49 protein-coding genes (2 of these 49 only partly in view) are annotated in these 56,998 nt (G+C 60.4%); 21 read left to right on the top strand and 28 right to left on the bottom strand.

What is annotated here, in order from left to right:
* Nucleotides 1–3,834, bottom strand: partial view of a dermonecrotic toxin domain-containing protein gene (locus tag BLL36_RS16735; protein WP_076952491.1) — the 5' portion only. The gene continues 879 nt to the left of window position 1, outside the view; the window shows 3,834 of its 4,713 coding nt (coding positions 1–3,834); it begins with the start codon at nt 3,832–3,834; its stop codon lies beyond the left edge, outside the window.
* A gap of 373 nt (nt 3,835–4,207) precedes the next feature.
* Here BLL36_RS16735 and BLL36_RS16730 point away from each other — a divergent pair, with 373 nt between their 5' ends.
* Entirely contained in the window at nt 4,208–4,612 is a 405-nt protein-coding gene (locus BLL36_RS16730; RefSeq protein ID WP_003191666.1) for a TraR/DksA family transcriptional regulator, read from the top strand.
* Between the two features lie 95 nt (nt 4,613–4,707).
* Nucleotides 4,708–6,390, top strand: a complete 1,683-nt coding sequence (locus BLL36_RS16725) for a methyl-accepting chemotaxis protein (RefSeq protein ID WP_394329490.1) — start codon at nt 4,708–4,710, stop codon at nt 6,388–6,390.
* A 42-nt stretch (nt 6,391–6,432) separates the two neighbouring features.
* Here the strand turns inward: BLL36_RS16725 and BLL36_RS16720 are convergent, their stop codons facing one another.
* The 3 genes from BLL36_RS16720 to BLL36_RS16710 form a co-directional block, all read right to left on the bottom strand.
* A complete protein-coding gene (locus BLL36_RS16720; RefSeq protein ID WP_076952490.1) occupies nt 6,433–6,675 on the bottom strand; it encodes a DUF2789 domain-containing protein in 243 nt (80 codons plus the stop codon).
* A gap of 68 nt (nt 6,676–6,743) precedes the next feature.
* Entirely contained in the window at nt 6,744–6,974 is a 231-nt protein-coding gene (locus tag BLL36_RS16715; RefSeq protein WP_076952489.1) for a hypothetical protein, read from the bottom strand.
* Between the two features lie 109 nt (nt 6,975–7,083).
* The gene (locus BLL36_RS16710; protein WP_076952488.1) at nt 7,084–7,359 is read right to left on the bottom strand and encodes a hypothetical protein; all 276 of its coding nucleotides are present in this window, start codon (nt 7,357–7,359) and stop codon (nt 7,084–7,086) included.
* Nucleotides 7,360–7,752: 393 nt separating this feature from the next.
* Between BLL36_RS16710 and BLL36_RS16705 the strand changes: the two genes are divergently transcribed.
* On the top strand, nt 7,753–8,223 hold the full coding sequence (locus BLL36_RS16705; protein ID WP_076952487.1) for a hypothetical protein: 471 nt from the start codon (nt 7,753–7,755) through the stop codon (nt 8,221–8,223).
* 130 nt (nt 8,224–8,353) lie between these two features.
* Nucleotides 8,354–9,370: an ABC transporter substrate-binding protein gene (locus BLL36_RS16700; RefSeq protein ID WP_076952486.1), complete on the top strand. Its 1,017-nt coding sequence runs from the start codon at nt 8,354–8,356 to the stop codon at nt 9,368–9,370.
* Between the two features lie 136 nt (nt 9,371–9,506).
* On the opposite strand, the gene BLL36_RS16695 is transcribed toward BLL36_RS16700, so the two are convergent.
* Nucleotides 9,507–11,633, bottom strand: a complete 2,127-nt coding sequence (locus tag BLL36_RS16695) for a TonB-dependent receptor (protein WP_076952485.1) — start codon at nt 11,631–11,633, stop codon at nt 9,507–9,509.
* Nucleotides 11,634–11,728: 95 nt separating this feature from the next.
* A complete protein-coding gene (locus BLL36_RS16690) occupies nt 11,729–12,118 on the bottom strand; it encodes a DUF2946 domain-containing protein (RefSeq protein WP_076952484.1) in 390 nt (129 codons plus the stop codon).
* Between the two features lie 93 nt (nt 12,119–12,211).
* On the opposite strand from BLL36_RS16690, the gene BLL36_RS16685 reads away from it, so the two are divergent.
* Nucleotides 12,212–12,649: a DUF3995 domain-containing protein gene (locus BLL36_RS16685; protein ID WP_076952483.1), complete on the top strand. Its 438-nt coding sequence runs from the start codon at nt 12,212–12,214 to the stop codon at nt 12,647–12,649.
* Nucleotides 12,650–13,029: 380 nt separating this feature from the next.
* Here BLL36_RS16685 and BLL36_RS31045 read toward each other — a convergent pair whose 3' ends face one another.
* The 3 genes from BLL36_RS31045 to BLL36_RS16675 form a co-directional block, all read right to left on the bottom strand.
* Nucleotides 13,030–13,179, bottom strand: a complete 150-nt coding sequence (locus tag BLL36_RS31045) for a hypothetical protein (RefSeq protein ID WP_157697306.1) — start codon at nt 13,177–13,179, stop codon at nt 13,030–13,032.
* 257 nt (nt 13,180–13,436) lie between these two features.
* Complete coding sequence (locus tag BLL36_RS16680; protein WP_076952482.1) at nt 13,437–13,829, bottom strand: hypothetical protein; 393 nt, start codon at nt 13,827–13,829, stop codon at nt 13,437–13,439.
* On the bottom strand, nt 13,826–18,436 hold the full coding sequence (locus BLL36_RS16675; RefSeq protein WP_083735291.1) for a polymorphic toxin type 47 domain-containing protein: 4,611 nt from the start codon (nt 18,434–18,436) through the stop codon (nt 13,826–13,828). The genes BLL36_RS16680 and BLL36_RS16675 overlap by 4 nt, the downstream gene beginning before the upstream one ends.
* Nucleotides 18,437–18,689: 253 nt before the next feature.
* On the opposite strand from BLL36_RS16675, the gene BLL36_RS16670 reads away from it, so the two are divergent.
* From BLL36_RS16670 to BLL36_RS16660, 3 genes are all read left to right on the top strand, one after another.
* Nucleotides 18,690–21,185, top strand: coding sequence for a TonB-dependent siderophore receptor (locus tag BLL36_RS16670; RefSeq protein ID WP_076952481.1), 2,496 nt, complete (start codon nt 18,690–18,692; stop codon nt 21,183–21,185).
* A gap of 92 nt (nt 21,186–21,277) precedes the next feature.
* Nucleotides 21,278–21,607, top strand: a complete 330-nt coding sequence (locus BLL36_RS16665) for a hypothetical protein (RefSeq protein WP_026139966.1) — start codon at nt 21,278–21,280, stop codon at nt 21,605–21,607.
* A 37-nt stretch (nt 21,608–21,644) separates the two neighbouring features.
* Nucleotides 21,645–22,091, top strand: coding sequence for a GNAT family N-acetyltransferase (locus BLL36_RS16660; RefSeq protein ID WP_076952480.1), 447 nt, complete (start codon nt 21,645–21,647; stop codon nt 22,089–22,091).
* Nucleotides 22,092–22,381: 290 nt separating this feature from the next.
* On the opposite strand, the gene BLL36_RS16655 is transcribed toward BLL36_RS16660, so the two are convergent.
* Together BLL36_RS16655 and BLL36_RS16650 are read right to left on the bottom strand one after the other, a co-directional pair.
* Nucleotides 22,382–23,326, bottom strand: a complete 945-nt coding sequence (locus BLL36_RS16655; RefSeq protein ID WP_076952479.1) for a sensor domain-containing diguanylate cyclase — start codon at nt 23,324–23,326, stop codon at nt 22,382–22,384.
* A gap of 175 nt (nt 23,327–23,501) precedes the next feature.
* Nucleotides 23,502–23,864, bottom strand: a complete 363-nt coding sequence (locus tag BLL36_RS16650) for an NUDIX hydrolase (RefSeq protein WP_076952478.1) — start codon at nt 23,862–23,864, stop codon at nt 23,502–23,504.
* Between the two features lie 128 nt (nt 23,865–23,992).
* Here BLL36_RS16650 and BLL36_RS16645 point away from each other — a divergent pair, with 128 nt between their 5' ends.
* Both BLL36_RS16645 and BLL36_RS16640 read left to right on the top strand, forming a co-directional pair.
* On the top strand, nt 23,993–24,982 hold the full coding sequence (locus tag BLL36_RS16645; RefSeq protein WP_076952477.1) for a Gfo/Idh/MocA family protein: 990 nt from the start codon (nt 23,993–23,995) through the stop codon (nt 24,980–24,982).
* Between the two features lie 29 nt (nt 24,983–25,011).
* On the top strand, nt 25,012–25,641 hold the full coding sequence (locus tag BLL36_RS16640) for a ribonuclease T2 family protein (protein ID WP_076952476.1): 630 nt from the start codon (nt 25,012–25,014) through the stop codon (nt 25,639–25,641).
* Here BLL36_RS16640 and BLL36_RS16635 read toward each other — a convergent pair.
* Nucleotides 25,638–26,075: an Rrf2 family transcriptional regulator gene (locus tag BLL36_RS16635; RefSeq protein WP_076952475.1), complete on the bottom strand. Its 438-nt coding sequence runs from the start codon at nt 26,073–26,075 to the stop codon at nt 25,638–25,640. The two genes, BLL36_RS16640 and BLL36_RS16635, sit on opposite strands and share 4 nt — an antisense overlap.
* Before the next feature lie 142 nt (nt 26,076–26,217).
* On the opposite strand from BLL36_RS16635, the gene BLL36_RS16630 reads away from it, so the two are divergent.
* Both BLL36_RS16630 and BLL36_RS16625 read left to right on the top strand, forming a co-directional pair.
* Complete coding sequence (locus tag BLL36_RS16630) at nt 26,218–27,102, top strand: NAD(P)/FAD-dependent oxidoreductase (RefSeq protein WP_076952474.1); 885 nt, start codon at nt 26,218–26,220, stop codon at nt 27,100–27,102.
* Nucleotides 27,103–27,235: 133 nt separating this feature from the next.
* On the top strand, nt 27,236–27,823 hold the full coding sequence (locus BLL36_RS16625; RefSeq protein WP_076952473.1) for a LysE family translocator: 588 nt from the start codon (nt 27,236–27,238) through the stop codon (nt 27,821–27,823).
* Here the strand turns inward: BLL36_RS16625 and BLL36_RS16620 are convergent.
* The 9 genes from BLL36_RS16620 to gloB form a co-directional block, all read right to left on the bottom strand.
* A complete protein-coding gene (locus tag BLL36_RS16620) occupies nt 27,765–28,649 on the bottom strand; it encodes an AraC family transcriptional regulator (protein WP_076952472.1) in 885 nt (294 codons plus the stop codon). The genes BLL36_RS16625 and BLL36_RS16620 overlap by 59 nt on opposite strands.
* A 63-nt stretch (nt 28,650–28,712) precedes the next feature.
* Nucleotides 28,713–32,162 carry a hypothetical protein gene (locus tag BLL36_RS16615; RefSeq protein WP_076952471.1) on the bottom strand — a complete coding sequence of 1,150 codons (3,450 nt, stop codon included), beginning with the start codon at nt 32,160–32,162 and terminating at the stop codon, nt 28,713–28,715.
* A gap of 126 nt (nt 32,163–32,288) precedes the next feature.
* Nucleotides 32,289–33,890 carry an ABC transporter ATP-binding protein gene (locus tag BLL36_RS16610; RefSeq protein ID WP_076952470.1) on the bottom strand — a complete coding sequence of 534 codons (1,602 nt, stop codon included), beginning with the start codon at nt 33,888–33,890 and terminating at the stop codon, nt 32,289–32,291.
* Nucleotide 33,891: 1 nt separating this feature from the next.
* Nucleotides 33,892–34,911 carry an ABC transporter permease gene (locus BLL36_RS16605; protein ID WP_076952469.1) on the bottom strand — a complete coding sequence of 340 codons (1,020 nt, stop codon included), beginning with the start codon at nt 34,909–34,911 and terminating at the stop codon, nt 33,892–33,894.
* Nucleotide 34,912: 1 nt separating this feature from the next.
* The gene (locus BLL36_RS16600) at nt 34,913–35,989 is read right to left on the bottom strand and encodes a microcin C ABC transporter permease YejB (RefSeq protein WP_076952468.1); all 1,077 of its coding nucleotides are present in this window, start codon (nt 35,987–35,989) and stop codon (nt 34,913–34,915) included.
* Nucleotides 35,990–37,828, bottom strand: coding sequence for an extracellular solute-binding protein (locus tag BLL36_RS16595; protein ID WP_076952467.1), 1,839 nt, complete (start codon nt 37,826–37,828; stop codon nt 35,990–35,992).
* A complete protein-coding gene (locus BLL36_RS16590) occupies nt 37,825–39,654 on the bottom strand; it encodes an extracellular solute-binding protein (RefSeq protein ID WP_076952466.1) in 1,830 nt (609 codons plus the stop codon). Before BLL36_RS16590 ends, BLL36_RS16595 begins: the two co-directional genes overlap by 4 nt.
* Before the next feature lie 234 nt (nt 39,655–39,888).
* Nucleotides 39,889–41,304: a lytic transglycosylase domain-containing protein gene (locus BLL36_RS16585; protein ID WP_076952465.1), complete on the bottom strand. Its 1,416-nt coding sequence runs from the start codon at nt 41,302–41,304 to the stop codon at nt 39,889–39,891.
* 98 nt (nt 41,305–41,402) lie between these two features.
* Nucleotides 41,403–42,170, bottom strand: coding sequence for a hydroxyacylglutathione hydrolase (gene gloB, locus BLL36_RS16580; protein ID WP_076952464.1), 768 nt, complete (start codon nt 42,168–42,170; stop codon nt 41,403–41,405).
* A 65-nt stretch (nt 42,171–42,235) separates the two neighbouring features.
* Here gloB and BLL36_RS16575 point away from each other — a divergent pair, with 65 nt between their 5' ends.
* The 5 genes from BLL36_RS16575 to BLL36_RS16555 all read left to right on the top strand — a co-directional run bounded on the left by BLL36_RS16575 (nt 42,236) and on the right by BLL36_RS16555 (nt 47,274).
* Nucleotides 42,236–42,994 (top strand): methyltransferase domain-containing protein, encoded by a 759-nt coding sequence (locus BLL36_RS16575; RefSeq protein ID WP_076952463.1) that lies wholly within the window; start codon nt 42,236–42,238, stop codon nt 42,992–42,994.
* Between the two features lie 30 nt (nt 42,995–43,024).
* The gene (gene rnhA / locus BLL36_RS16570; protein WP_003173571.1) at nt 43,025–43,477 is read left to right on the top strand and encodes a ribonuclease HI; all 453 of its coding nucleotides are present in this window, start codon (nt 43,025–43,027) and stop codon (nt 43,475–43,477) included.
* Between the two features lie 65 nt (nt 43,478–43,542).
* Nucleotides 43,543–44,283 carry a DNA polymerase III subunit epsilon gene (gene dnaQ / locus BLL36_RS16565; protein WP_165448111.1) on the top strand — a complete coding sequence of 247 codons (741 nt, stop codon included), beginning with the start codon at nt 43,543–43,545 and terminating at the stop codon, nt 44,281–44,283.
* Nucleotides 44,284–44,428: 145 nt separating this feature from the next.
* The gene (locus BLL36_RS16560) at nt 44,429–46,684 is read left to right on the top strand and encodes an Orn/Lys/Arg family decarboxylase (protein WP_076952461.1); all 2,256 of its coding nucleotides are present in this window, start codon (nt 44,429–44,431) and stop codon (nt 46,682–46,684) included.
* Nucleotides 46,685–46,692: 8 nt separating this feature from the next.
* Nucleotides 46,693–47,274, top strand: a complete 582-nt coding sequence (locus BLL36_RS16555) for a GNAT family N-acetyltransferase (RefSeq protein WP_076952585.1) — start codon at nt 46,693–46,695, stop codon at nt 47,272–47,274.
* Here the strand turns inward: BLL36_RS16555 and BLL36_RS16550 are convergent.
* Entirely contained in the window at nt 47,271–48,164 is an 894-nt protein-coding gene (locus BLL36_RS16550; protein WP_076952460.1) for a LysR substrate-binding domain-containing protein, read from the bottom strand. The genes BLL36_RS16555 and BLL36_RS16550 overlap by 4 nt on opposite strands.
* Nucleotides 48,165–48,273: 109 nt before the next feature.
* Between BLL36_RS16550 and BLL36_RS16545 the strand changes: the two genes are divergently transcribed.
* Nucleotides 48,274–48,618 carry a hypothetical protein gene (locus BLL36_RS16545; protein WP_076952459.1) on the top strand — a complete coding sequence of 115 codons (345 nt, stop codon included), beginning with the start codon at nt 48,274–48,276 and terminating at the stop codon, nt 48,616–48,618.
* 63 nt (nt 48,619–48,681) lie between these two features.
* Here the strand turns inward: BLL36_RS16545 and BLL36_RS16540 are convergent, their stop codons facing one another.
* A complete protein-coding gene (locus BLL36_RS16540; RefSeq protein ID WP_076952458.1) occupies nt 48,682–48,918 on the bottom strand; it encodes a hypothetical protein in 237 nt (78 codons plus the stop codon).
* 227 nt (nt 48,919–49,145) lie between these two features.
* Here BLL36_RS16540 and BLL36_RS16535 point away from each other — a divergent pair, with 227 nt between their 5' ends.
* Complete coding sequence (locus tag BLL36_RS16535) at nt 49,146–49,703, top strand: NADPH-dependent FMN reductase (protein ID WP_076952457.1); 558 nt, start codon at nt 49,146–49,148, stop codon at nt 49,701–49,703.
* Between the two features lie 251 nt (nt 49,704–49,954).
* On the opposite strand, the gene poxB is transcribed toward BLL36_RS16535, so the two are convergent.
* Nucleotides 49,955–51,679 (bottom strand): ubiquinone-dependent pyruvate dehydrogenase, encoded by a 1,725-nt coding sequence (poxB, locus tag BLL36_RS16530; protein WP_076952456.1) that lies wholly within the window; start codon nt 51,677–51,679, stop codon nt 49,955–49,957.
* Nucleotides 51,680–51,758: 79 nt separating this feature from the next.
* Complete coding sequence (locus BLL36_RS16525) at nt 51,759–52,991, bottom strand: NADH:flavin oxidoreductase/NADH oxidase family protein (protein WP_076952455.1); 1,233 nt, start codon at nt 52,989–52,991, stop codon at nt 51,759–51,761.
* Nucleotides 52,992–53,062: 71 nt separating this feature from the next.
* Between BLL36_RS16525 and BLL36_RS16520 the strand changes: the two genes are divergently transcribed.
* On the top strand, nt 53,063–53,455 hold the full coding sequence (locus tag BLL36_RS16520; RefSeq protein ID WP_076952454.1) for a MerR family transcriptional regulator: 393 nt from the start codon (nt 53,063–53,065) through the stop codon (nt 53,453–53,455).
* A gap of 126 nt (nt 53,456–53,581) precedes the next feature.
* On the opposite strand, the gene BLL36_RS16515 is transcribed toward BLL36_RS16520, so the two are convergent.
* The 3 genes from BLL36_RS16515 to BLL36_RS16505 form a co-directional block, all read right to left on the bottom strand.
* The gene (locus BLL36_RS16515) at nt 53,582–54,076 is read right to left on the bottom strand and encodes a DUF934 domain-containing protein (RefSeq protein ID WP_043050275.1); all 495 of its coding nucleotides are present in this window, start codon (nt 54,074–54,076) and stop codon (nt 53,582–53,584) included.
* Nucleotides 54,060–55,718: a nitrite/sulfite reductase gene (locus BLL36_RS16510; RefSeq protein ID WP_076952453.1), complete on the bottom strand. Its 1,659-nt coding sequence runs from the start codon at nt 55,716–55,718 to the stop codon at nt 54,060–54,062. Before BLL36_RS16510 ends, BLL36_RS16515 begins: the two co-directional genes overlap by 17 nt.
* Before the next feature lie 409 nt (nt 55,719–56,127).
* Nucleotides 56,128–56,337, bottom strand: a complete 210-nt coding sequence (locus tag BLL36_RS16505) for a DUF2970 domain-containing protein (protein WP_076952452.1) — start codon at nt 56,335–56,337, stop codon at nt 56,128–56,130.
* A 435-nt stretch (nt 56,338–56,772) separates the two neighbouring features.
* On the opposite strand from BLL36_RS16505, the gene BLL36_RS16500 reads away from it, so the two are divergent.
* Nucleotides 56,773–56,998, top strand: the start of a protein-coding gene (locus BLL36_RS16500) for an NEL-type E3 ubiquitin ligase domain-containing protein (protein ID WP_076952451.1). The gene runs 6,725 nt beyond the window's last position; only the first 226 of its 6,951 coding nucleotides appear in the window; the start codon lies at nt 56,773–56,775; its stop codon lies beyond the right edge, outside the window.

Raw genomic sequence — 56,998 nt, 5'->3', positions numbered from 1 at the left:
TCTTTTCGGTGGGCGCTTGATAGTGTCGGCTTGCGGCTTGACCTCGGCGGCCAGTTGCTGCAACACGTCCTGATACAGTGACTCCACCAACGCCTGGATGCGTTGAAAATAGTGCATTTCCAGGTATTCGGCATGGATCATCGCCATTCCTTGCAGAGCATCGAGCGCCTGGCCGTAATGCTCGAACAGGCTGTCAAGCACGGCCAGGCGGTCGGCAGGCGCCAAGTTAAGGTGGTTGAGCTCGCTGTGGGTACGCAAGTGCGTGGCAAGTGGGTCGAGGGCCAGGTCCAGGTCACTGATGAATACGCCGGGGTCCCAGGTTTTGCGGCTCAAGTATTTCAAGCTTTGCAGCTGCAGGTATTTGAGCGCGAGGGCGCCGAGTTCATCCGGACGTTCGCGCATCAAACGGTCGTAGGCTTGCCGGCCGGGGTGGCCGAGGTTGAACAGTTCCAGCAGATAACGATCCTTGAGTTCCAATGCCTGCACCTGGCGCTCATTGATTGCGCTCATCGCCTGGAGAAATTGCTTGTAACGCACAGGGTTGGCGATTACCGCGGGCAGCGCCTGCTGGTAGGACGCGCTCAAGTCCGGATGTTCGGCATACAGGGCCTGGCGATCCATGTGGGCGACCACCACCGACTTGCGTGCATTATTCACGGTATTTTCGAGGAACACCGCTACCGCGCTGTCGGGCATCGGTATGCCCAACTCGCGGCGTTCCTGGCGACTGTTGAGCAGGCCTTCGTACGCCGCCACCTGTTCTTGCAGGACAGCGTCGAAGTTCCTGCGCGTGTTGGCGCGGGCCGCGGCGCTGTATTTGGGGTCGTCGGCAGCGCGGTTCATCAGTTGCTGGGCATTGTCGGCCTTTTCCTGAAGTGCTTCCTGCAGGCTCTTGATCGTGACGAGGCGGCCTTGGCGCATTTCCTGCCGAGTGCTGAGGAAGTTGGCCTGCTGCTCCTCCAGTTGTCGTTTGCGCAAGGCCTTGCGTTCGCGTTCAGCGGCGATCCGCTTGGGCGGCATGCCGCCGCGTAGGCGCAGGCGCAAGTCCAATGACCAGTTGCCGGTGGCATCCGCTTGTAAATAAGGACCGCTAAGTGTGCTGTCGAAGGGGTGGACGATCAACGCCGCCCCGTCTGCTTGCGGGCGCACGTTATACCAATGCGCGTCGACCCGCGCGTACCAGTCGCGATAGTGCTGGAAGAGGCCACGGCGTGGGCCGTCGAGCACGGCGCCGGACAGGTCCTTTGGCCTGGGAACCTGGAACTGCGCCAGGCGCGCCTGCTGGCCGGGGGTGAGGCGGTTGCGCGCGCTGGCGAAACTGAAGTCGAACACAGTATTGGCCAGCCCGGGCCCGCCACCTCCCAGCAGGACTGCGCCCTGTTGCACGCCGGGCGCGGGTGGTTCGGGCCATTGATCGGCGAGCCGGCGCGACAAGGGCGAACGCAGCGCCCGCCATTGAGTGTCGGTGGGTACAGGGTCTGACAGGGATTGGGTCGAGGGCGCGAGTTCGAACATCAGCATGCCGACGTTCAGCAGCAGGTCAGCCCAGGCCAGTTCCCGCGCCGTCGGGTCATCGCTGGCAAGGCCGGGGATGTCGCGGTTGGCAGCGGTCATCAGGCTGAGCAACCAGCCGGCCGCCATCAGCGGGCCGCGCGCCAGCGGCAGCAGCAGGGTGTTGAACAAGAGGCTCGCGCCCTCAAGGAACACCGCCCAGCGGCTTTCGGCATTGGACACCGACTCGCGGTCGGCCTGATCGACCAGTGCCCGTGCATTTGCGCCGTACAGGTACTCCATCAGTTGTCCGTTGGCCAGGCATTGCAGTAATTCGTCGCTGGCGCCGTCGCTGCCCAAGGTCGCCGGCTGTGGGACTTCGGGCCGTTCAAACTCATCACCGACGCCGAATCGTACGTAATGCGGTTGCTGAAAGCCGCCATTGTCATAAATCGGCCGCGCGCCGTCGGACAGCCAGGTCAACACGCTGTCCTGCAGGTCGCCCGCGCTGGCAATCGCGGCAAGCAAGTGCGCACGGTCGGCAAATTCGCGCAGGCTGTCGGTGTATAGCGGCCGGTAGAGAATATGCGGCCCGACCCGGCCGTCCTCGGCTTCGATGACGTACATGTTGGCGACGATGTCGGGAGTGGCCTGGGGTTTGCGCACCAGGGTCAAATGGCGGATCACGATGGGATTGCCATCGACGTGTCGCTGCGAGGCATGGCTGGCGACCAACGCCGCGACGCAGGCGGCGCCTCGGGCCGTAAACCCTTGCTCGCCCTTGAGGCGCAATTCCAGGGCTTGCAGGGGCAGTTGCACGACGGTATGCGCGGCGAAGCGTCTTTCCCGTTGGCGCACCGCCTCATTATCGCCAAGCAACTTTGATCTGAGCAGTTCAGGGTAGGTCTTGCCGATGTCAACGCTTTGGATAAGCCCGCCGCTGCCGATGATGGCGTCGGGCGTGAGCCAGGGGGGCAGCGGGGTATCGTGACGGTGCTTGAGGGTCAGTTGCCCACGGGGGCGGCCTTGCAGATTGCGGATCGCCAGGTCGGTCAGGCTCATGTGCACAGGCTCGACAAAACCCGCGCCGCCTGGGTAACCGGCTGCGACATTAAAGGTGAGCAGCAGGTCGTCAGGGTCGGGTGGGGCGGCGTTGATGTCTTGCGCCTGCAGCCAGTTGAGCAGCGCGGCGCGGGTGAATGTGCGGATATCGAGGATGTCGCTGAGGAACGTCAGCCCTTCACTGCGTTTTTTGGCGCAGGCCAGGGCCAAACTGTAGTGACGGTACCGCGCCTGGTCGGTTGTCGCGGCCTGTTGCAGCCAGCGCGGCGCCAGGGGCCGCAGCGTCTCGAGCAGCCCAGAGTTGGCGACCGGGTGGGCGGAAAATGCGCTGGCCGGCTCGGTTATCTGCCGGTACACCGCTTGCAACGTGTCGAGCCCCAGGGTGGCAGGGAGCTTCAAGGCCTGGAGCTGTTGCAAGTGCTGTTCAAGCATGATGGCGGCCTGGGTCTCGAACACATCACCGTCCGGTTCGAAACGGTGCAGAGTGATCTGCGTTACTGTGCGGTCTTGCGTGATCCGCCCGGCCCAGGCTTGCAAGGCGGCGTCGGCGCTGGCAAAGCGCTGGCAGGTACCCGCCGGCTGGCACAGTAAGGCCTGGGGACGGCCATTGACCGGGCACAGTATCAATAGGTCTGGCCCCAGCACGCGTTGCGTGCGATGGCCGTCGGTGAGGGCGACGTAGGGGAAATACAGGTGCACGGCGTCGGAACCGAAGCGTTCGATGCGATCCTCGCGGACAGGTTCACTGACAAACTGATAGAGCCTCTCACGCTCAGTGCTCGTCAGGTCTGCCTGGTGGGCAGCACAGAAGGTGAGGGTGTCCGCGAGCAGCTCACTGAGCCAGCACCAACGCGAGCTATCGCCATCCGGCGCCTGGCGCCAATACTCGGCCAGGGCGTCTTGCAGCGCGATCGGTAAGGTCCAGGGCAGGGTCCTGATCAGGTCTTCAACCCCGGCCATGTCGAGCGGTTGTCCGTCGGCCTGTTGCAGCCGGGTGGGTGGATGGTCGGTTAAAAAACACGGGCGCCCATCGTTGTCCTGCATTCCCAACGCCGCATCGCCGGCGAGAAAGGCCAGTACGCGCGGCATTAACGGTTGCAGTGCCCAGCCGCCAGCGCTGGCCGGTACCGCCAGTTGGGTCCGCGTCAGGTCAATGGAGAGGTCTGGATAGGCTTGCGCGAACGCGGCTGTCAGCTGTTGCCGGGCGACGTCGGCCAGGGGCGGGCGAGAGGCGAACCGGGCAGCGACCGCGTGCGCCGGCGAGGAGAAGATTTGGCTCATGAAAGCTCCTTTTTCCACTGCAAAGGCGCAGTGTTGCCAGCTAAAGCTTTTCTTCCCTGGCCTTGGCGTTATGTATTGCTGGCGGATTGAACAACCGTTTGTCTTCTATATGGCTCCACGACACTGAATTTCTTGCTATAAACGCACTCCGATAACCATTCGCCGAGCCCGTCCTGGTGCTTTTGGGGGTTATCTCGGAAAAATTGCCTGTCTTTTCAGTTGCTGCGCCCTCAAGTCGGCCTTAGACTGCCGCCCCTCGTAAATTGAGTGCCGGGTGGCGCTTGAAATGGACGGCGCCTTTCCGAGGCCTGCAAAGGTCAGCCGGAACGCTCCCTTATTCGCCTTAATTCACGTATTTTTTATAGAGAAATCAATGACAAAGGAAAAGTTGCTGGCCATGCCGGCGGATGACTACATGAATGCCGAACAGCACGCTTTTTTCGAGAAGTTGCTGCAGGACATGAAAGTGGAACACCACGAGCGCATTGAACAGAACCGTATCGCCATTGAAAGCCTGGACACCCCGGCCGATCCGGCCGACGCCGCTTCCGTGGAAGAAGAGCGCACCTGGCTGGTCAATGCCATCGACCGCGACCAGCGCATGCTGCCGCAGCTTGAGCGCGCACTGGAGCGCATCAAGGAAGACTCCTTTGGCTGGTGCGACGACAGCGGCGAGCCAATCGGCCTCAAGCGCCTGCTGATCAGCCCGACCACCAAATACTGCATCGAAGCGCAAGAGCGCCACGAGCAGATCGACAAGCACCAGCGTCAAGCCTGATGCCGTAAAGCTGGGGGATCGCCGCGCGGTTCCCCAGGGAAAGACCCGTTTCAGTCGGTCTATTGATCTGTTGCAAGCTACCCCACTAAAGGCCCATGGATAATGGCCCGATAGTGGCGTTTAATGCAGCGACAATAACGACAAGCAGCGGGGTGACGAAGATGGCTGGAGACGGATCTCTGATAGGCGCAGCTGTGCCACCGCGCGCGGCGGCGCGCACGTTGCCCGGCTGGTTGACGCCGCTTGCGCAAAGCACCGCCCTGGTGCTGATATTGCTGGGCCTCGCGCTGGCCAGCCTGCCGCTTTACCTCTGCCTGCCCCTGGCGTTGCTGGTGATCTGGCTGCCTCGCCTGACAAGCCGTACGCCTGTTGTGGCGTCTGCCGGCGCTGTCGATGCCATCGGCGAGTTGACTCGCGACCTGTCCCATACCACCAGCCACAACGCATTGTCCGCTGCCGGCGTGGCCTATTCGGTCAAGCAATTGGCGGCTCGCTTGCAGTCGCAGTTAAGCGCGGCCAAGCAGATTGTCGGCAGCGCCGAAGTCATGATCGGCACCGAAAAGGTCACCGCCCAGCTCAGTCGCGAGGCCCTTGGGGCCGCCAGCCAGGCCCACCAGCGCAGCATCGAAGGCCGCGAAGTGCTGGCCCAGTCGATCACCCGCATGCACCAGCTCAGCCAGCGCGCCAACGCCAGCCGTGAACTGATCGAAGCCTTGAGCCAACGCAGTGAGGAGATCCAGCGGGTGACCCTGGTGATCCAATCCATCGCCAGCCAGACCAACCTGCTGGCGCTCAACGCGGCCATTGAAGCGGCGCGGGCCGGTGAACATGGTCGCGGGTTTGCCGTGGTGGCCGATGAGGTGCGTGGCCTGGCGGGCCGTACGGCGACGGCCACGGATGAGGTCGGGGTGATGGTGGCGGATATCCAGCAACGCACCGCCCAAGTGGTCGAGCAGATTCGCCAGCTCTCGGCAGACCTGCACACCGGCGTGGAGCAGGTGGAACACGCCGGGGAACACCTGCAAAGCATCGCCAGCCTGGCGGCGGATGTGGAAGGTCAGGTCAATGAAATCGCCCAGGGCACCGACACCAATCGCACCCAGCTCGACAGCCTGTTCCATGCCGTGGAGCAGATGCGCAGCGACTTGACCGTCAGTGACCAGCAAACCCGTCAGTTGGCCGACGCTGCCGTGCAGATGGAAGGCCAGGCCGAAACCATCAGCGAGCGCCTGGCCGAAGTCGGGCTGGATGACTATCACCAGCGTATCTACGACCTGGCCCGCGAAGGTGCGAGCCGGATTGCCGCGCAGTTCGAGGCCGATGTGCAACAGAACCGCATCAGCCTGGATGACCTGTTCAACCGCAGCTACACGCCGATTGCCAACACCAGCCCGAGCAAATACCACACGCGCTTTGATGGTTACACCGACCAGGTATTGCCGGCGATCCAGGAGGCGCTGCTGCCACGGCATGAGGGGTTGGTGTTCGCCATTGCCTGCACGCCTCAGGGCTACGTGCCGACGCACAATAAAGCGTTTTCCCAGGCGCTGACGGGCGATGCCCAAGTGGATGCCGTGCAGAACCGCACCAAGCGCAAGTTCGAAGACCGCACCGGGATTCGCTGCGGTAGCCATCAACAGGCCGTCTTGCTGCAAACCTACACCCGCGACACCGGGGAGTTGATGCACGATCTGTCGGTGCCGATCATGGTCAAGGGCCGACATTGGGGCGGCTTGCGCCTCGGCTACAAGCCCGAGGCAGTCAAGGGCGCAAGGTAAGGGAGGAGGGCTGCCTGGGACTGTCAGGCAGCCTGCTTTCGATCAGGCGACCGGAGATTCGTGCAGCAATGCATTGAGGTCGTCAACCGCCGGCGCCCATTCGGCGTCTACGTGTAATTGCTCCCTCAGGAAGCTCGCTTGTTGCTCGGTCCAGAACGGTGCGTCGATCAGTTTCACTTCATCCGGCAGGCGGTGTTCGGCAGTGAACCGCTCGATCGCGTCCTGGCTCGAATCCAGGCCCAGTTGTTCAAACAGGGTTTCAAGCGTAGGGGTCGTGGTGTCCATAGGTTCTCCATGCGGTTCAGGTGTGTCTGCATGGGAGGCTTGGGACGCAGCAGAGTTCTATCGGATTCTCAGGAGGTCAACGCGCCGGCATCCACGGCAGCCTTGAGGGCCTTCGCGGCATCTTTTGCCGCGAGGGCCGCGGTGTCGAAGGTTTTGAACCAGCGGTCTTTTTCCACTTGGTGAGTGGTGACGGTGGTCAGCGGTGGCTTGGCCCGCATTACGATCACCGCTTGGAACTCGCCGTCTACTTCCCTTGCGTCGCCATGGATGAAAAATTCGCCAATATCAAATTCCGTCACGTAGAGCCTTCCCTTGGAGATAACTGCACTGGTGAAGCGTGCCCGCAGGGCACACACTTCAGTGGACGGGCCAGTATGGCAGTTGTTAGGGGGCGGCGGCGCAGTTAAGTTATCGGGCTGACGAAACGATTGCGCCATGGGGCGCCTGCAACATCGCTTCGAGTTTTTTTGCCAACTCACAGGCCTTGACATGGTCGCTGCGAAAGCCTCTTATGCGGCCGCTGAGCACTTCGCGGATGTGGAAGAAGTTTCTGCCGGCGGGCACGACCTGGTAAAGAACCGAATCCGAGTACCCGTCAAAGCTGTCCAGGCGGTAGTATTGAACGTCGTCCTGAGAGGATAAACAGGTGTGCGAAGACATAGCGTTGTAGGTTGATCGTTGCATGGCCTGCTCCTTTTAATCGATCCGTATGACTGAAGTGCTGCGTTTTTGGGTGGTTTTGATCGGGGTTGCTGTTTTAGTATTGTCGTCGGCGGCCAGTGCCCGGTTCCATGGCCGCGTGTTTATTTGTGTTTGCGTGTCGGAAAACTGCATTTTTAACTGGGTTATTCTCTGAAGTGGGTCGGTCCGTATTCTCGGGCCAGTGAACCTGTGATCTCCTGTGGTGCCTGACGACCTTGCACCAGGTCTTCGCGTACGTCTGTACCGGTCTTGGCGCGACAGCGGGGCTTCTTCAGTTTTTTTCAAAGAATGAATGATGTGATCGTGCCGTAATGGCCGTTTTTTTGTGCTGCCCGCTCCGGCGGACAGCGCTCTTTTCGATGTGGGGGCGTTTCCTTGGCAGTCAGTAATCTGGATATGCACGCGTTGTTCGTGCTGGGTGATTTGCGCGCAAAGTTGGTCAAACAATTTCAATCCCGTTTCGTTTACATCACCGAGCAGACGCCGGAAGGCATCTACATCGCCGAAATCGACACCGAAGCGGCGCTGGTGGTGGATGACAAGCCTCGCCTGGAACTCAAAGTCGGTGATCACTTCCGCGCGGCGGTATTGCCCAGTCGCGAAGGTGGCAAGTTCGAATTGAAGTTCCGTGACATCAAGTTGACTGTCTATGGCCTGGGCGACTACGCCTTTGTGTCCTCGGCCGAGGGCCAGGGCATCGTGTTCAAGGAAGGCCACAGCGTGATGCTGGTGTTCGCCGCCAATGAGCAACTGCTGGAAGGCCTGACCAAAACCCTGAAGGCCGTGACCGGCAAGGCCGCCAAATGGCGCAAGGGTGAACTGGTGACCTTCAAGGCCAGCGAATAAGCATCAACTACCTCAAACACCCGCGGTGCGGAACCTCTACTACAGTTGAGTTGACTTAACTACTCAGAGGCTTCGCGCATACGCAGCAAAGCCGCCTGCCATTGGCTGCGATAACGCGAGGTGCGAAGGCATGAAAGGATTGAAAATGCTGTTGGCTGCGTCCCTGGCCACCCTTGGGCTTTCAGCCACGACGCTGCCGGCCACCGCCGCCGAGGCGCCGGTCCATTTTGCCGACCTGAACTGGGAAAGCGGCAGCCTGATCACCGAAGTGCTGCGGGTGATTGTCGAGAAGGGCTACGACCTGCCCACCGACACCTTGCCGGGCACCACCATTACCCTGGAAACCGCCCTGGCGAAGAACGACATCCAGGTGATCGGTGAAGAATGGGCCGGCCGCAGTCCGGTGTGGGTCAAGGCCGAGGCTGAAGGCAAGGTGGTCGGCCTGGGCGATACGGTCAAGGGCGCAACCGAAGGGTGGTGGGTGCCGGAATACGTGGTCAAGGGCGACCCTGCCAAAGGCATAAAGCCCCTGGCGCCGGACCTCAAGAGCGTGAAAGACCTGGCGCGCTACAAGGACGTGTTCAAGGACCCGGAATCCCCAGGCAAGGGGCGCTTTCTCAACAGCCCTATCGGCTGGACCTCGGAAGTGGTCAACAAACAGAAGCTCAAGGCCTACGGCCTGGATGACAGCTACGTGAACTTCCGCAGTGGCTCGGGTGCGGCCCTGGATGCCGAGATCGCGTCATCGATCCGCCGCGGCAAGCCGGTGTTGTTCTACTACTGGTCGCCGACGCCGCTGATGGGGCGCTACAAGCTGATCCAGTTGGAGGAACCACCGTTTGACGCCGAGGCCTGGAAGACCCTGACGGACGCGGACAATCCTGATCCGCAGCCAACGCGGTCGTTGGCGTCGAAGTTGAGTATCGGGGTGTCTACGCCGTTCCAGAAGGCGCATCCGCAGATCGCCCAGTTCTTTGAGAAAGTTGAGTTTCCCATTGAGCCGCTGAATAAAGCGTTGGCGTCCATGAGCGAGAAACACAGCGCGCCACGGGAAGTGGCCCAGGCGTTCCTCAAGGAGCATCCTGAAGTGTGGAAAGCATGGTTGACTGAGGATGTGGCGCGCAAGGTTGAGGCAAGCCTGAAGTAACTCCGACCTTCCTGATAAAGTCGAGATCAAATGTGGGAGCTGGCTTGCCTGCGATTGCAGTGGGTTAGCTCCACATCTATTGGCTGACAGCCCGCTATCGCAGGCAAGCCAGCTCCCACATTGACAGTATTCATATTTAGAAACGGGTCTGTATGGCCAGCTCGAAGGTCCTTGGCGACCCCAGGTAATATGCCGGCGACACATGGGCAAACTCGGCATACACCTCATTCGTCAGGTTGCGCACCCGGCCCGTCACCGAGGTATGCGAATCCACCTGATAGCGCAGGAAACTCCCGAACAGCGTGTAGGCCGGCACCGTTTGCGTGTTGGCATTATCCGCATACACCTCGGCCACGTACCGCGCATCCACACCCCCTTGCCAATCTTCAGAGAAGTCATACGTCAGCCACAGGTTACCCACGCGCCGGGGGACGTTGGTCGGCGTGTTGCCTTTGCGTGAGACCACCGCGCCAGTGGCGATTTTTTCATTGAAGTCCTCGTACCTGGCGTTCACCCAGGCGACGTTGCCTTCCACCAACAGCTTTGGCGTGACGCGCAACGAACTGGCCAATTCAATGCCCTTGGATGACTGCGCGCCGACCGGGATACTGTTGGTCGGGTCCTGCGGATCGGTCACGGCAAAGTCCTTGCGTTCGATCCTGTAGGCAGCAACAGTCGCCGAGCCGAGGCCGTCCAGGTAGTCGAACTTGCTGCCCACTTCCCACTGCTTGCCTGTCGAGACATCAAACACTTGCGTGGTGGTGCTCGGTTGCTCGGCGGCTGTGCTGTATTGCACATACACATTGGCCGAGGGGATGAACTGGTAGGTCAGGCCCACGCGACCGGTCACCGGCTCCCAGCTGCGTTTGAAGTGGCGGGGGTTGGTCATTGTGACTGCGCGATGGTTGGTGACATCCAGGTCAATGGCGTCATAACGCAGGCCCGTCAGCAGCGACAAGGTGTCGGTGAGCTCCAGGCGGTTTTCTACGAACAGTGCCCGTGTGGTGACTTGGTTGGTCTTGTCCTTGCCGAAGCTTTCCCGGGTTCGCGGGATGTCATAGAAGTGGCCGGGGTTGAAGGCGTTCGGGTCCACCGTGCTGTTGCCCGGAACGTTCAGCGGGGTGTTGGTGGTGCTGTTGACCTTGTACTCGAAACCGCCGGACCAGGTAGTCGGCAGGCCGAACATATGGTCGTCGTGGCGCAGCTCGAACTGGTTGCCCTGCTGTTCGCCTTGATGGCGCACCTGGTAGGCGGTCGAGCGGTTTACGGCGCTGTTGCTCGCGTTGTACTGGTAGGTTTCCAGGTTGCGGTAATCGCGCTGGCTGTCCAAGTGGTACAGGGTGTTTTTCAGGGTGGTGCTGTCGTTGATGCGGTAGTCGATGATCGAGCGCGTCCAGACCGTGCGCTGTTCATAGCGACCGTCGGCGACGTTGTAATTGTTGAAACGGTTGTGCTTGTCGATCTTCAACTCACCGGCCTTGGGGTTCAGCACCGGCGTACCCCAGTAGGGGCTGTCTTCGTGCTCATCCTGGTATTCCAGCGCCAGGGTGTGGGACAGGTTGGGGGTAAGGTCGCTGAGCAGGGAGAACGCCAGGCTCCAGGCTTCGCGCGTGTCGCGGTCGATGTAGCTGTGGTTGGTGTTGCGGCTCACATCCAGGCGCGCGTAATGCTGCACGTCGGCACCGGGTTCGGTCAGCGCATGATTGACGCCAAACGCCATGCCGGCGGTGTCATGGCTGCCGTACGTGAGTTGTCCTTCACTCGCCTGTTCCTCGCGGGTGGCCAGCTTGGTCACGTAGTTGAGCGAACCGCCCACTGAGCCTGCGCCATTGATCAAGGAGGAGGGGCCGCCCACCAGCTCCACCCGATCATAAACCCAGGCATCCACGGGCCGGGCCAGGCCGGTTGCGACGCTGATCCCGTTGAACATCTGAGTGATCTGGCTGCTGGTAAAGCCGCGATAGGAGACAAATCCGCCAAAGCCTGGCGGTGCGCTGGCGTTGACGCCGGGCAGGGTGTTGGCCGCGTCGCGGAAGGTCTTGGCGCCGTGTCGCTGGATGTCATTGCGATTGGCAATGGCCACCGACGCCGGCGTTTCCCGCACGCTCAAGCCCAACCGCGACGCCATGCCGCTGGGTTGGTCCAGCGCCAGGCCAGGCTCGGCGATTTGTTCGCCATCGATGGTGGTAGGGGCCAATTCGAAGGCCCAGGCGCAAACAGGCAGGCAGCCGAACAGGCCCGCCAACAGGGGTAGATGTTTCATGGTTGAATCCTGAAAAACTTGGCTTGAAAACAACGCACAGCCGCACGTGTTTCCTTGCGGAAACGCTGGTCAGTGCAGATCAGAAAGCGAAGGGATCAGGCGAAAACAGGCGGCGCGCGCGGGTGAGCCGTGGGCCAGGTGAAGCGGGCGGAGATGTCAGCGGCCAGGACGACCGCCGGCGGTGGCGCCTGGGGCTGCGGCAATACCGCCACATTCAAGCTGGAACTCAGTGCCGGGCCCATGCCGCCGGTGGAGCACAGCGGACACCCAAACGCCTTGGACAGCGTGGGCAGGTTCTCTTCGGTGGAGTTGGACGGCTTGGGCGCCTGGGTGCGCGGGTCCACCGTACAAAACTGGCCGCCGATGCCATTGAGCTGCATCCCGACCATCTGCCCGTGCCCGATACTGCAGGCGAACACATTGAACAGGACGCAGCAGTAGAGCATCCAGGCAATGAGCGAGCGGTCGGCACGGGCAAGTTTCATGGGGCGGCACTTTACCATCAGCCGCCGACGAAATGCCTGCAAAAAATCTCAGGCCGACTATCCTGTTTCGCACCTACCCAAGGAGCATCCGCCATGAGCGTTGTCATCGCACGATGGATCGTCGGGGTTTTTACCGGCATCAGCATGGTGCACCTGTACTGGGCCGCCGGCGGCAAACTCGGCAGCCTCGCCGCCATCCCGCAATTGCCCGGCGAATTCGCCAGCGGACCACGGCCTGCATTCAAGCCTTCGGCGCTGGGCACCTTGCTGGTGGCGATGGGGCTGGTGGGGATCGCACTGCTGGTGTGCCTGCGGGCTGGGCTGTATTTTTCGGCAGTGTCCCATGGCGCGTTGCAGTGGGGGATCAGTGTGATTGCGGTGGTTATGTTTGCCAGGGCGATTGGGGATTCGGAGTTGGTGGGGTTTTTCAAGAAGGTGGGTGGGTCGCGCTTTGCGCGGTTGGATACGTGGGTTTATTCGCCGTTGTGTTTGGCGTTGGGGGTGGGGTTGTTGGTGGTGGCGTGGGGGTGAAATGTCTGGCGCTGTTCATAGGTAAGAATGAAAAAACTTGTACGATTTTTGATCGCGAGGGTGTTAAAGTTGATAAAAGTCATAAAATTTTTATACCGCTGTTAGTCACCGGTGCATCACAGGATTGCTGCATCGATTCTTTCCACAGATAATTTTATAAAAGAATCGTTTAAATCAGGATGTTCATAATGGATGCCCTCATCGTTAAGTAGAGTAAAGGTATGGAAAGCCCCATCGTTTAACGTACCGTAGAGCATATAAGAGAAACTATTACCCACTCGCTCAGCTAGCAATTCGGTGGGCAATATTTTTTCAACCTGATAATCGTCGGCCAGGTTTAACGTGAGCTCGAAATTATAAGAATTCCCTATTTTTATTTCTTATGGGCAGTGGTTGACAAAGCATGTCACGGCAGTTTTATTGATCAGCAGCGTGATTTCTTCCTCTATTAGTTCGCTGGTCGCCAATACCTGTGCTTTTTTAATATTGTTCGCTGTGAGGTCGGATCGTTTTGTCAGTGGCGTCGCCATTTATAGTTCTCCAGAATTCTTTTTCGTTCTTTGTTTGAAGTGTAGAGATCTGACTTTCCTGTTTCAGGAAATACTGTTTTTATTTCGCTTTCAATTACTTTTTTCTCGTGAATTTAGGGCTAGTGAGGGGCTGCGCTAGGTTGTTGTAATAAGCTAGAAGTAGAAAAAAAGCCTGTAGATCATGTTAAAGGACTTCAGGCTGGTTATAACTTCTTCGTCAAAATAATTTATTTTTCCGCAAGCCTTATTTATAAATTTTAATATGCCCAGAGAACGCAGTCATGGTCATCTAAGTGAACTAAAAAAGTTAAGTTCTGATCCGTTACCCAGAATGGATAGCCGGTCGTTTCACCTATGACTGATGCTAGCTCTTGCGAATCCCTGAGTTCCCATGCTCTATAGGCTGTGTCGAAAACCAAAAGCATCAGGTCTGTTTTTTTTATACGTTCTGGTATTTCTTTCCAGAAATTTGGGTTGTGCTCGGTGGCTTTTTCGATGAGATTGACAGGGTCTAAAATTTGACTTTCAGATCTAAAGAATTTTTCGGTTATTTTTTTTATGAGTTTTTTAAGATCCTCACTATGTATTTTGTTGTGGTTGATATTTAAGGTGTTGAGGGCTTCATCTATTTCTTCTTCAAGATAGCTCATTGAGTAACTCCTATTTTTGAGCGGCTAACAGGAAGCAGTGTAAGGAATATATGACCTCTTGTGGCCCCACCACCTGCTCTTTTGCCGGGAGTTTGATAACCGATGTGCGGTGATTGCGGCCCTTCCGTACTAGGAACAAGCGTTGGGTCGTCTATATTGACTTCTGCACCTTTGTTTGGACCTCTTAGCACACGCCATTCAGTCGGAAAGGTTTTTCCGTTCATATCCTTTCCCCACTTAGTCACGCTGTAATCATGCTTTGGTATCCCCGCCCTGCGAAAGGCCTCATCTAACCCTCTGTGCATGTTTTCATGGGCGCTTCCGTCTTTGTTACGCCAGTCGAGATCGACAGCGGGGTTCAATTCCCATTCTTTTTTAGCGCTCTGTCGAGGGCAATTCACAGGTTTGCATGCCAGCCCTAACGGATCCACCCATCCTGTAGGGGTCGGCACGTACTGGTATGCATTGATCCCACCCGCCAGCTTCACCGGGTCGGGCGTCAGGTAACGACCAATATCTGGATTGTAGTAGCGATGGCGGTTGTTGTGCAGCCCGCTTTCCGGGTCGAAGTACTGACCTTGGAAGCGCAGCGGGTTTTCGATGTTATTGACGTCGAGAAGGGTGATTTCGCCGTAGGCGCGGTAATGCGCGGACCACACGATTTCGCCGTCCGGAGTGGTGAGTTCCTGGGGAGTGCCCAGGTGGTCGAGTTGGTAGTGGTAGGGTCTGACTTCTTTTGGGCCGAAGCCTTCCAGCAGGGCCAGCGGACGGAAGCTGTCCGGTTCGTAGAGATAGCTGCGATGCCGGCCCGCTTGGTGTTCGGCGATGAGTTTGTCGCCTTGCCAGAAGAACTCGGTGGTGATGCCGTCGACGGTTTTGCTGATGCGCCGGCCAAACGGGTCGTAGCGGTAGCTGGCGGTTTTTCCGTTGGGTCGGGTGACGCTGATTAGCCGATGCTGGCAGTCGTAGCGATATTCGCTGGCGAGTTGATGGCCTTTGCCGCGTCGTTCGCGGATGAGGTTGCCGAAGGCGTCGTAGTCGTAGTGGCGGTCGCCTTGGATCAGCAGGCGGTTGCCGGCGACGATGTCGGGGCCGGGGCGGTCTTGCATGAGCAGGTTGCCGGCCGGGTCGTGGGCGAAGCGTTCCTGTTCGCCGTAGGAATGGTCGGCGCGGGTGAGGCGGTCTAGTGGGTCGTAGTGGTAGTGGTGTTCGCCTTTGCGGGTGTCGTTGAGGCGTGTGAGGTTGCCGGAGTTGTCGTAGTCGTAGTGGCGTTGGTAGAAGTAGTTGTTCTGTTGGGTGACGGCGTGGGTGTGCAGGCGCTGTTGATCGTCGTATTGGTAGCGACTGATCAGTTGGCCTTGTTGGCGTTGGTGTTCCTGGCCAGCTTTGAACAGGTGTGATGTGAGCACTTGACCGTTCAGTTCGACGGTGGCGAGATGGCCGCCCTTATCATGGTTGAAGGTGAGGCGGTTGTTGTCGGGCAGGCGAAGTTTTTGAAGTTGGCCGCACGCGTCGTAGCCGTAGCGCAGGGTGCCCCAGCCTTGGTGTTCGGCGGTGAGGCGGTTTTGCTGATCGTATTCGTAGGCTAAAAACCAATGGCCGTCGTCGACGCTGAGGAGATTGCCCTGGCGGTCGTAGGCGTAATCGATGATGTTGCCGTCGGGCAGGGTTTTTCTGACGAGGCGCCCGGCGTGATCGCGTTCGTAGCGGATGATTAGCTGACTGCCGTCGTCGCCGTGTTCGGTTTTTTCTTGGAGGTTGCCGTTGAGGTCGTAGACGTAGGCGGTGCGTTTTCCGTCAAACCCGACTTCCTGTTGGATCAGGCCATTGCTGTGGTAGTCGAGCTTGTAGGTTTCGCCTGATTCGTTTTCGATTTCGGTCAGCAGTAGCCGGGCGTTGTCGTAGCGGTAGTTGACCTGGGTGCCGTCGGCATTGATGCGGCGGCTGATCAGGTGCAGGCCATCGGCGTATTCGTAGCGGGTGACGTGGCCCAGTTCGTCGCGTTCGGAGGTGATTTTTCCGTAGGCGTTGTAGGTATATTTACGCGTGTCGCCGCTCGGCAGGATGATTTGGACTAGCCGCCCGACGTTGTTCCATTCAAATTTCGTGAGCGCGCCGTGCTCGTCTTCCTGGCTGATTTTTCGCCCGAGGTCGTCGTAGCGATAGCGCTTGGTTCCGCCATTCGGCAGTTGCTCTTCAAGCAACTGGCCACGCGCATTCCACACCAAGCGATGACAGCTGCGATCCGGGTACCAGACCTGTGTCAGTTGTCCGTATTTGTTGTAGCTATAGTCCGTCGAGTTACCGTCGGGATCGGTCTTGCGCGTAACGTCGCCCTGGTCATTACGTTCGTATTTCCAGACCGCTTCACCTCGCCGCACCACCCGCACGAAACCGTTGTCATGCTCGTAGGTCGTCGGCTCGTCGTCCCCTGGAAACAACGCCACCAAGCGTCCGGCTTCGTCGTACTGATACGCCGTGATCGCCCCGAGCGGATCCTGCTCGACAGTCAGCCGACCTTTGTCGTCGTAGGATTTGAAGTGTTGGGCGCCATCCGGGTCGATGCGTTGCACCAGCCGCGCCCGATCATCGTGCACGTAGACTTCCCGGCTGCCATCGGCGTTAAAAACCGTGACCTGGCCGTTGTCATCCCAGGCATACCGCGTATCCATCTGCGAAAAGCTGGCCCAATGCCGAACACACCGTGCTGCCTTGCCAGCCCGTTCCCATTGCCAGAAAAAACTCGCCCCACCGGCCAAACCACGCTCAAGAATGACGTGCTGCTCGTCGTACCGATAAACCTCACTTTCGCCTACCGCATTGATCGCCGAAACCAACCTTCCAAGGTCGTCATAGGCGTAGGAAACAATGGTCTGTTTCGTCACCCAGACAAACGGACCGTCGTCCACCGCCCGCTCAATCTGGTAGTCCACCGCCACGATGCGGCCCGACGTATAGCGCAAAAACAGCGAACGCCCGACGCCGTTATCCAGCCGCTCAATGCGCCCCAGCAAATCCCGTGAGATGCGCAGCCGGTTGTCATTCGCATCGCTGATCGCCGTCAGCACACCGTCGCGAAAGTGATAGAATCGTGACGCTTGCGCCAGTACCAACTCATCGGGCAACGATCCCAAATAGATCGCTGCTTCCGCCAGGCTATTGGTAATCGTGGGCCGAGAAATGGAAGGTAAGGGCAGGGCGGTCGACCGATTCTCATGATCCGTCCACACCACCGAATCACCGGAAACAACCAACCGATGCGCCAGCGAGTGACTCCACCCAAACCCCAACCCAACATCCAATTCCACCGCACTGGTGCGGTACAACCGGGCCCACTCAAACGGCAAAATCCCGTCCAGCACCCCATCGGTCAGCGTCAGCAACTCCTCACCCGTGACCATCGACACCGGGCAACCGTTGGTGGCGGTCTTGTCCGAATAATCAGCCGCATCCCCCGCCGGGTTTTTCGCAACCGCAGGCACATCATCCACATGCTCTTGCTGCTTAAGCACCGCGTTCTGCCGCGCCTTCCAGCGCATCTGCATCGTGCCTTGCTTCAGCCCGCCAACCACCCCGCGCACCGCAACGGCCTTGTAGCGATCCACCGCCTGCATGAACTGCGTCAGAATCCCTAAAAGACCCTTAACAAAGCCCACCGCAGCCTCAAGAATCCGCGCGCCATACTTGATCAGCCGCAAACTCAAATACGCCACACCCGCCGCTGGCAAGGCGATGGTCAGCACCGCGCCAATCACCAGATCAATCAGCACCGACACCACAAACCCGGCGGCCACCTCGGCGATCTCACTGGGCGGCAATGCGGCCAACCAGATCATCGCCGTGCGCACCATCAGGAACAGCGCCGCTTCATCACTGGCCAGCAACATCGCCTGTTCCATGACCTTGGGCGCATCCATAGCGATCCGCGCCAACTGGGCGGCCTGATCACCCAATTGCTCGACGAATTTCAGCGGGTCTTCAAGGATCGCCTGTACCAACTTGATGCTGTCCCACACATCGCGGATCGCGGCCCAGCTGCCCGCCAGCACGCCGCTGCCAATCGCGCTGGCGGAAGAGCGCTCCCAATGAGGCTTGAAACCAGACCATTGCTTGCGCAGCCACTGCTCAAGGTCTGAAGTAAGCCCGGTGTAGGAGGCGAACAGCGCGTCCACCTGCTCCTCGGAAACGGCACCCTGCACCCGCACCTGATAGCGCCCGCCCGCCGCGCAGTAGTGCGAGCCTTTGCCCTGTTCATCCAGCATGATCAGGGTGGAACTGCCGTCGTCCAGTCCGATCACCTCAGCCGGGATATTGCCGATCGGCACGTCATACACCGACTCGAACAGGCTCTCGATCTTCAGCTCGCCGCCCACCGGGCACTGGGCCACGGTGGCAAATTCAGAGTCGGAAATACTCATGGAACGCTGCGAATCTCCCACCCGCAACACCCGGTCCATCCCGAGCAACGACGGCATATCCAACCCATGACTCACCGAATCCAGCGCACGGGAATACCAGGCGTTCATCTGTTGGCGATAAATCTCCAGGCTCTGATGAAAGCCGTTCAGCTCATGTTCGATAAGGGCAATGTGGGCAGCGTGGGTCATCCGTGACGTCTCAACGAGGGGCAAGGCGTCGGAGCATGCCGCAGCGAAAAGCGGCTGGATGAACGGTTGATAAATTCAGAAAAGGCCGACTACGCGCGGGGAAAAAACACGAAAAACCAACCCGAAAAGCCACACACAAAAGCGACACAGCTGATTGCAGCAACCACTCTCAAATAAAAATCGCTCTCATCCTTGCCCGATTTCCAGACATGGCCGTCATGGTTAATAGAACCCTTATTACGCAGGATTTCCCATGTCGCGCCTTGCTCGTCCCTTGCATCCACTGGCTTTGTCTGTGGCGATGGCTTTTGCCGCTGTGCCGTTGCTGACTGTCCAGAACTCCTTCGCTGAAGAGAGCACCGTGCGCGGTTTTTCGATTCCCGCCGGTGACCTGAGCCAGGCGCTCAATAGCCTGGCCGAGCAGGCGGGCCTGGTGCTGGCCTTCGATGCGAGCCTGACGCGGGGCAAGCGCAGCAACGGTTTGAGTGGGCAATACGACACCGAGGCCGCACTCAATCAATTGCTCGCCGGCAGCGGCCTGCAGGCCTTGAAGATCTCCGCCGACCGCTATCGCCTCGAAGTCATACCGGATAACGGCGGGGCGATGGAGCTGCAGGCCACCACCATCAGCGGCGCGTACCAGGCCGAGAGCCCTACCGGTCCGGTGTCCGGTTACGTGGCCACGCGCAGCTTGTCGGGCACCAAGACCGACACCGCGCTGATCGAAACCCCGCAGTCGATCTCCATCGTCACCAAAGACCAGATGCGTGCACAGAACGCCGAGAGCCTCAACCAGATCCTGCGCTACAGCGCCGCCGTAATCCCGGAGACGCGTGGCGCCACCGCGTCGCGTCTTGACCAACTAACTATCCGGGGTTTCGCCCCGGCCACTTACCTTGACGGCCTGCGCATGCCTTCCAGCCGTGACGCCTTGCCGCAAAAGGATGCGTTTGACCTGGAGCGCGTCGAAGTCCTGCGCGGCCCGGCCTCAGTGCTGTATGGCCAAGGCACGCCGAGCGGGGTGATCAATATGGTCAGCAAGCGCCCGCTGGACACGCCGTTCCATGAGGTGGGCGTGGAATACGGCACCTTCAACAAGAAGCGTACGACCTTCGACTTGAGTGGTCCGCTGGATGATCAAGGTGTGTATTCCTACCGTGTGGCCGGGCTTTTCGACGATGCCGATGGCCAGGTGGACCACACAGAGACGCGCCGCCAGTCGCTGTCCAGCGCCTTCACCTGGCGCCCGGACGACGCCACCTCGCTGACCTTGCTCGGGCATTTCCAGAAAGACCCCAAGGGCGCGTCCTACGGTTCGGTGCCGGCCTGGGGATCGGTGTTGCATAGCCCGACCGGGCGCAAGATCGATGTGGATTTTTATGACGGTGAGAAGAGTTTCGAGAAGAGTGACCGCGAGTATTACTCGATCGGCTGGGCGTTTGAGCACCAGTTTGATGACGTGTGGACCGTACGCCAGAATGCCCGCTACCTGCGCACCGAAGGTCGTTATCGCAGCCTCTACAGCAACATCCTGTTATCGGATTACCGCACCATTCAGCGTTCAACCATTGCCAGCGATGTGGACATGGATGCCTACACGCTCGACAACCAGTTACAGGCCAAATTTGATACCGGGCCGTTGCAGCACACGTTGCTGATGGGGCTGGACTATCAGAACACCAGCACCGACACGCTCTCCGCCTCGGGTGTCTACAAAGCCGGGCCAACCCTGGATATTTTTGATCCGGTCTACGGCGCAGCGGCCCCGGTGCCGGCGTATACCACCGACGGTACGTCGCGTAGCGAACAGACCGGTGTCTACCTGCAGGAACAGATGAAGTGGGACAAGTGGGTGCTGTTGTTGGGCGGTCGCTATGACTGGGCCAGCACCGATAACAGCACTCAAACCATCAGCAGCGGTGCCAAGAGCAAGTCGTCGCTGGACAGCAAGGCCTTCACCGGCCGAGTTGGCCTGGTTTACCTCTTCGATAATGGCTTGGCGCCGTATGCCAGTTACGCGGAGTCGTTCAATCCGCAATCTGGCACGGGGTATGGCGGCTCGGTGTTCAAACCGACCGAAGGCAAACAGTATGAGGTCGGCATCAAGTACCAGCCGCCGGGCAGCAACAGTTTTATCACCGCAGCGATCTTCGACCTGCGCCAGACCAATGTGCTGACCACCGACCCGGACCCCACCCACCTGTGCGGCAGCGGGCGTTGCCAGAGCCAGGACGGCGAGGTGCAATCCCGGGGCTTTGAACTGGAAGGCAAGGCCAGCCTCAACGATAACCTGGACATCACCGCGGCCTACGCTTACCTGGATAACCGCATCAGCAAGTCCAACAACACGGTGCGCTATTCGCCCATCGGTGATATTGGCGTAGGTCCGAACCTTGCCGCCGAAGGCACCACCACCTACGCGATCCCGCGCCACACTGCCTCGGCGTGGGCTGACTACACCTTCCACGATGGCGACCTCAAAGGCTTCGGTGTCGGGGCGGGCGCGCGTTATGTCGGGTCTTCCTGGGGGGATACCGCGAACACGCTCAAGGTACCGGGCTACACGCTGTTTGACGCGGCGGTGCATTACGACATCCCGAACATCGCCAACCTCAAGGACAACCTGCGTTTGGCCCTGAACGCTACCAACCTGGCGAATAAAGAGTATGTCGCCTCCTGTTACTCCTATTCCTGGTGCTGGTACGGCTCACAGCGCACCGTGCAAGCCAGCGCCACTTACCAATGGTGATAGCCAACCGATAAGGCAATTTAATGGCCCCTTTGTAACCAAATCCTCGCCAGAATCACGTTTATTTTCAGGTGGTTAGGGTAGGGATACACATGCGCAACGTTGGAATCATGCTGATCGCCTGCTCCCTGGCCGGCGGCGCGGCTGCCGTGCAGGCACGGGAGCTGCGCGAGGGTGACAAGTACATGTGCAGTTGGGGCGCCGGCACCGCCGCCAGGGCCCAGGAGCTCAAGCTGTCGGGGGTGTCGCTGTACGCCGCGCGGCAGAAGATCCAGACCATTAAGTTCAACAAGTCCTGGATGCGCATGATGGCCATGGGCATTACCGAACAGACCTACGACAGCCGCTCACGGCTCAAGCCCGAGGCGATTCGTCAGAGTTTCTATCAGGACTGCGTGCGCTACAAAGTTGCGCGTAAATGACCCCGACGAACAATCGCGTCTTCCAACGGAGGCCAGTATGCAAACGCTAATCCGCGCGGCGACGCAGGACGACATCGACACGCTGTTCCATATCCGCACCTCGGTGGTGCAAAACCATTTAAGCGTCGAGCAGATGGCGGAGCTGGGTATCACGCCGCAAGTGCTCGCGGACAGTATTCGTGACGCACCTTGCGCATGGGTCGCCGAAGTGGATGGTCGGCCTGTCGCCTTTGCCATGGTCAACCTGGCCGAGGGCGAGGTATTTGCGCTGTTCGTGTTGCCGACTCACGAGAACCTGGGATTGGGCCGCCAACTGATGGCAGTGGCCGAAGCCGCGCTGTTTGAGCACCACGACAGGCTGTTCCTGATTACCGATGGTCGCGACGAAATACGCGCCAACGGGTTTTACCAACGGCTGGGCTGGACCGTGGTCGGTAAGGTCGAGGGTCACGATGTGCGTTACGAGAAGAGTAGGGCGCATTAGGTCATAAAGTATGGTCTCTGCTTGATCTGACAGCCGTGTTTATAAGCGGGAGTATTGGCGGTAGTTGCACCAAAAAGTGGCACTCATCTAACTCGCGACCTTAAAAAACATGTGGTTATTGAATGACTTACAACGCTTCTAATCCGACGAAAGGATTAAAATAATCTTGTTACCCCTTTTCTCTATCGTTATTATGACCGGGCGTTCACCTCCCACGGTTTATGCATTTTTAAATCCCAAGTTTCCATCAGCTACTTGGGATTTTTTTTGCCTGCAATTTGAGCTTGCCGTCACACGTCACCGTTGGCGAACTCCGCGCGCATCCGCCCGTTGCGCTTGGCTTGGTACAGCAACTTGTCGACCTCTTCGACAAAATCCAGCATCGAGCTATCGGGTTTCACGATTCGCGTGCCGACGCCCAGGCTCAACGTCAGCGAATTCGATACTGCCGAATAACCATGCTCGATCTGTTGCTGGCGGATCAGATGCAGGCAGCGTTGCGCCACCTGCCTGGCCGACGCTGGATCGGTGTCCGGCAACAACCACACAAACTCTTCGCCGCCGATACGTGCAATGAAATCCCGTGGCCGGTTGGCGGCTTGCGACAGCGTGTGTGCAACTTGGCGCAGGCACTCGTCGCCCTTGATATGCCCGTAATGGTCGTTGTACTGCTTGAAAAAATCGATATCCAGAATGATAAGCGACAGGGGCAACTGGCTGCGCTGGGCGCTGGCCCATTCGCGCTCCAGCACGGTGTCGAACATGCGCCGGTTGGCGATGCCGGTCAGACCGTCCTGGTAGGAATATTCCTCAAGTTGTTTTTGCAGGCGCACCAAATGTTCTTCGGTCTTCTTGCGTTCGCTGATGTCGAACATGAAGCCAATCAGCGATTCGACTTCGCCGTTCTTGCGTACCACATGCACCACATCGCGGATCCACACATAGTCGCCGTTCACCGTCAGCGCTCTGTAATCCGCCTCGTGGTCCACCCCGGCGCGGGATTGCGATACGCAGAAATCCACGACGTATTCACGGTCGTCCGGGTGCATGCGTTCGACCCAGTCGTTTACGTTGGCCCAACTTTGCGGGGTCCAGCCGAGCAACGTCTCGATCTGCGGGCCGATATAGCTGAACGTCATGGTCTGCCAGTCGATGCGCCAGGGGATGGCCTTTGTCGACTCCAGCAGGGTCCTGTACACGTCGCCGTCGGGTCGGCTGGGAGGATCGATACTCATGGCAGGCTGCTCGGTGATGGCTAAATGCCAAGAGCGTCTTGTGATCGACCACCGGAGTCAAGCGCTCGTTGCGACGGCAGACAAGAGGATAGCGTCATCGCTTCCCAACAAGGGGGGTATATGCGCACCGAGATCAAAGCCGCACTCCATGGCTATAGGGCGGTTGATCGCAGAATTACAGCCGACGCACAAATGACTTAACGATATGCCGTGTAGCATCCGTGGTATCCAAGTCATCAATCGCCCCATACGGATGCCACTGGCAGTCGGTTATTTCATTGCAGGGCTTTGCTTCGCCGATGTTCACTACAGATGCCTCGAACACATGATGAACCGTGTCACGAGCCTTCAATTCCTGCAGATAGAGCAAGCCGTCCACGCTCAGGCCGGTTTCCTCTTCCAGCTCGCGCTCGGCGGCGCCGACCGGGCGTTCGTTGCGTTCGACCTTGCCTCCGGGCAAGGCCCATTTCGACCTGGCCTTGCGCACGAAAAGGATATTGCCTTCGTGCTCGCAGATGACCGTTGCGCGTATTTTCATCGTCTGTGCCCCCGCAGAGGAATGAATGTCATAAAAGTGTAATGCAATTGTCATGCTAACTGCTTATGGCGCTGACGGGTGGGGATGTGGATACTGCCCGCTTGATAAAAAACGGACGAGGAGAGCAGATGAGCACCGTACGCTGGGGCATGATCGGCTGTGGCAGTGTCACTGAAGTGAAGAGTGGACCGGCTTTCTACAAAGCGCCAGGTTCTGCGTTGGTGGCGGTGATGGGGCGTCGTGAAGCCGCGGTGCGTGATTATGCGGCACGCCACGGCATTGCCCGTTTCTACACCGACGCTCAAGCCCTGATCAACGACCCCGAAGTGGACGCCGTGTACATCGCCACGCCGCCTGACAGTCACCTTGAATACAGCCTGATGGTGGCCGCCGCCGGCAAGCATTGCTGCGTCGAGAAACCCATGTCGCTGAATGCCGAGCAGAGCGCGTTGATGCAGCGTACCTTCGAGCGCGCCGGGCTGCATTTGTTTGTCTCCTACTACCGCCGTTCGCTGCCGCGCTTCCAGCAGGTGCGCGATTGGTTGCGGGACGGGCGCATCGGCGAGCTGCGCCACCTCACCTGGACGCTGTGCAAGCCACCGAGCGCCGATGACGCCAGTGCCGCCAACTGGCGTACGGACCCAGCCGTTGCCGGTGGCGGTTACTTCGCCGACCTGGCCAGCCATGGGTTCGACCTGTTCCAATACCTGGCCGGGGATATCATCGAAGTCTCAGGCTTTACCGCGCGCCAGGCCGGGCACTATGCGGCCGAGGATGCCGTGACGGCGTGCTGGACCTTCAGTTCGGGCGCGATGGGCATGGGCTGCTGGAATTTTGTCGCGGACCGACGTGAAGACTTGGTCGAACTGATCGGCAGCCGCGGGCGCATCCAGTTTTCGGTCTTTGAGGACCAGCCCCTGCGCCTTGAAGGGGAGGTCGACGAAGTACTGGAAGTAGCGTGCCACGCGCATATCCAATGGCACCACGTGTTGGCGATGAACGCGCATATCCGTGGTGAAGCCGAGCATCCGTCACTGGCGATCGAAGCGTTGAAGACTGATCGGATCCTGGACAAGGTACTACAACGTAACCCCAACCATCCCGGGCAACCGCGATAGGATTTTTGCTTTTTCCAAGGAACAGACGGATGAAATACTGGATGGCGTTGTGGCTGGTGCTGGCCACCAGCGCGATGGGGGCTGCGCGTAGTCAAGGCACGCCTGGCGAGTTTGATTTTTACGTATTGTCGTTGTCATGGTCCCCGACGTTCTGCCTGACTCATCCGGACAATGAGCAGTGTTCGGGCAAGGGCTACGGTTTTGTCTTGCACGGCCTGTGGCCGCAATACGCGCGGGGAGGGTGGCCGGCTTCGTGCTCGCCGCAGTCGCGGTTGAGTCGCGAAGACATCGAAAAAGGCGCGGCACTGTTCCCGACCCGTTCGCTGCTCAGGCACGAATGGGCCAAGCATGGCACTTGCACGGGGCTGGAACCGTCGGCTTATCTGGAAAAAACCGATGCAGCGCTGGGTGTCGTGAGCATTCCAGAGCAACTGCAGCCGTTCAATACGCCGCCCTCGTTGCCGGCGCGTGAGATAGAGGCATTGTTCCGCGAGAGCAACCCGCGCATGGGCAACCATGGGCTGGCGGTGATCTGCAAAGGCAAGGTGCTGTCGGAAGTGCGTGTGTGCCTGACCAAGGACCTGGCATTCGCCGGCTGCCCGCGCAGCGTGAAAACCCAGTGCCGTGACGGCGATATCCGCATTCCTGCACAGCGCTAGGGCAGCATCGCCACGCGATAGCGCTCGTCAAAATCCTCGGCCAACTGCGCCAGCGTGACCTCGCCCAGGCGCTCCAGCAGCAGCGCCTGGGCTTGCTCGAACGCATCCGTGAGCGCGGCGTTCACCGCCTGTTCCACCAGGCATCGCGGATGGTCGGTGGACAGCCCGATGGCAAATATCGAGGGCGTGCCCAGGGCGTTGTGAATCTCCAGCAACGTGATATCACTCAACGGCTTGCCCAGGCACCAGCCGCCTTGGTGGCCTTTTTCCGAGCGTACGTAACCTTTTTCCTTGAGCAGCCCGAGCGTGCGTCGCACCACCACCGGGTTGGTGCCGAGCATCTGCGCGATGGTTTCGGACGTCGCGCGTTCTTCGTGGCGACCCATATGGATCAACACATGGAGCATGCGCGAAAGGCGCGTGTCGTTTCTCATCAACAAACCTCTGATCGATTCGCTTGAAAGTATCCTTCGTAACCCGAAAAGTTGCGAGACTCTTGACGGGGTATTTTTATGTAACTTATGGTGTGTCGTGAAAGCGCCCGGACAACCGGGGCACACAGCAGGGGTCATTTTCATGATGTACGACGTGATTATCGTGGGCGGCAGCTACGCCGGCCTGTCGGCGGGCCTGCAATTGGCACGGGCGCGGCGCCAGGTGCTGATGATCGATGCGGGTCAGCGGCGCAACCGTTTCGCCGCCACCTCCCACGGTTTTCTTGGTCAGGACGGCCAGGCGCCGGAGTTCATCGCCGCAGAAGGGCGCCGCCAACTGATGGAATATCCAACGGTCACGTGGCTGCAAGACAGCGTCGTGCAGACGGCCGAACAGGCGCAGGGTTTCAGCGTTCGCACCGAACATAACGGGACGTTGCAGGGCAAGCGCTTGATCCTCGCCACGGGTGTGGTCGACGACTTGCCGGATATCGACGGCCTCAAGGAGCGTTGGGGTAAGCGAGTGTTCCATTGCCCGTACTGTCACGGCTACGAGCTGGACAGCGGCCGCATCGGCGTCCTGGCTACGTCATCCCTGGCCATGCACCACGCATTGATGCTGCCGGACTGGGGCACCACCACGTTGTTCACCAACGGCGTGTTCACACCCGATACCGAGCAACAGGCGCAGTTGGACCGACGTGGCGTCAGCGTGCAAAGCGGTGCCGTACGGCGCATCAGCGGTGAGCGCGCCGACCTGGAATTGGATGACGGCCGGGTGTTCAACCTCGACGGTATCTTCACTATGTCTCGCACGCGCATCAGCCCGTTGGCCGAGCAATTGGGCTGTGGGATGACCGACGGCCCGACCGGACCTTATCTGCACACCAATGACATGCGCCAGACCTCCGTGCCCGGCGTGTTTGCCTGTGGCGATACCTCCCTCGCCGCCGGTTCCGTCGCGCTGGCCGTGGCCGAGGGCGTGCGCGCCGGGGTGGGCGCACACGTTTCGTTGATCAACGGTTAGCAGATCTCCCACAAAGAGATTCGTCAGCTTCTTAAGATGCGTAGATACCTGAGGGGCATTTTCTTCAATACCCCGGACGACAGGCCCGGTACCGTGGGGCCATCGCTACTCGTTCGGATAAAAAGGAACTGCAATGAGCCTGATCATTTCCATGGCGGCCTTCGCGCTGGCCACTTCCATCACACCGGGCCCGGTCAATGTGGTGGCGCTGAGTTCGGGGGCGCGCTTCGGCTTTGTCGCCAGCCAGAAACACGTGTTCGGCGCCGCCGTGGGCTTCACGTTGCTGCTGGTGCTGATTGGCCTGGGCTTGCATGAAGTGCTGGTGCGCTGGCCGATCCTGACCCAATTGATCCAATGGGGCGGCGTGGCCTTCCTGCTGTACATGGCCTGGAAGCTGGCAGTGGACAATGGCCGGCTGGACGCCGAGGGTACGGCCACCGCGCCGTCGATGCTCTACGGCGCGATCATGCAGTGGCTCAACCCAAAGGCGTGGCTGGCCTGCGTGGCGGGCATGGGGTTGTTTGTAGCTGACGGCGACGCCGCGCAAGTGTGGCTGTTTGCGGCACTCTACCTGGTGATCTGCTACCTGTCGGTGGCCTGCTGGGCCTATGCCGGCACGTTCCTGCGCCGCTACCTGAGCAACCCCCGTGGCGTGCGGTTGTTCAACCGCTCGATGGCCGCGTTGCTGGTGGCCAGTGTGGGTTATTTGCTGACGGCGTGAGCCGGTCGCGGTATTGCCCCGGCGTGGCGGCAAAATGCTGTTTGAAGGTGCGTTGAAAGTGCGCCTGATCGGCAAAGCCTGCGGCCAGGGCCACATCGGCGATCAGTTCGCCCTGGCGCAATTGCGCGCGGGCAAACTGGATACGCTGGTTGACCAGAAATGCGTGCGGCGTGAGCCCGTAATACTGCTTGAACGCGCGGATCAGGTACGACGGCGACAGCTCGGCAGCCAGGCAGATATCTTCCAGTTTCAGCGCCTGGGTGCAGTGTTCGCGGATGTACTGTGCGGCGCGCTCCAGCTTGTGGTTTACCTCACGCATCGGGGTGTCGGAGGGGTTAAGGCGCTGTTGCACCTCGGTGAAGTAACTCACCAACGCGCTCTGTTTTTGCAGGTGTTCGGCCTGTTCATCCACCAGTATCCGATACAACGCCAGCAGCCCGTCGTACAGCACCTTGTCCTGGGTGTAGGGCGTGCTGAATGGCCGGTAACCCAGGTCAGTGCTGAAACCCAGCTGGTGCTGCAAATCCGTCAGCCAAGGGGTGTCGAGGTACAGCATCTGATAGGACCATGCCTCGTTGGCGATGGGATTGCAGGCGTGCACGTCGCCGGGGTTCATCAGCACCACCGTGCCGGCGCTGATCTGGAAGGTGTCCGCGCCGTAGTGGTAATAGCTTCTGCCGGTGGTGATCGCACCGATGGAAAAATGCTCGTGAGCATGACGGGTATAAGTGACCTTGCGCCCGTCGACAATGGTGCGCGCTTCGATGTACGGCAGCCCGGCGTCGCGCCAGAAGCGGGGCGCCGTGGGGCTTGCGGGCAAGGTCATGGCGCGGCGCTCCAAGCGGAAGGGGTGCCCAGCGTCATACAAAACCGCCTCGGGTTCAAGGCCTCACAGGGCAGCCATGGCCATACGGTGCAAATACTCGGCCCAGGGGTCTTCGCCGTTGCCGAGTTGATCCAGGGTCAGCGGCACGGTGGATTGTTCGCGCAGCGCTGCCGCCCGTTGAAAGAAATGTTGCTCGACAATGATCGCCGCCAACGCCTTGGAGCGCGGCGAGTCGAAGCTGCGCGGTATCCGCTGCCCCTGAGCGTCCACCTGCGGCAACGTGTCGACGTCTGGCAATACGGGCGCCAGTTGGCTGATCCTGAGGCCGGGCCAGCGCTGTTCACTGTCACTTTTTGCCGGCTCAACCCCATCGGCGTAAGCCGGCCAATGAAAACCCAGGTTAGACACATCCTGCCCGGTTGCCGCGGCGGCCTGCATCAGGGCGGCATAGTCAAGGTCATGGCGCGGCCGCAGCAGCAGGTATTTGGGGAAGCACTCGTACACATGGCGGTCGCCGTAATAACTGACGCACAGGATCAGGCCGAATGGCCCCACCGGCTCGGCGCCCGTGCGCAAGGCAAAAAAGTGGATGCGCCCAAACTCGATCGCTTCGCGTCGCAGCAATGACAGCTGCGGCAGGCTGTTCTGCAGGTATTCCTTATAGGCCGATTGCAACTGTTGCAGATCCTGCGCAAAGCGTTGCGCGAAAACCTGGCTGAAGGGCGTGAGCTGATGAAACTGCTGCGCCATGTCGCTGTATTTGATGGTCGGGCTGGAGGAGTGCCAATGGGGCGAATCCGCTTCCAGGCGGTTGGCCATGTAGAGGTCGACGAACGAGAATTTTTTGCCGGTGTGCACATTTTCAAAGCGCTTGTCCTCGGCGAACACCGAGTCCCGGGGCAGCCACATCAGCACCAGGTCCGTCAGCTGGCGATTGTCCGGCCAGACTTTTTGCAAGGCCTGCAATGCGACCTCGCGTTGGGTCAGGATCGGGCTGGCGAACGCTTCCAGGGCGCGGCTCAGGCGCGCCCGCAGATCGTTTAGCGCGCTAATCGCCAGGTTGGACTCGGCACTGCTGTAGCGCGCCTGGCGCGTGATGACGCCATTGACCACGGCCCACATGCGGATGGGAGGCAAGGCGTGAACGCCGTCCAGAAACGTTGCCCAGCCTCCGCGCGGCGGCAGGTATGCCTGATACATGATTTCGTCATGGCTCAATTGGCGCGCCGCACCCGGCACGCGCTGTTCCAAGTACGTGGCATATTGCTCGAACAGAATCCAGGCCTGGGTGCTCAGGAACGGCATGGAATCAGGAATCGCGCGTACCAGCAGGTGCGGGGCCTGGCCGCACAACATCAGGTGGGCGGCGAGGGCGGCAGCACCAGGGGCCAGGCGCAAGCTGCTTTCCAGTTGCCGGCGTACATAGGCTACCGACTCGCCCCAGAAGTCGGCAGCCGACCAGTCCAGGTGGTGAATACGATTGGGGTGTGCGCCCGCCGTCGGGTCCAGGCTCAGGATCAAGGCCGCCCACAGGAGTGCGCTGCGACTGGCGGCGGGGCTGGTGTCGCTGCCATGCCACTGGATGCTGCGCTGCAATTGGCCGGCGAGTTGCTGGGCGCGTGGCGTGGCGATCAGGCGGATCATCAGCAAATCCGCTTCGGCGCGGATGTCCTCAGGGGATTTGTCTCCCAGCACGGGGGCCGCCAGGTAGCTGAACAAACCCTGTTCGGGGTCGGGAACGAACCCCTGGCTGAGCACCAGCACCCGCAGCCGGTCGGCCTCCGATAGGATCCACCCGCTGGGTTGCGCCGGGTGAGCCGGCTTGAGCCCGCGCCAGTAGTCGCTTTCGTGCAGGCGTTGCGGCGCGCTGATGGACCAGAGTTGCGCGGTCAGCCGCACTTCATCCAGTGTTGTCGGCACCAACACCTTGTACAGGCGCAGCGCCTGGCTCAGGCTCACGGCCTTGTTGGTGCGCAACTGCCCGCCCATGCGCGCGGCCAGCACGATCAGTGGGCGCATTTGCGACGCGAGTTTGGGATCGGCCATCACCGCGCCCGTGATCATCTTCCATTGGCCGTCCAGCCCATGGGCGCCAATTCCGCTGACTACGCTCAACAGCACATGGCTGGCGGGGTCGATGTGTTCCTGTTGGCGGATTTTTACAAATTCGGCCTGCTCAACCAGTGCCTGCAGCTTGCGGCGACCCGGTTCAAGGATCACTGGCAGGCGCTCCGGGTCTACGGCAATGACCCTGTCCAGGCCGTCTGGGCCGGTCAGCCGACCGTGGCGCAGCACCGCGTAGAGCGCTTTGCGAATGACATGACGGTCGTTGCGCAAACCGATGTATTGATTCTGGATATACCGCTCATCCAGGCTACGGGCGGCGGCATAAAGTGTCGGCGCCTGTGTGATCGGCCACTGGCGCAGCCGCGTGATCAGCGCCGCAATTTCGGTGTTGCTCACGGCGCGCTCGATGCCGTAGGCCTGCAGCAGACCCGCCAGGCTCACGCTGTGGTCCAGATAGAGATCGGTGCCCGCTTTTTCGGCCAGGCTCAGCAACCTGCGCCAGAGCACATCAGGGACCTGGGGCAGCCATTCACGCACTTGAGTCACGTCCTCCACAGCGGCGGGCAGGCTGCAGATCAGCTGTTTGCGGTGGTCGAAAAAGTAATCGCCGTCGACCTCGACAACGGTGTCTTCGACGATGCTTTTGAGCAACTGCGCAGCGTCCACCAGGGTGCGCGCCAGCAACGAGCCCGACGTTAACTGCATGCGCGTCTTGTACAGCGTGAAGCTGTCAAGGTCTGGCAGGGCCTGCAGGGCATCGGCCAATTGCCGGTAGTCGCGTTGCTGGTTGAGCAGCTCGTCGTGGATCAACGAGCGGCTCAGCCCCATGTCGTCAATGCCAGGGAAGGCCCCCAGCGCGCGCAGTTCCTCGGCGATCACCTCCACTTGCAAACGGTTGGCGGGCATCGGGTAGCCGTGAAACGCCAGCACCCGGTCCAGGGGCAGGCTGCGTTCGGGATTGCTCACCCGGTCGCCCAGGTAGGGAAGGCCCAGCTCGGCGGGGTCGAGTAACTGCGCGATAAAAATGATCGGGTTGGCGACGACCCACCATCCCGAGGCGTCCGCCAGGGTAAAGCGCTGAGGCGAGGTCTGCCCATGGGGTGTGGCCTGCAGCACACTATTGCAGACCGACATTGTGTTGAAGTCCAGGCCCCGTCGATCCGCCCATTCGACGAAATCCCGTTGGTTGAACGCTTTGCTGAAGACGTCGCCCCACTGCCCCAGCAAGGACAGTTCGGATACTTTGACGGGCGTGTGTGCCGCCGGTGCTGGCGCACCTGGGGTGGTTTTCAGCACCGGCAGCAACTGGGCGATCAGTTCCTTGTCGCCTTGCACGCGAAGGTCGTCGCGCTCGCGCAGTTCAGCGGAAGAGAAGCTGGCTTGAGGCGTCGGCAACGTGGCGCCGGAGAGGTCTTCAGTGGAAAGCAGTGCGTAGGGTTCGTCCATGGGGTGCAGCGTCCTGTAGAAACGTAGACCCCGATGGTTGCGCAGCCAGCGGGCCTGACGACAGCAGGCCCGTCATTGAATGCCGTGGCTTGCTTCAGCCACGGTCGTAAGGCGTCAGGCGCTCCGTCAGGCCGGTGCCAAAAAGGCGGCTTCCAGCAACTGCCGCGTATACGCATGCTGCGGATCGGCAAATATCGCCCGCGCATCACCTTGCTCCACCACTTGCCCCTGCTTGACCACCATCAACTGATGGCTCAGCGCCTTTACCACCGCCAGATCATGGCTGATAAACAGGTAGGTCAGGTTGTACTTGGCCTGCAAGCTGCGCAGCAGTTCCACCACCTGGCGTTGCACCGTGCGGTCCAGCGCCGAGGTGGGTTCGTCGAGCAGGATCAGGCGCGGCTTGAGCACCAGCGCGCGGGCGATGGCGATGCGTTGGCGCTGGCCACCGGAGAACTCGTGGGGGTAGCGATTGCGCGACTCCGGGTCGAGGCCCACCTCGTTGAGCGCGGCGATGATCGCCGCTTCCTGTTCGGCCGGCGTGCCCATTTTATGAATGCGCAAGCCTTCGCCGACAATCTCGCTGACGCACATGCGCGGGCTCAGACTGCCGAACGGGTCCTGGAACACCACCTGCATTTCCCGGCGCAGCGGGCGCACCTGTTGCTGGGTCAGCGTGTCCAGTTGCTGGCCTTCGAAGCGAATACCGCCCTTGCTGGCGATCAAGCGCAGGATCGCCAGGCCCAGGGTGGATTTGCCCGAGCCGCTTTCGCCGACGATGCCCAGGGTTTGCCCCTGGGGCAGGCTGAAATTGATGCCGTCCACCGCCTTGACGTAATCGACGGTGTTGCGCAAAAAGCCCTTCTTGATCGGGAACCACACCTTCAGGTCATCGACTTCCAGCAGCGCTGGCCCGACTGCATTGGCGGCCGGCCCGCCGCTCGGTTCCGCCGCCAACAGTTCCTGGGTATACGGGTGCCGGGGCGACTTGAACAGCGTCTCGCAGTCGGCCTGCTCAACGATGCAACCCTTTTGCATCACGCACACGCGGTGGGCGATACGCCGCACCAGGTTCAAATCATGGCTGATCAGCAGCAGCGCCATGCCCAGCCGCGCCTGCAACTCCTTGAGCAATTCCAGGATCTTCAACTGCACCGTCACGTCGAGCGCGGTGGTGGGTTCATCGGCGATGAGCAATTCCGGCTCATTGGCCAGCGCCATGGCAATCATCACCCGCTGGTGTTGGCCGCCGGACAATTCGTGGGGCAGCGCCTTGAGACGCTTGTGCGGCTCGGGGATGCCTACCAATTCCAGCAACTCCAGGGTGCGCCGGGTGGCAACCTTGCCGGTGAGCCCCTTGTGCAGCCCCAGCACTTCGTTGATCTGCTTCTCGATGTTGTGCAGCGGGTTCAGCGAGGTCATCGGCTCCTGGAAGATCATCGCGATGCGGTTGCCGCGAATGTGGCGGATGGTTTTTTCCTTGAGGGTCAGCAAATCCTGCCCGGCGTAGTTGATGCTGCCGGATGGATGCCGCGCCAGCGGGTAGGGCAGCAGGCGCAGGATCGAGTGGGCGGTCACCGATTTGCCCGAGCCGCTTTCACCCACCAGCGCAATGGTTTCGCCGCGCTTGATATCGAAGCTGACATTGTTGACCACGCGATGGTGATGCTCGCCCGTGACGAACTCGACGCTGAGGTCGCGGATTTCGATCAGATTGTCCTGATTCATCTCATTTCCTCGGGTCGAAGGCATCGCGAGCGGACTCGCCGATAAACACCAGCAAGCTCAGCATGATCGCCAGCACGGCAAAGGCACTCATGCCCAGCCAGGGCGCCTGCAGGTTGGATTTGCCCTGGGCCACCAGCTCACCCAGGGACGGCGAGCCGGCCGGCAAGCCAAAGCCGAGGAAGTCCAGGGCGGTCAGGGTACCGATGGCGCCGGTGAGAATGAACGGCATGAACGTCATGGTCGAGACCATGGCGTTGGGCAGGATATGCCGGAACATGATCGCGCCGTTCTGCATGCCCAGGGCCCTGGCGGCGCGCACGTATTCCAGGTTGCGCCCGCGCAGGAATTCTGCGCGCACCACGTCCACCAGGCTCATCCAGGAGAACAGCAGCATGATCCCCAGCAGCCACCAGAAGTTGGGCTGCACGAAGCTGGCAAGGATGATCAGCAGGTACAGCACCGGCAACCCGGACCAGATCTCCAGAAAGCGCTGCCCGGCCAGGTCGACCCAACCGCCGTAAAAACCCTGCAAGGCCCCGGCGATCACGCCGATGATCGAGCTGAGCACCGTGAGGGTCAGGGCAAACAGCACCGACACGCGAAAACCGTAGATTACCCGCGCCAGCACATCGCGGCCCTGGTCATCGGTGCCCAGCAGGTTGACGCTGGAGGGCGGCGCAGGCGCTGGCACCTTGAGGTCGTAGTTGATGCTCTGGTAGCTGAACGGGATTGGCGCCCACAGGGTCCAGGCGTTTTTGGCCTTGAGCAGTTCCTGGATATACGGGCTCTTGTAGTTGGCCTCCAGCGGGAATTCGCCGCCAAAGGTGGTCTCCGGGTAGCGCTTGAGCGCCGGGAAATACCAGCCATTGTCGTAGTGCACCACCAGCGGCTTGTCATTGGCGATCAGCTCGGCGCCCAGGCTCAGCCCGAACAGAATCAAAAACAGCCACAGCGACCACCAGCCACGCTTGTTGGCCTTGAAACGCTCGAACCGACGGCGATTGAGGGGGGACAGATTCATCTCAATGCTCCCGGCTGCCAAAGTCGATACGCGGATCGACCAGGGTGTAGGTGAGGTCGCCGATCAGTTTCACGATCAGCCCCAGCAGCGTGAAGATAAACAGCGTGCCGAACACTACCGGGTAGTCGCGGTTGATCGCGGCTTCAAAGCTCATCAGGCCCAGGCCATCGAGGGAGAAGATCACTTCCACCAGCAACGAGCCGGTGAAAAAAATCCCGATGAATGCCGACGGGAAGCCCGCGATCACCAACAGCATGGCGTTGCGGAACACGTGGCCGTACAGCACGCGATGGTTGGTCAGGCCCTTGGCTTTGGCGGTGACCACGTACTGCTTGTTGATCTCGTCGAGGAAGCTGTTCTTGGTCAGCAGGGTCATGGTGGCGAAGTTGCCGATCACCAATGCCGTGATGGGCAGCGCCAGGTGCCAGAAATAATCGAGAATCTTGCCGCCCCAGCTCAGTTCGTCGAAGTTGTTCGACGTCAGCCCACGCAAGGGGAACCAGTCAAAGTAACTGCCGCCGGCAAACACCACGATCAACAAAATTGCGAACAGGAACGCCGGGATCGCATAGCCGACGATGATTGCCGAGCTGGTCCATACGTCGAAATGACTGCCGTGCCGCGTGGCCTTGGCGATGCCCAGGGGGATCGACACCAGGTACATGATCAGCGTGCTCCATAACCCGAGGGAGATGGACACCGGCATCTTTTCCTTGATCAGGTCGATGACCTTGGCGTCACGGAAAAAACTGTCGCCAAAATCCAGCTGGGCGTAGTTCTTGACCATGATCCACAAGCGTTCCGGCGCCGATTTGTCGAAGCCGTACATCGTTTCGATTTCCTTGATCAGCGCCGGGTCCAGGCCCTGGGCGCCACGGTAGCTGCTGGAACCGGCCACCGAGACCTCGGCACCGCCGCCGGCGATACGGCTGGTGGCGCCCTCGAAGCCTTCGAGCTTGGCGATCATCTGCTCCACCGGGCCACCGGGGGCGGCCTGGATGATCACGAAGTTGATCAGCAGGATCCCGAACAGCGTGGGGATGATCAGCAACAGGCGGCGAACGATATAGGCCAGCATTCAATCGCCTCCCTTCGCCGGCTCGGCGCTTTCGGTGGTGTCCAGGGAAACCGCCGGCTTGACGTTGGGTTTGACCCACCAGGTGGCGGTACCGACGTCGTAGCGTGGCGGGACTTTCGGATGGCCCAGGTGATCCCAGTACGCAACGCGGAAGGTCTTGATGTGCCAGTTCGGAATCACGTAGTAGCCGAACTGCAGCACGCGATCCAGCGTCCTGGCATGGGCCACCAGGCTTTTGCGCGAGTCGGCGTCGATCAACTGTTCCACCAGTTGGTCGACGGCCGGGTCCTTGAGGCCCATGTAGTTGCGGCTGCCGGGTTTGTCGGCGCTGGAGGACTTCCAGAATTCGCGTTGCTCGTTACCCGGCGAGGTGGACTGCGGGAAACTGCCCACCATCATGTCGAAGTCCCGCGAGCGAATACGGTTAATGAACTGCGAGACGTCCACCCGGCGGATCACCAGGTCAATGCCCAGGTCGGCCAGGTTGCGCTTGAACGGCAGCAGGATACGCTCGAACTCGGTCTGCGCCAGCAGGAACTCGATGACCACCGGTTTGCCGTCGGTGTCGACCATCTTGTCGTCCTTGATACGCCAGCCGGCTTCCTGCAGCAGTTGGTAGGCCTCGCGCTGCTGAGTGCGGATCATGCCGCTGCCGTCGGTTTTGGAAGGCTCGAAGGTCTCGGTGAAGACTTCGGATGGGATCTTGTCGCGCAGCGGCTCGAGGATCTTCAGTTCATCCGGGCCGGGCAGGCCGGTGGCAGCCATCTCGGAGTTTTCGAAGTAACTGCGGGTGCGCGTATAGGCGCCGTTGAACAACTGTTTGTTGCTCCACTCGAAATCCAGCAACAGGCTGATGGCCTTGCGCACGCGCACGTCCTGGAACATCGGCTTGCGCATATTGAACACAAAACCCTGCATCCCGGTCGGGTTGCCGTTGGGGATTTCTTCCTTGATCAAGCGGCCTTCGGCCACTGCCGGGATGTTGTAGGCGTTGGCCCAGTTCTTGGCGCTGAACTCCAGCCAGTAATCGAATTGTCCGGCCTTCAAGGCTTCGAGGGACACGGTGCTGTCGCGGTAATAGTCGGTGATGCGGTTATCGAAGTTATAGAAACCCTGGGTGACCGGCAGGTCCTTGGCCCAGTAATCCTTGACCCGCTCGTAACGGATCATGCGCCCAGGCTTGACCTCGGCCACCTTGTACGGCCCGCTGCCCAGCGGTACTTCGAGGTTGCCCTTGGCGAAATCACGGGTGGCCCACCAATGCTTGGGCAATACCGGCAACTGGCCGAGGATCAACGGCAGCTCGCGGTTGTTGGTGCGCTTGAACTTGAACAGCACCTTCAGCGGGTCTTCGGCGATCACTTCGTCGACGTCGGCATAGTAAGTGCGGTAGATCGGCGAACCTTCCTTGATCAGTTCCTGGAAGGTAAACACCACGTCTTCGGCGCGGATGGGGTGGCCGTCATGGAAACGCGCTTCGGGGCGCAGATAGAAGCGCACCCAACTGTTGTCCGGGGCTTTTTCGATCTTGCCGGCGACCAGTCCGTATTCGGTGATCGGCTCGTCCAGGCTTTGCATGGCCAGGGTGTCGTAGATCAGGCCGATGTTGTCGGCCGGTACGCCCTTGCTGATCCACGGGTTGAGGCTGTCGAAGCCGCCCATGGCCGACTCGCGGAAGGTGCCGCCCTTGGGCGCGTCCGGGTTGACGTAGTCGAAGTGCTTGAAGTCGGCGGGGTACTTGGGCGGTTCGTTGTACAGCGTCAGCGCATGTTGCGGAGCGGCCTGGGCCGCAGTGCACAGCAACAGGCTGCCAAGCAGTGCGTTGCGCAGATGCATCATTGGGCTTTCTCCGAGGCTTTCAGCCACCATGCACTCAGGCCCAGGCTGTAGGGCGGCGTGGTGACAAAGGCGAACCGGTTGCGGTACGCCAGGCGATGATAATTGAGGTACCAGTTGGGAATGCTGTAGTGCTGCCACAGCAGCACCCGGTCCAGTGCGCGGCCGGCGGCCAGTTGTTCTTCGCGGGTCTGCGCCGCCAGCAGTTGTTCGAGCAAGTGATCGACTACCGGGTTGGCAATGCCTGCATAGTTCTTGCTGCCCTTGATCGCGGCCTGGCTGGAGTGGAAGTACTGCCACTGCTCCAGGCCTGGGCTGAGGGTCTGGTTGAGGGTAATCAGGATCATGTCGAAGTCGAATTGATCCAGGCGCTGTTTGTACTGGGCGCGGTCGACGGTGCGCAGGCGCGCGTCGATACCGATGCTGATCAGGTTCTCGACGTAGGGTTGCAGAATGCGCTCCAGGTTCGGGTTGACCAGCAGGATCTCGAAGCGCAGCGGTTGCCCCTCCTTGTTCAGCAGGCGCTGCCCGGACAGCTTCCAGCCGGCTTCGCCGAGCAGGGCGAGGGCGCGGCGCATGGTCTCGCGGGGGATGCCGCGGCCATCTGTGCGGGGCAGGCTGAAGGCTTGGGTAAACAGCTCGGCCGGCAATTGTTCGCGGTAGGGGGAAAGCATCAGCCATTCATGGCCCACCGGCAGGCCGGTCGCTGAAAATTCGCTGTTGGGGTAGTAGCTCAGGGTGCGTTTATAGGCATTGCTGAACAGGGTGCCATTGGTCCACTCGAAGTCGAACATCAGCCCCATGGCTTCGCGCACCTTGGTCTGGTTGAAGGCCGGCCGTCGGGTGTTCATGAACAGGCCCTGGCTTTGGGTCGGGATCTGGTGGGCAATCTGCGCCTTGATCACCTCGCCCCGGTTCACCGCGGGGAAGTTGTAGCCATTGGCCCAGTTCTTGGCCTGGTGCTCGATGTAGATATCGAACTCGCCGGCCTTGAAGGCTTCGAAGGCCACGTCGCTGTCGCGATAGAATTCCACTTCGACCTTGTTGTAGTTATAGAAACCCTGGTTGACCGGCAGGTCCTTGCCCCAGTAGTCCTTGACCCGTTCGAATACCAATTGCCGGCCAGGGGTGACCTTGCTGATGCGGTACGGTCCGCTGCCCAGGGGCGGTTCGAAAGTAGTGGCCTTGAAATCGCGGTTTTTCCAGTAATGCTGGGGCAATACCGGCAGCTCGCCCAGGCGCAGGATCAGCAACGGGTTGCCGGCACGCTTGAACACAAAGCGGATGCGGTGACGGTTGAGGATATCGACCCGTGCCACTTCCTGCAGGTTGGTGCGGTACTGCGGGTGACCTTCGGTCAGCAGGGTGCGGTAGGAAAACGCCACGTCATAGGCGGTGATCGGCTTGCCATCGTGGAAGCGCGCCTGCGGGCGCAGGTTGAACACCACCCAACTGCGGTCCTCGCTGTACTCCACCGACTGGGCGATCAGCCCATAGCTGGAGGTGGGTTCGTCGCCGGACGGTGCGTACTGGCCAGTGCCGACCATCAACGGCTCGTTCAGCTCATTGACGCCGTATTGCAGGAAATTGGGGGTTGAGACCGGGCTTGAGCCCTTGAAGGTATAGGGGTTGAGCGTATCGAAGGTGCCAAAGGCCATCACCCGCAATGTTCCGCCTTTCGGCGCTGCGGGGTTTACCCAATCGAAGTGGGTGAATTTGGCCGGATACTTGAGCCTGCCGAACTGCGTATAACCGTGGCTCTCGGTAATCGTCGCGTTCGCAGCAAAGCTCAAGGCCAGACTTATTAGTAGAAGGAGGGGACGCTTCAAGTCAGAGATCCGATCCAGGCGGCTTGGGCTTTATGATCGGTACAGTAACAGCTTGTTCCGGTTGGAAAAAGGTCGTTGGAGGCGCAGGTCAAGGCTGGCGCTGTATTGAGTCCTGTGGAGATCAAGTGTGGGAGCTGGCTTGCCTGCGATGCGGACACCTCGGTGTATCAGTGATACCGAGCCGATGCTATCGCAGGCAAGCCAGCTCCCACACAAGCCAGCTCCTATGCGGGTTTATCTTGGCCCGGAAACCACCAGCATCTGCCCCGGCTTCAATGCCTGCCCGGTGCGCGGGTTCCAACGCTTGAGATGTTGCATCTCGACGTTGAAGCGCTTGGCGACGATGTACAACGAGTCGCCTTTCTTGACCTTGTATTGCACGGGCTTCTTGCTGTCAGCCTTCGCTACCAGCTTGCGGGTGTCCTGCATCACCAGGGTCTGGCCGACCTTGAGCGCCTGGCCGTTGAGTTTGTTCCAGCGTTGCAGGTCATGCACGTCGACCTTGTTGGCCTTGGCAATCAGCGTGAGGTTGTCGCCGTTGCGCACCTTGTAGTTGCGGGTGCGACCGGCAACCCGCGCGGTCTCGACTTCGTCGAACACCTGCTTTTTGGGGCGCATCGCCAGCAATTCTTCCGGTTTCATCGTCGAAAGGGTGCTGGTGAGCAATTGCGCCTTGGAGCTTGGCACCAGCAAATGCTGGGGGCCGTCCAGGGTGGTACGTTGTTTCAGGGCCGGGTTGAGCTGGAACAGCTCGTCTTCGTCGATCTCGGCCAGCGCGGCGACCCGTGACAGGTCCATGCTTTGCTTGACTTCAACCACTTCGAAATAGGGCGTGTTGGCAATCGGGTTCAGGTTGACGCCGTAGGCTTCCGGCGCCAGCACCACCTGTGACAGCGCCAGGAACTTGGGCACGTAGTCCTTGGTTTCCTGGGGCAGTGGCAGGTTCCAGTAATCGGTGGGCAGGCCGAGCTTCTCGTTGCGCTCGATGGCCCGGCTCACGGTGCCTTCGCCGGCGTTGTAGGCGGCGAGGGCCAGCAACCAGTCGCCGTTGAACATGTCGTGCAGGCGCGTCAGGTAGTCCAGGGCGGCGGTGGTGGAAGCGGTAATGTCGCGGCGGCCGTCGTAGGCGCGGGTCTGGCGCAGGTTGAAGTAGCGCCCGGTGGAGGGAATGAACTGCCACAGGCCGACCGCATCGCTGCGCGAATAGGCCATCGGGTTGTAGGCACTTTCAATCACTGGCAGCAGCGCCAGCTCCAGGGGCATGTTGCGCTCTTCAAGGCGTTCGACGATGTAATGAATATAGAGGCTGCCGCGTTCACCGGCGTTCTCAAGGAAGGAGGGGTTGCTGGCGAACCACAGGCGCTGTTGCTCGATACGCGGGTTTACGCCCACTCCGTCCTGCAATTGAAAGCCCCGTCGCATACGCTCCCAGACATCCTGGGGGGCTTCGGGGGTCGGCTTTTCGGAAAGCCAGATGACGGGTTTCTGTTTGATCTTGGCGCTGAGGTTTGGCTTGGGTTGCACGGTGGATTGTGCGGTGAAATTGTTTGATTGGCAGCCCGCCAGCGTGGCGGAAACAGCCACCGCCACAGCTTGAGCCAGGCGGGTCAATGCGTCTGAATGGTTGGATTTACGAATAGATGACGACATTGGCTGGAAGTAAGTTCCGGGCAAAAATGTCGGGCGATTCTAGAAACCCGTTCGGTTCCGGTCAACCATTCAGAAATTACGTATCAAAATGCGTCCTGTTAGAACGTATCTTTCCATGCCCGCAAGCTAGCAAACACCTCGGTCGCAGAGCGGTTGTCGCGCCCGTTCCGTTCGTCCGCTTTTTGTTTAACGGATGTTTCAGAGGTACGTAGAAAAGGATTGGTGCGCTTTTCCAGGGCCAGGTTGGAAGGCAGCGAGTTCTCGCCACGGGCACGCAGTTGGCGGACGGTTTCCACCCGTTCGGCGATATCCGCGTTGCCCGGTTCCACCGCTTGGGCAAACTTGAGGTTACTTTGTGTGTATTCGTGCGTGCAGTACACCAACGTATCGTCGGGCAGGGCGGCCAGGCGCTCGAGAGAGGTGTGCATTTGTTGCGGCGTGCCTTCGAACAGGCGTCCGCAACCGGCGGCGAACAGGGTGTCGCCGCAGAAGAGCACGCCCTGGTGATAAAACGCGATATGGCCCAAGGTGTGCCCGGGCACTGTATAAACGTCGAAGTCCCAGCCGAGCACTGTGAGGCGGTCGTTGTCGTTCAGGGCCACGTCGCGCGCGGGGATCTTCTCGGCTGCCGGGCCGTAGACCTTGGCGCCCGTCATGCCCTTGAGCTGTTCGACACCGCCGACATGGTCATGGTGATGATGGGTGACAAGAATGTCGCTCAAGGTCCACTCCGGGTTCTGCTTGAGCCAGGCCAGCACGGGCGCGGCATCGCCGGGGTCGACCACCGCGCAGCGTTGGGTGTCGGGGTCTTGTAACAACCAGATGTAGTTATCGGTAAAGGCGGGCAGGGCACTGATCTGTATCATTCTTCGATTCGCCAAGCTGAACACATTGGTGCATCTTAGAACGTCTAGGCGAGTTGGAGAATGCAATGACTGATAAAGCGTTCGCCCAGGCCGATCCCGAGTGGCTGGCCCTGATCGGCGCAGCCCGTGAATGGCTGTCCGGTCCCATCGGGCAATTTCTGCTGGAAGAAGAACGGCGCATGCTCGAAGACGAGTTGGGCCGGTTCTTTGGGGGCTACCTGGTGCATTACGGCCCTTCGGCCCAGACGCCGCCGTCCGCGCCCCAGGTGCAGCGCAATGTGCGTCTGGGGGCGCCGTTGCCAGGTGTGGAGATCGTCTGCGAGGAACAGGCCTGGCCGTTGAGCGAGCACGCCGCCGACGTGGTGGTGTTGCAGCATGGCCTGGATTTTTGCCTGTCGCCCCACGGCTTGCTGCGCGAGGCGGCGAGCAGCGTGCGCCCAGGCGGCCATTTGCTGATTGTCGGGATCAACCCCTGGAGCAGCTGGGGCCTGCGCCATGTGTTCGCCAATGATGCCCTGCGCCAGGCGCGTTGCATCTCGCCGCAACGGGTGGGCGATTGGCTGAACCTGCTGGGCTTCGCGCTGGAGAAACGCCGCTTCGGGTGCTATCGTCCGCCGCTTGCGTCGACCAAGTGGCAAGGCCGGCTGGCCGGCTGGGAGCGCCGCGCGGGTGCCTGGCAGTTGTCTGGAGGCGGTTTCTATCTGCTGGTGGCGCGTAAAATCGTGGTCGGGCTGCGGCCGCTGCAGCAAGTGCGCCGTGAGCCGATAGGCAAGCTGGTGCCGATGCCGATGGCCAAGGTCAACCGCAGGCAAAGCGACGCGTAAACCTCTTTTTGAATTGATTCCGAGTAACCGATGACCGATAGCGTAGAACTCTTCACCGACGGCGCCTGCAAGGGCAACCCAGGCCCAGGCGGGTGGGGCGCGTTGCTGGTGTGCAAGGGCGTGGAGAAAGAGTTGTGGGGCGGTGAAGCCAACACCACCAACAACCGCATGGAGCTGATGGGCGCCATTCGCGGCCTGGAAGAACTCAAGCGCCGCTGCAACGTGCTGCTGGTGACCGACTCGCAATACGTGATGAAGGGCATCAACGAGTGGATGGTCAATTGGAAGAAGCGTGGCTGGAAGACCGCGGCCAAGGAACCGGTGAAGAATGCCGATCTGTGGCAACTGCTCGACGAACAGTGCAACCGCCATGACATCACTTGGAAATGGGTGCGCGGCCACATCGGCCACCCCGGCAACGAGCGCGCCGACCAACTGGCCAACCGGGGCGTGGATGAAGTGCGTGGCTACAAGCAGAGCTGATGCCGAATCACGTGGTAATATCGCGCCCTTTGAAATACACCGTTGAGAGCTGAACCCTGATGGCCATCCGATCTGTTGTACTCGATACCGAAACCACCGGCATGCCGGTGACCGACGGCCACCGGATCATTGAAATCGGCTGTGTCGAACTGATGGGCCGGCGCCTCACCGGCCGTCACTTCCACGTCTACCTGCAACCGGACCGTGACAGTGACGAAGGCGCGATCGGCGTCCACGGTATCACCGATGAATTCCTCAAAGGCAAGCCGCGCTTTGCCGAAGTCGCCGATGAATTCTTCGAATTCATCAACGGCGCCCAGTTGATCATCCATAACGCAGCGTTCGACATCGGCTTCATCAATAACGAATTTGCCCTGATGGGGCAGATCGATCGTGCCGATATTTCCAAGCACTGCACGATCCTCGACACCTTGATGATGGCGCGCGAGCGTCACCCCGGCCAGCGCAACAGCCTCGACGCCCTGTGCAAGCGTTATGGCGTCGACAACTCCGGCCGCGAACTCCACGGCGCCTTGCTCGACTCCGAGATTCTCGCCGACGTCTACCTGACCATGACCGGCGGGCAAACCAGCCTGTCCCTGGCCGGTAACGCCTCCGATGGCGCCGGCTCGGCGGAAGGCTCGGGCAACCGTCCTTCGGAAATCCGCCGCCTGCCGGCGGACCGCAGGCCTACCCCGGTTATTCGGGCGAGCGAGCAGGACCTGGTTGAGCATGCGGCGCGGTTGGAAGCGATTGCCAAGTCGGCGGGTGCGCCGGCGTTGTGGACCCAACTGACCCAGCAATAATCGCCAGCCGAACGCCGTCAAAACTGTGGGAGCGGGCAAGCCAGCTCCCACAGTTGATCCTCCACTGTCTGCGAAATCTTCATTCGCCACATTCACGCCCAGCTTCTACCCTTGAGTGCATAGCCCTCAGGACGCCCAAGCACTCATGTACAAAGACCTGAAGTTCCCCGTACTCATCGTGCACCGCGACATCAAGGCCGACACCGTTGCCGGTGACCGGGTTCGAGGCATTGCCAGGGAGTTGGAACAAGAGGGCTTCAGTATCATCCAGGCGGTGGATTACGCCGAAGGCCGGCTGGTGGCGGCTACCCACCATGGCCTGGCGTGCATGCTGATCGCCGCCGAAGGCGCCGGCGAGAACACCCACCTGCTGCAAAACATGGTCGAGCTGATCCGCCTGGCGCGGTTGCGGGCGCCGAACCTGCCGATCTTTGCCCTGGGCGAGCAAGTCACCCTGGAAAACGCGCCGGCCGATGCCATGAGCGAGCTCAATCAACTGCGCGGTATTCTGTACCTGTTCGAAGACACCGTACCGTTTCTTGCGCGACAGGTCGCCCGCGCGACGCGCACCTACCTCGATGGCTTGTTGCCGCCTTTCTTCAAGGCGTTGGTACAACATACCGCTGACTCCAATTACTCATGGCACACCCCCGGCCATGGCGGTGGCGTGGCTTATCGCAAAAGCCCGGTAGGGCAGGCGTTTCACCAGTTCTTTGGGGAAAACACCCTGCGCTCGGACCTGTCGGTGTCGGTACCCGAGCTGGGCTCGTTGCTGGACCACACCGGGCCGTTGGCCGAGGCCGAGGCCCGCGCCGCGCGCAACTTCGGCGCCGACCATACCTTCTTCGTGATCAACGGCACCTCCACCGCCAACAAGATCGTCTGGCACTCCATGGTCGGCCGCGATGACTTGGTGCTGGTCGACCGCAACTGCCACAAGTCGGTGCTGCACTCGATCATCATGACCGGCGCGATTCCTTTGTACCTGTGTCCGGAGCGCAATGAACTGGGGATCATCGGCCCGATTCCCCTGAGCGAATTCAGCCCCGAGTCGATCCGCGCCAAGATCGACGCCAGCCCGCTGACCCGTGGCCGACCGCCGAAGGTCAAGCTGGCGGTGGTCACCAACTCCACCTACGACGGCCTGTGCTACAACGCCCAGATGATCAAGCAGCAACTGGGCAACAGCGTCGAGGTGCTGCATTTTGACGAAGCCTGGTACGCCTATGCGGCGTTTCATGAGTTCTTCGCCGGACGCTATGGCATGGGCACGTCGCGCACCCCGGACAGCCCGCTGGTGTTCACCACGCACTCGACCCATAAGCTGCTGGCGGCGTTCAGCCAGGCCTCGATGATCCATGTGCAGGACGGCGGCGCGCGCCAATTGGACCGTGATCGTTTCAACGAAGCCTTCATGATGCATATTTCCACCTCGCCGCAATACAGCATCATTGCGTCGCTGGACGTTGCCTCGGCGATGATGGAAGGCCCGGCGGGGCGGTCGCTGCTGCAGGAAATGTTCGACGAGGCCTTGAGTTTCCGCCGCGCCCTGGCCAACCTGCGCGAGCACATTGGCGCCGAGGACTGGTGGTTCTCCATCTGGCAACCGCCGTCGGTGTCGGGCGTCGACCGGGTGATTACCGCGGATTGGCTGCTGCATCCGGAGGACGATTGGCATGGCTTTGGCGACGTGGCCGAAGACTACGTGCTGCTGGACCCGATTAAAGTGACCCTGGTGATGCCTGGTCTCAACGCCGGCGGCGCCCTGAGCGACTGTGGCATCCCCGCGGCCGTGGTCAGCAAATTCCTCTGGGAGCGTGGCCTGGTGGTGGAAAAGACCGGGCTGTATTCCTTCCTGGTACTGTTTTCCATGGGCATCACCAAAGGCAAATGGAGTACCTTGCTTACCGAGTTGCTGGAATTCAAGCGCAGCTACGACGCCAATGTCAGTCTGGCCAGTTGCCTGCCATCGGTGTTTGCACAAGGCCCGCTGCGGTATCAGGGTCTGGGCTTGCGCGAGCTGTGCGATCAATTGCACAGTTGTTACCGCAGCAATGCCACCGCCAGGCACCTCAAGCGCATGTACACCGTGCTACCGGAAATCGCCATGAAACCGGCCGACGCCTACGACCAATTGGTGAGAGGCGAAGTGGAGGCGGTTTCCATTGATGCCTTGCCAGGGCGCGTCGCAGCCGTGATGCTGGTGCCTTATCCGCCCGGCATTCCATTGATCATGCCGGGCGAGCGCTTTACCGAGTCCACGCGTTCGATCATCGATTACCTGGCCTTCGCCCGGACGTTCGATAGCAGTTTTCCCGGTTTTGTCGCCGATGTTCATGGGTTGCAACACGAAGACGACGGCAGTGGTCGTTGTTACACCGTCGATTGCATCAAGGGTTAAGAATGTTTATGCAAGCTGTAATGAACCCGAAGTATCCGGGGCTCAGTGTCCGGGTCGCCGACGAGGGCTTCGATGCCTACGTGTGGGGCAATGACTTCAGCTTTGAGGTCAGCGCCTATGGTGAGCCGCAGATGGGCAAGCGGGTCGATCAATGGCCCGTGGAGCGCATCCTGCCGTACCGCAAGTGCTATGGGATCGATCCCGAGGAGTTCGCCAGTTTTCGCGACGCGCCCGACAGCGCGATCTTCATGGCCTACCTGGACGACCGCCCGGTGGGGCACATCGTGGTCAGTACCAATTGGAACGGTTTTGCCCATGTCGATGAGCTGGCCGTGGTCCTGCCGGCGCGGCGCCATGGGGTGGCCAAGGCATTGCTGGATGTGGCGCAGTTCTGGAGCCGCAAGAAAAACCTGCCGGGCATGATGCTGGAAACTCAGAACAACAACCTCGGCGCCTGCCGTCTGTACGAGCGCTGTGGTTATGTGATGGGCGGGATCGACCACCTGCGCTATCGCGGCATTGACCCGCAAACCCGCGAAGTGGCGATATTCTGGTACCGGTTGTTCAAGAGCGAAGCCGACAAGGCTTAGCCCGCCAGCAGGCCTTCGGCCTTCTGCGTCACGATCTCCAACAGCGCATTCAGCGCGGGGGAGGCTGCGGCTTCCTTGAGGGTCAGAGCATACAGGCTGACCATGATCGGCGGCGACACCGGGCACGCATCCAGCCCTGCCTCCCGCGCGCCGCACGCGGTGAAGGGATCGACCACCGCCAAGCCTTCTCCGGCTTCCACCATGCTGCGCATCATCTGGTAGGTCTGTACGCGCGTCTGCACCACCGGCAACGGGCGCAAGGCTTGCAGCTTGGCATCCAGCAGGCGGCTGAGCGGGTCCTGGCCCTCAAGCCCGATCATCGATTGTCCCGCCAGGTCCTGCACCGCGATGTACTTCTGCTTGGGTTTGAGCCAGCCATGGGGTGCGAGCAATTGCAGCTTGCCCTGGGCCAGCACGACGCTGTGGATCTGCGGGTGTTGCGGATCATGCAGGCTCAGCCCCACGTCGGCTTCGTGCAGCAGCAGGCTCCTGACGATCTCTCGGGTGGGCTGGCTCGACAGGTTGCACGGGGTGTCCTGGAAGCGCCGGCGTAGCATCGCGATGCTTTGCGGCAGCAGTTGGTTAGCCAGGGGCGGCGTGCACAGGGCGCGCAGGGTCGGGGCGTGATGGTGTTTCAAGCGGCTGGCCAGGCGTTGCACGGGTTCCAGCGCCTCATACACATGGGCGATGTGTGCCTGCAACTCCAGGGTTTCGCGGGTTGCCTGCAAACGTCCACGGACGCTGGCAAAGAGCATAAAGCCCAGTTGCTGCTCGGCTTCCTTGAGCGCCGCCTCTACATCGCCCACGGGAAGTTGCAACCACTCGGCGGCCAGGCCTGGGTGTCCGGTCTGCAAAATGGCCTGAATCACTTCGATATGACGTAAACGCATCGCCGGAGTCTATGTGCAGCGCGCTGTGTATTCAATAGAATGGCTGCGCTGATCATCAACGACCAAAGCCGGCTACCGGCGTTAACAACAAAAACAGGTCTGGTCTCAAATGCCTCTACCCTCGATATTCCTCGGGGTAACGGTCAAGCAGTGGGTGGTCCTGGTGACCATCGGGTGCGCGGCCGCTTATCTCTTCAACACTCAAAGCGAAACCACGCCGGAAAACCTGGCACTTGAGGCGTTCATTCGCTCACAGGAACAGGTGGCCGAACAGGTGGGCGCGGTGCTGGACGTGGCACTGGTCAGGCAGGTGGTCGCGCATCCCGGTTACAACACGGCGGGTTACCAGCGTTCAATATTTGCGGTGGAGGGCGAGCGCGGGCGTTTGCTGGTGACCTTGAAACAGGTCGAGGGCGAGCAGGAAATTGAAGTCACGCAGATTCATCGGCCGTGATCGCCCCGGCCCAGTCGACGCCATCATCAATGGCCAGGACCGGGCAGGTGGACAGGGCGAGCCTTATGAAGCGAGTGTGGTTTGCGACTCACGCACAAGAATGGTGCCCGATTGAATCAGCTTGAATTCGTCGCCTTCCAGTTTCTCTACACGATCGCCAATGGCCAGCTTGTAGGTGGTGGTAGGTGCCGAGCCAGCCAGGGCGCCTTGCGCCGGGTCTGATTCCTGGAACTCATGCACCGAATACACACGTCCTTCTGCGTCTCTGGCATGAAACTGTCCGACTAGTACTGCTGCCATCTGTTTAGAACCTCTGGAGATAAACACTCGATTTGCGGTTCTGTAGACCGTTATGGAGCGGGGTAGTTTACTTACGGAATAAAAATACTATTCATCGGTAATTTCAGACGCTTCCTACGCGTTATGCCGCAAGGTAAACGTCCTGCGGATTCTCAAAACCTTCTGGTGCGCACGCCGCGAAGACTTTATAACTACAAGCTCCTTTAGTCAGACGTCGGGAAACCCCAATGAGCAAGGTCTACACCGTAGCCGTCGTGGTCGGCAGCTTGAGAAAAGACTCGATCAACCGCAAAGTCGCGCTGGCACTGGCCGAACTGGCCCCTGCCAACCTGAAGTTGAGCATTGTGGAAATTGGCGATTTGCCGCTCTACAACGAAGACATTGACGGCGATTCACCGCCCGCAGCCTACAGTACTTTCCGCCAACAGGTGAGTTCATCCGACGCGGTGCTGTTTGTGACCCCGGAATACAACCGCTCCGTGCCCGCCCCGTTGAAGAATGCGATTGACGTAGGTTCCCGGCCGTACGGCCAGAGTGCCTGGAGCGGCAAGCCGGGGGCGATCATCAGCGTGTCGCCGGGTGCGATTGGCGGGTTTGGCGCCAACCATCATCTGCGCCAGTCGCTGGTGTTCCTGGATGTGTGGTGCATGCAGCAGCCGGAAGCCTACCTGGGCGGGGCGGGCAGCGTGTTTGATGAGGCGGGGAAGGTGTCGGAAAAGACCAGGCCGTTCCTGCAGGCGTTTATTGATGCCTACGCACAGTGGGTAGAAAAACAGAAATCCTGAGAACACTGAAGGTCCAATGTGGGAGCGGCGGTGCGACGATTCGACTTGCTCGCGAATGCGCAGTGTAGTGAGCGGGCTTGCCCCGCGCTGGGTGGCGAAGCCGCCCCCAACCAGGCGACTCGGTTCTACCTGGAGGGCGGCGGTGTCTTTATTGGGGCCGCTTCGCAGCCCAGCGCGGGGCAAGCCCGCTCACTACAGACCGCATTCGCGAGCAAGCCCGCTCCCACATTTGGACGATGCCAAACCTTCGATCAGCGCAACCAGTTAGTCCGCGCCAGTTCGATCACCTCATCCCCACGCCCACTCATCACCGCCTTGAGCATATACAGGCTGAACCCTTTGGCCTGCTCCAGCTTGATCGTCGGCGGCATCACCAACTCCTGGGTGGCAGTGACCACATCCACCAGCACCGGGCCGTCATGGGCCAGGGCGCGGCGCAGGGCCGGTTCGAGGTCTTCGGATTGCTCCACGCGGATGCCGAGAATGCCCATGGCGTTGGACATGGCCGCGAAGTCCGGGTTTTTCAGCTCTGTGCCGGCGTCGAGGTAACCTGCCGCTTTCATTTCCATGGCGACAAAGCCCAGCGACGCGTTATCGAACACGATGACTTTCACCGGCAGCTTCAGTTGCGCCAACGAGATGAAGTCGCCCATCAACATCGCGAAACCACCGTCTCCCGACATCGAAATCACCTGGCGACCGGGAAAGGCGGCCTGCGCGCCAATGGCCTGGGGCATGGCATTGGCCATCGAGCCGTGGTTGAACGAACCGATCAGCCGGCGCTTGCCGTTCATTTTCAGATAGCGCGCAGCCCATACGGTCGGCGAGCCGACGTCGGCGGTGAAGATCGCATCGTCATCCGCCAGTTCGCTGAGCAAGCGCGCCACATATTGAGGATGGATCGGCCGGTCGGCCTTGGACGGCTGCGCAAGGTCATCCAGCCTCTGGCGTGCTTTTTCGTAGTGCTTCAAGGAAGTCTCGAGAAAGCTGCGGTCGGTCTTGCGCGTCAAGCGCGGCAGCAGGGCGCCGATGGTTTCGCTGACGTCGGCGGCAATCCCCAGATCCAAGGTGGCGCGACGGCCGAGCGCCTGCGGATCACGGTCAACCTGGATGATGGTTGCATCGGTGGGGTAGAACTGGCGGTACGGAAAGTCGGTACCCAGCATGATCAACGTGTCGCAATCGAGCATGGCGTGGTAACCGGAGCTGAAACCGATCAGGCCGGTCATGCCCACGTCGAACGGGTTATCCCACTCCACATGTTCCTTGCCGCGCAGGGCATGCACCACCGGCGCGCCCAGCGCGTCTGCCAGCGCCACCACCTGGTCATGGGCACCGGCACAGCCGCTGCCGCACAGCAGGGTAGTCTTCTGGCTGCTTTGAAGGATCTCGGTGAGGCGTTGCAGGTCCTGTTCCGCCGGCAGTGTGCGCGGGGCGTGCAGGGCAGGCCATGGCTTGAGCTTGTCTTCCACTTCCAGCAGCGACACATCCCCCGGAATCACCACCACCGCCACCCCACGATTGAGAATCGCCGAGCGCATGGCGCGGTGCAGCACCTGGGGCATTTGCTCGGGGTTGGTGACCAGTTCGATAAAGTGGCTGCACTCTTTGAACAGCTCCTGGGGATGGGTTTCCTGGAAGTAATTCAGGCCGATCTCCGAGGACGGAATCTGCGCGGCAATCGCCAGCACCGGCACATGGTTGCGATGGCAGTCGAACAGGCCATTGATCAAGTGCAGATTACCCGGCCCGCAGCTGCCGGCGCAGACGGTCAGCTCACCGGTGGCGGCCGCTTCGGCCCCGGCGGCGAACGCCGCCACTTCTTCGTGGCGCACATGCATCCACTCGATGCTGTCCATGGTGCGCAGGGCGTCGGTGAGGCCATTGAGGCTGTCGCCGGTCAGGCCCCAGATGCGCTTGACGCCCGCCTGTTCAAGGGTGGTCGCCAACTGCTGGGCCAGGTTGATTTTCGCCATGAAGAACTCCAATCGTCAGTGAGGTTAAAAACGGTGAGATCAATAGGGGACAGTTCGATCATGGCGAATACTCCCGTGATTAATTGGACGTTTGTGTCATGGCCGCACGGTATTGCCGGGTGCGCCGGGCGATAAACCATTGGTCACGCACCAGTGCCATGCAGGGGGCAACCTTGGCCTTGGGCAAGAGGCCGCGACTGAGGCGGCGCATCTGGTCGCGCACCACCGCGAGGGTGGCAAGCGACGCCAGAGGCTTGCGCTTCCAGTCGATCGGCTTGAGTTGCGGGTTGGGGTCGCGGCCTTCGCGCCAGTGGCGCAGCAACTGCGGTTCCAGCGTCAGGGCAGTGGCAATGCCGGCCATGGCGATGCCGCTGTCGAGCACTTGCTGCACGATTGGCAGGCGGCGAATACCACCGGTGACCATCAGCGGCATCTTGGCGATGCTCGCCATTTGCGCGGCGAATTCGAGGAAGTACGCCTCGCGAGCCAGGGTGCGACCGTCCCGTGCTTCGCCTTGCATGGCCGGGGCTTCGTAGCTGCCGCCGGACAATTCCAGCAAGTCGATGGGCAGCGGGTTGAGCATCTCGACCACCCTGCGCGCATCGGCTTCGTCGAAACCACCACGCTGGAAGTCCGCCGAATTGAGTTTGACCGCCACGCAGAACGACGGGCTGACCACGGCGCGCACGGCGTGGATCACCTCCAGCAACAGGCGTGCGCGGTTCTCCAGGGGGCCGCCCCAGCGGTCGGTGCGCTGGTTGCTCAACGGCGACAGAAACTGGCTGAGCAGGTAACCGTGGGCGCCATGGATCTGCACGCCGGTGAACCCGGCTTTCTCGGCCAGGCGCGCGCTGGTGGCGAAGCGTTGGATCACGTCCTGGATCTGGTCTTCGCTCATCGCCTTGGGCTTGGCGAACATCCTGGAAAACCCGCCCAGGTCCAGCGCAACCGCGGAGGGCGCCAACGCTTGCTGGCCGAGGTTGGCCATGGTCTGGCGCCCCGGATGGCTGAGCTGCACCCAGAAGTGCACGCCCTTGGCGCGGGCCACGTCCGCCCATTCGCGAAAGCTGTCCAAGTGTTGTTCATCTTCCAGGGCCACGCCGCCGGGGCCGGTCATGGCGCGGCGGTCGATCATCACGTTGCCGGTCAACAACAGGCCCGGCTCGCCGTCCGCCCAGGCCTTGTAAAGCTGCTTCAATTGGCGCGAGGGGGCCTGGTTGGCATCCGCCATATTCTCCTCCATCGCGGCCTTGGCGATACGGTTGGCGATGACTTGACCATTGGGCAGTTGCAAGGCTTCAAAAGGTGACATGGGTTGACTCCTGAGCGGGGGAGGTCCCAGGCTAAGCTTAAAGTTAACTTTAATGTCAAGCGGGCGTTGTAATGAACATAGGTGAGTTGGCAAAACAAAGTGGGCTGGCGGCGTCGCGTATCCGCTTCTATGAAGCCGAAGGGCTGATCAGCCAGGTGGGGCGCCAGGCCAATGGCTATCGGCGCTATGCCCCGCAGGCGTTGCACACCCTGCAATTGATCCAGAGCGCGCAGCAAGCCGGCTTCACCTTGCAGGAACTCAAGGCATTGATGCCCGCGCCGGGAGAGCATAAGCGCGAGGCGCTGATCGAAGCGCTTGAGCGCAAGGTGACGCAGATCGAACAGATGCAGGCGCAGTTGGCCCACAGCAAGGCGCAGTTGCTGGGGGTGATCGAAGTGGTGCGGGCCCAGCCGGAAGGGGGGACGTGTTCAATGGGGCAGCAGCAGATACTGGACAGCTTGTAGGAGCGAGGGGGGCGCCTAGCTCTTGCTCGCGAAAAACGCCATGACACCGCGTATATCCAGGGCGCGCGCGTTATCGTTGGCTATCTTCGCGAGCAAGGGCTAGGCGCCCCCCTCGCTCCTACAGGTTCAGCGGCGTCGGAACAAGGGCAGCGGTTCGTCCGTCGCGGCCTGGTACGTCACCGAGAAGTCCTTGAGGCTTTCCAGCGCTTCGTACGGGTCTTTGTCGGCGCGCAGGGCGAAGGCGTCGAACCCGCAGCGGCGCAGGTAGAAGAGCTGGTCGCGCAGTACATCGCCAATCGCGCGCAATTCGCCTTTGTAACCGTAACGGTCACGCAGCAGCCGCGCGTTGGAGTAGTTGCGACCGTCGGTGAAGGCCGGGAAGTTCAGGGCGATGACTTGGAAATGTTCCACGTCGTCACCGATCTCCTCGGCTTCTTCATCGGCGTCCAGCCACACACCCAGGCCGCCGTCGCGGGCCTTGAGCGCGTGGCCGTGTTCACGCCACAGCGCCAGCGGCACGATCAGGTCGTCGCAGTTGGAGATGCCGTCGAAGCTCGCATCCTTGGGCAGCAGGTGCCAGGTTTCGTCGACGACTTCGTTGTTTTTAATGATTCGCTGCATAGACGCGCTCCTTGAACAGGTCAATGCCGATGCGCTGGTAGGTGTCGATGAAACGTTCATCTTCGGTGCGCTGTTCGATGTACACATCGATCAGTTTGCCGATCACCTCGGGCATGGCTTCCTGGGCGAAGGACGGGCCGAGGATCTTGCCCAGGCTCGCATCGCGGCTGGCGCTGCCACCCAGGGACACTTGGTAGAATTCTTCGCCTTTCTTGTCCACGCCCAGGATGCCGATATGGCCGACGTGGTGGTGACCACAGGCGTTCATGCAACCGGAAATGTTCAGGTCCAGCTCGCCGATGTCGAACAGGTAGTCCAGGTCGTCGAAACGACGCTGGATCGATTCGGCGATCGGGATCGACTTGGCGTTGGCCAGGGAGCAGAAGTCGCCGCCCGGGCAGCAGATGATGTCGGTCAGCAGGCCGATGTTCGGCGTGGCGAAACCGCTTTCGCGCAGCTCGCCCCACAGGGTGAACAGTTGGCTCTGCTCGACGTCCGCGAGGATGATGTTCTGCTCGTGGGAGGTGCGCAATTGGCCGAAGCTGTAGCGGTCGGCCAGGTCGGCGACGGCGTCGAGCTGCTTGTCGGTGATATCGCCCGGTGCAACACCGGTAGGCTTGAGCGACAGGGTCACCGCCACATAGCCCGGCTTCTTGTGCGCCAGGGTGTTGCGGCCACGCCAGCGGGCGAACCCCGGGTGTTCTTTATCCAGCGCTGCCAACTCGGCGTCCTGATTGCTCAGGGCCTTGTATTCAGGGTCGACGAAATGCTTGGCCACGCGGTGCACTTCGGCTTCGGTCAGGGTGGTCTGGCCGCCGCGCAGGTGCTCCATTTCAGCGTCGACTTTCTGTGCGAACACTTCAGGGGTCAGCGCTTTTACCAGGATCTTGATCCGGGCCTTGTACTTGTTGTCACGACGGCCATAGCGGTTGTAGACCCGCAGGATGGCGTCAAGGTAGCTCAACAGGTCCTGCCACGGCAGGAACTCGTTAATGAACGCGCCGACCACCGGGGTACGGCCGAGGCCGCCACCGACCAGTACGCGAAAGCCCAGCTCGCCGGCGGCGTTGTGCACCGGCTCCAGGCCGATATCGTGCACTTCAATGGCGGCGCGGTCCGAGGTCGAGCCATTGATGGCGATCTTGAACTTGCGGGGCAGGTACGCGAACTCGGGGTGGAACGTCGTCCATTGGCGGACGATTTCGCACCAGGGGCGTGGGTCGATCAGCTCATCGGCGGCAACGCCGGCGAATTGGTCGGTGGTCACGTTGCGCAGGCAGTTACCGCTGGTCTGGATGGCGTGCATCTGCACGGTGGCCAGTTCAGCCAGGATGTCCGGCACGTCTTCCAGCGCCGGCCAGTTGAACTGTACGTTCTGGCGGGTACTGATGTGGGCATAGCCCTTGTCGAAGTCGCGGGCAATCTTGGCCATCATTCGCGTCTGGCGCGACGTCAGTTGGCCATAGGGCACGGCCACCCGCAGCATTGGCGCAAAGCGCTGAACGTAAAGGCCATTTTGCAGGCGCAGAGGGCGGAACTCTTCTTCGCTCAGTTCACCTGCCAGATAGCGTCGGGTCTGATCACGGAACTGCTTGACGCGGTCCTCAATGATGCGCTGATCGTATTCGTCGTATACGTACATATAGGTCCTGTTCTCGGCAAATCTGCGCGCACGGCCGCGCACTCCCAACGGAGCCGGCGCACGATAACAGTTTGTGTTTATGCGCAAAAGTGATGTTTGAGTATATGCAAATAACCAAATCGACTATTGAGACTGATTCTCGCGATACCCACAGTTGTCATAAGGGCAAGTATGAACTTTACTGTGATCGAGTCTTGATGCAGTCACCTATAAAACCGATAAGAGGCGATGCGATGAGCAATCCGACAAAAGCCCGTAAACCCGACAGTACCGTGGACGCCTGGGCCATTCTGTTCCTGATCATCCTGGTGGTGGGCACTGCTGTGTTCTGGGTCAGCCACCAGTAAATATGACCAGTGACAATCCCATGTGGGAGCAGGCAAGCCAGCTCCCACATGTTTGATTCGGTTTACACTCCGGCCAGGTGCAAGACCAGCTTGACGATGCCAAACAGCGTCAGCGCAAACACTGCGGTAAATAGAATGCCCAGAATCACAAAGTGGCTGGGCTTGCCATGGGTGAAGTCGCGTGCCCGGTTTTTACCGCTTTGCACGCCGAATGCCGCGGCGACCACGCTGTGCAGCATTTGCCAGAAGGTCGGAGGTTTGTGCTCGTCCATAGGGTCCTCACCACAAGGTGTGTGAGGAACAGCATAGACAATCCGACGGGCTTGAGCGCAGCGCGTCGCCTCTTTGCCTGATCTGCTTCCCGGCCATAAGCATGGGTATCGGCCAGCGTGGTTGACGGGGCGGCCCAGATCAAGATCAAAAACAAAGCGCGGCGGCCTTAGAGCCGACCGGTATTCATGTCGAACGCGGTTCAAAATGTGGGAGCTGTCGAGCCCCAGCGAGGCTGCGAAGGCGGCGGCACTGCTGGCATTTTTTCCGCCTGACCCACCGCTTTCGCAGCCTCGCTAAAGCTCGACAGCTCCCACAGGGAGATTGGTCAACTGAAAGTTGTGTAGATACCCATGCTGCCATAAGAGTGCACCGCTTTAGGGCGCCGTTGGCGTGGTTTTCTGAGGGTTCTTCATGACGAATCAGGAACTCGCAACATGCCCGTCTCTTCATTTCATGCTTCTTTCATCAAGGCCAACTTGCCTGGATGGATCAAGCACCTGGCTGCATCCGATATCCAGGCGTTGCACCGCGCCCGCGATCCGGTGCAGCAGTTCCGGCAAGCCTTCCCCGAGAAATACGCTGCCGCCACCCCGTCACTGCGCCAGGCGTTGATCGACAGTGGCGCACGGCGCCAGGCGTCAACCCAGGCGATGGCCACGG

This window comes from Pseudomonas cedrina subsp. cedrina, assembly GCF_001983175.1.
Classification (GTDB): Bacteria; Pseudomonadota; Gammaproteobacteria; order Pseudomonadales; family Pseudomonadaceae; genus Aquipseudomonas; species Aquipseudomonas cedrina.
The sequence above is the reverse complement of the archived record's forward strand: the minus strand, read 5'-3'. Positions and strand labels throughout refer to the sequence as shown.

Bases quoted from the DNA above. Each gene is read 5' to 3' on its own strand.
- BLL36_RS16725 (WP_394329490.1), top strand. From the start codon at position 4,708: ATGGATAATGGCCCGATAGTGGCGTTTAATGCAGCGACAATAACGACA.
- BLL36_RS16710 (WP_076952488.1), bottom strand. From the start codon at position 7,359: ATGCAACGATCAACCTACAACGCTATGTCTTCGCACACCTGTTTATCC.
- BLL36_RS16700 (WP_076952486.1), top strand. From the start codon at position 8,354: ATGAAAGGATTGAAAATGCTGTTGGCTGCGTCCCTGGCCACCCTTGGG.
- BLL36_RS16510 (WP_076952453.1), bottom strand. From the start codon at position 55,718: ATGTACGTATACGACGAATACGATCAGCGCATCATTGAGGACCGCGTC.
- BLL36_RS16625 (WP_076952473.1), top strand. From the start codon at position 27,236: ATGAGCCTGATCATTTCCATGGCGGCCTTCGCGCTGGCCACTTCCATC.
- BLL36_RS16655 (WP_076952479.1), bottom strand. From the start codon at position 23,326: ATGAGTATCGATCCTCCCAGCCGACCCGACGGCGACGTGTACAGGACC.
- BLL36_RS16645 (WP_076952477.1), top strand. From the start codon at position 23,993: ATGAGCACCGTACGCTGGGGCATGATCGGCTGTGGCAGTGTCACTGAA.
- BLL36_RS16520 (WP_076952454.1), top strand. From the start codon at position 53,063: ATGAACATAGGTGAGTTGGCAAAACAAAGTGGGCTGGCGGCGTCGCGT.
- BLL36_RS16540 (WP_076952458.1), bottom strand. From the start codon at position 48,918: ATGGCAGCAGTACTAGTCGGACAGTTTCATGCCAGAGACGCAGAAGGA.
- BLL36_RS16560 (WP_076952461.1), top strand. From the start codon at position 44,429: ATGTACAAAGACCTGAAGTTCCCCGTACTCATCGTGCACCGCGACATC.
- BLL36_RS16635 (WP_076952475.1), bottom strand. From the start codon at position 26,075: ATGAGAAACGACACGCGCCTTTCGCGCATGCTCCATGTGTTGATCCAT.
- BLL36_RS16695 (WP_076952485.1), bottom strand. From the start codon at position 11,633: ATGAAACATCTACCCCTGTTGGCGGGCCTGTTCGGCTGCCTGCCTGTT.
- BLL36_RS16545 (WP_076952459.1), top strand. From the start codon at position 48,274: ATGCCTCTACCCTCGATATTCCTCGGGGTAACGGTCAAGCAGTGGGTG.
- BLL36_RS16675 (WP_083735291.1), bottom strand. From the start codon at position 18,436: ATGACCCACGCTGCCCACATTGCCCTTATCGAACATGAGCTGAACGGC.
- BLL36_RS16730 (WP_003191666.1), top strand. From the start codon at position 4,208: ATGACAAAGGAAAAGTTGCTGGCCATGCCGGCGGATGACTACATGAAT.
- BLL36_RS16690 (WP_076952484.1), bottom strand. From the start codon at position 12,118: ATGAAACTTGCCCGTGCCGACCGCTCGCTCATTGCCTGGATGCTCTAC.
- gloB (WP_076952464.1), bottom strand. From the start codon at position 42,170: ATGATACAGATCAGTGCCCTGCCCGCCTTTACCGATAACTACATCTGG.
- BLL36_RS16680 (WP_076952482.1), bottom strand. From the start codon at position 13,829: ATGAGCTATCTTGAAGAAGAAATAGATGAAGCCCTCAACACCTTAAAT.
- BLL36_RS16640 (WP_076952476.1), top strand. From the start codon at position 25,012: ATGAAATACTGGATGGCGTTGTGGCTGGTGCTGGCCACCAGCGCGATG.
- BLL36_RS16630 (WP_076952474.1), top strand. From the start codon at position 26,218: ATGATGTACGACGTGATTATCGTGGGCGGCAGCTACGCCGGCCTGTCG.
- BLL36_RS16555 (WP_076952585.1), top strand. From the start codon at position 46,693: ATGCAAGCTGTAATGAACCCGAAGTATCCGGGGCTCAGTGTCCGGGTC.
- BLL36_RS16525 (WP_076952455.1), bottom strand. From the start codon at position 52,991: ATGTCACCTTTTGAAGCCTTGCAACTGCCCAATGGTCAAGTCATCGCC.
- BLL36_RS16615 (WP_076952471.1), bottom strand. From the start codon at position 32,162: ATGGACGAACCCTACGCACTGCTTTCCACTGAAGACCTCTCCGGCGCC.
- BLL36_RS16720 (WP_076952490.1), bottom strand. From the start codon at position 6,675: ATGGACACCACGACCCCTACGCTTGAAACCCTGTTTGAACAACTGGGC.
- poxB (WP_076952456.1), bottom strand. From the start codon at position 51,679: ATGGCGAAAATCAACCTGGCCCAGCAGTTGGCGACCACCCTTGAACAG.
- BLL36_RS16610 (WP_076952470.1), bottom strand. From the start codon at position 33,890: ATGAATCAGGACAATCTGATCGAAATCCGCGACCTCAGCGTCGAGTTC.
- BLL36_RS16505 (WP_076952452.1), bottom strand. From the start codon at position 56,337: ATGGACGAGCACAAACCTCCGACCTTCTGGCAAATGCTGCACAGCGTG.
- BLL36_RS16595 (WP_076952467.1), bottom strand. From the start codon at position 37,828: ATGATGCATCTGCGCAACGCACTGCTTGGCAGCCTGTTGCTGTGCACT.
- BLL36_RS16660 (WP_076952480.1), top strand. From the start codon at position 21,645: ATGCAAACGCTAATCCGCGCGGCGACGCAGGACGACATCGACACGCTG.
- BLL36_RS16665 (WP_026139966.1), top strand. From the start codon at position 21,278: ATGCGCAACGTTGGAATCATGCTGATCGCCTGCTCCCTGGCCGGCGGC.
- BLL36_RS16605 (WP_076952469.1), bottom strand. From the start codon at position 34,911: ATGAATCTGTCCCCCCTCAATCGCCGTCGGTTCGAGCGTTTCAAGGCC.
- BLL36_RS16670 (WP_076952481.1), top strand. From the start codon at position 18,690: ATGTCGCGCCTTGCTCGTCCCTTGCATCCACTGGCTTTGTCTGTGGCG.
- BLL36_RS16650 (WP_076952478.1), bottom strand. From the start codon at position 23,864: ATGAAAATACGCGCAACGGTCATCTGCGAGCACGAAGGCAATATCCTT.
- BLL36_RS16585 (WP_076952465.1), bottom strand. From the start codon at position 41,304: ATGTCGTCATCTATTCGTAAATCCAACCATTCAGACGCATTGACCCGC.
- BLL36_RS16685 (WP_076952483.1), top strand. From the start codon at position 12,212: ATGAGCGTTGTCATCGCACGATGGATCGTCGGGGTTTTTACCGGCATC.
- BLL36_RS16535 (WP_076952457.1), top strand. From the start codon at position 49,146: ATGAGCAAGGTCTACACCGTAGCCGTCGTGGTCGGCAGCTTGAGAAAA.
- BLL36_RS16620 (WP_076952472.1), bottom strand. From the start codon at position 28,649: ATGACCTTGCCCGCAAGCCCCACGGCGCCCCGCTTCTGGCGCGACGCC.
- BLL36_RS16515 (WP_043050275.1), bottom strand. From the start codon at position 54,076: ATGCAGCGAATCATTAAAAACAACGAAGTCGTCGACGAAACCTGGCAC.
- BLL36_RS31045 (WP_157697306.1), bottom strand. From the start codon at position 13,179: ATGGCGACGCCACTGACAAAACGATCCGACCTCACAGCGAACAATATT.
- rnhA (WP_003173571.1), top strand. From the start codon at position 43,025: ATGACCGATAGCGTAGAACTCTTCACCGACGGCGCCTGCAAGGGCAAC.
- BLL36_RS16550 (WP_076952460.1), bottom strand. From the start codon at position 48,164: ATGCGTTTACGTCATATCGAAGTGATTCAGGCCATTTTGCAGACCGGA.
- BLL36_RS16575 (WP_076952463.1), top strand. From the start codon at position 42,236: ATGACTGATAAAGCGTTCGCCCAGGCCGATCCCGAGTGGCTGGCCCTG.
- BLL36_RS16600 (WP_076952468.1), bottom strand. From the start codon at position 35,989: ATGCTGGCCTATATCGTTCGCCGCCTGTTGCTGATCATCCCCACGCTG.